The following is a 54897-nucleotide window of genomic DNA, read 5'->3' on the forward strand; positions in this document are numbered from 1 at the left end:
AGCAGGATTTCGCGTTTACCGGCGTGGTTTGCGGGTCCGACGATGCCCTCGTTCTCCATGCGCTCCATGAGCGAGGCGGCGCGGTTGTAGCCGATCTGCAGGCGGCGCTGGATGTAGCTCGTCGAGGCCTTCTTGTCGCGCAGCACCACCGCCACCGCCTGGTCGTACAAATCCCCGCCCGGCGCCCCGAACTCGCCTTGGTCGAACACCGCTGTGTCGGGGGCGGCCCCGCCCTCGTCCTCCTCCGCCGTCACCGCCTCGAGGTACTGCGGACGGCCCTGGCGCTTGAGATGCGCCACCACCTTCTCCACCTCCTCGTCCGAGCAGAACGGCCCGTGCACGCGCGTGATCCGCCCGCCCCCGGCCATGTAGAGCATGTCGCCCTGGCCCAAGAGCTGCTCGGCGCCCATTTCCCCTAAGATCGTGCGGCTGTCGATCTTCGACGTCACCTGGAACGAGATCCGCGTCGGGAAGTTCGCCTTGATCGTGCCGGTGATCACGTCCACCGACGGGCGCTGGGTCGCCAGGATCACATGGATGCCGGCCGCGCGCGCCATCTGCGCCAGGCGCTGGATCGCGCCCTCGATCTCCTTGCCCGCCACCATCATCAGGTCGGCCATCTCGTCGACGATCACCACGATGTAGGGCAGCGGATCGAGGTCCATCACCTCGTCCTCGTAGATCGCCTCGCCGGTCTCGCGGTCGAACCCGGTCTGGACCGTGCGCGTGATCGTCTCGCCGCGCGCCTTGGCCTCCGAGACCCGGGCGTTGAAGCCGTCGATGTTGCGCACCCCGAGCTTCGACATCTTGCGGTAGCGGTCCTCCATCTCGCGCACCGCCCATTTGAGGGCCACCACCGCCTTCTTCGGGTCGGTGACCACCGGGGTCAGCAGGTGCGGGATGCCGTCATAGACCGACAGTTCCAGCATCTTCGGGTCGACCATGATCAGGCGGCATTCCGCCGGGGTCAGGCGGTAGACCAAGGACAGGATCATGGTGTTGATCGCCACCGACTTGCCCGAGCCGGTGGTGCCGGCCACCAGCAGGTGCGGCATACGCGCCAGATCCGCGATCACCGGCTCGCCGCCGATGGTCTTGCCGAGGCACAGGGCGAGCTTCTGCTTGGTGCTCTCGAAATCCTGGGAGGCGAGCAGCTCGCGCAGATACACCGTCTCGCGCTTGTGGTTGGGCAGCTCGATGCCGATGGCGTTGCGCCCCTGCACCACCGCCACGCGCGCCGACACCGCGCTCATCGAACGCGCAATGTCGTCCGCCAGCGAGATCACCCGCGACGACTTCGTCCCAGGCGCAGGCTCCAGCTCATACAACGTCACAACAGGGCCGGGATTGACCTTGGTGATGGCGCCCCGCACGCCGAAATCCTCCAGGGTGCTCTCCAGCAGGGAAGCATTCTGCTCCAGGGCATCGGCCGAGATCGTCGGCCCCGCCGGACGCTTGGGCTCGGCGAGCAGGTTGAGCTGCGGCAGCTGGTAATCGCCTTCGTCGAGGAGCGAGGGCTGGGCCTCGCGGGCCATGCGCTTGCCGGGCCTGGGCGCGGTGGGCGCGGGCGCCACGCGGGTCGGCGCAGGCTCGGGCCGGGCGGCCTGCCGCGGCGGAGGCGGAGCGTGATTGTCCTCCCAATCCCCTTCGTCCTCGTCGTGCATGGGCAGGGAAGCGGGAGCCGCCCTGGGGCGCGGCGGCGCGGCGTCCAGCACGGGCTCGCGGCGCTGGCCCGGCTGGCGGGCCGGTCGCCGGGGCGGCGGAGCCTCCTCGTATTCCTCGTCCGGCGCGGCGTGGCGGCCTTCCTTCCACCGCCGGGCGGCTGCGCGCAGGCTCATGACGCCGTGGGCCAGGGCGCCCAGGGATACGATACCCCAGCCGGGCTCGTCGTGACCGGTTTCCTCCGCCTCGTCCCAATCCTGGATCTTGCGGCGGCGGGCGGGCTGAGGCTCCTCGATCTCCTCCGGCTCCTCGTGATGGCGCTCCTCCGCCGGGCCGAGGCCGCAGGCGGCGGTGAGGCTCAGGATCGCGATCGTCGCGAAAAGGAAGCCCAGGACGGCGCTGGCCGAGCCGCTGGAAAGCCCCGTGACGGCTTTCGCCCCGGCGAGAATGGCATCGCCGACCACGCCGCCGAGGCCCGTCGGCAGGGGCCAGCTCTGGGTCGGGGGGAGGGCGCTCGCAAGCGCGGTCGCTGCGCCCGCGCCGATGACCCACAGGGCCAGGCGCAGCTGCAGGCGTCCGAGCTCGCCCGATTTCATGAGCCGCCAGCCCCAGAGCGCCAGGGGCAGGACCGCCGCGATGGCTCCCAGTCCCAGGAGCTGCATGAAGAGGTCGGCCACGATGGCGCCAGGCCAGCCGAGAAGATTGCGGACGGGGAGATCGGTGGCGTTGTTGAGGCTCGGATCGTCCACCGACCAGGTGCCCAGCGCCACGGCCACCGCGCCTGCGGCGGCGATCAGGCACAGGCCCGTCAGCTCCTGCGCCCGGCGGGCCAGGAAGGCTCGGAAGGCGCTGAAAAGGCCATCGTAGGCGGAGGAAGAACGGCGGGCCGAGCGCATCAAACCACTCTGAAAAACCATGGGACGGGACAATGTTGCCATGGATCTTAGCGGCGGCGGGTTAAGGGTCCTTTAACCTTAGAACGCGCGTCCGTGAGCGCCGCCCGGCGGGCCGGGGCGATTTTTCGCGGTTGACGTCCAGGTCCGTTGCGACCAGTGTCGCGGCCATGAGACGCAGGCCCCCCGCACGGAGTTGGACGCACGCCGCCATCGCGGTGGCGATGGCCTATGCCTTCGTGCTTCAGGTCCTGCTCCTGTCAGTCAGCGGCGGGTTCCATGTGGCGGCCGCGTCCGGCGCGCAAGGCGTCATCTGCCTTCAGGACGGCGCATCCGCCGGGCCCGACCACGCCCCGGCGCAGGCCCATGACGGCCTGTGCTGCATCGCGAGCTGCCACGGCCCGGCTCTTGCCGGTCCCGCGCCCGGGGCCGTGCTCATCGAGCGGCTTGCCCCCACCGCCGTCGCCGGCCTCGTGCCGGACGGCCAGCCGCATCTGCGGCCCACCTCCGATGTCCTGCCCGTGGGATCGCGCGCGCCGCCGCGCCTGGGTTGATCCCCGTTTTCCCTCATCAACCGAAAATCAGGACATCGTTTCATGAAGAAGCTGCTTTCCGGCGGCGTGCTCGCCATGGCCGCCTCCGCCGCTCTCGCCGCGCCCGCATTCGCTCACGCCACCTTCGAGAACCCGCAGGCCGCGCCCAATTCCAGCTACAAGGCGGTCGTGCGCATCGGCCATGGCTGCAAGGGCCAGCCGACCCTCAAGGTGCGGGTCTCCATCCCGGAGGGCATGATCGCCGTCAAGCCGATGCCGAAGGCCGGATGGATTCTCGAAACCGCCACGGGCTCCTATGCCAGGTCCTACGATCTTTACGGAAAGCCCGTTGCCGAGGGCGTCAGGCAGATCGTCTGGTCCGGGTCCCTCGCGGACGGGCATTACGACGAGTTCGTGTTCCAGGCCCGCATGACGGATGCCTTCAAGCCGGGCGAGACCGTGTTCGTGCCGGTCGTGCAGGAATGCGCCACGGCGAAGGAGGAATGGACCCAGATCCCGGCGGCCGGCGAGGATCCGCACAGCCTCAAGTCGCCCGCGCCCGGCATCCGGATCGTGGCCGATTCCGGCGCGGCGACCGACCATGGAGCGCATGCGGCGCAGAAGGCGGGTTCGCTCACGATCGAGCAGCCCTGGTCGCGGGCGACCCCCGGCGGCGCCAAGGTCGGCGGCGGCTACCTGCGCATCACGAATACGGGCACGGCACCTGACCGCCTGACCGGCGGTTCCTTCCCATTGGCTGCAAAGGTCGAGGTCCACGAGATGCGCATGGACGGCGACGTGATGCGCATGAAGCCGGTGGAGGGCGGGCTCGAGATCAAGCCCGGCGCCACGGTCGAATTGAAGCCGGGCGGCTACCACCTCATGTTCATGGACCTGAAGGAGCCCCTGAAGGAGGGCCAGACGGTCAAGGGCACCCTCGTCTTCGAGAAGGCGGGCCCCGTCGAAGTGGAATACACGGTGCGCGGCCTGGGCGGCGCGGCCCCCATGGAACACAAGCACTGAACCCGCCGATCACCACGGCATCGATCCCGGAAGCGGATAGCCCTTCCGGGATCGATACGATCCTGTTTTAGAGAAGCGTATCGTAAAAGGCGGGGTTTCGGTTCCGCACGATGCGCGAATACGGAGACCGAGCGATGAATACCCGACGTCTTCTCGTGCCATTCCTCGTCTTCACGGCGGGCCTTCTGGTGCTCATCGTGACGGCGGGCCTGCTTCTCTTCCCGTCCCAGCCGCAGCAGGGCGCCGGGAAGGTGCCGATCGGCGGGGCCTTCCGCCTCACCAGTCACGAGGGCAAGCCCTTCACGGACGAGAACCTCAAGGGCAGGCCCTTCGTGGTGTTCTTCGGCTTCACCCATTGCCCGGAAGTCTGCCCGACCACGCTCTACGACCTGACGCAGGACCTGGCGGCGCTGGGCCCGGATGCGGACAAGCTGCAGGCCGTGTTCATCACCGTCGATCCGACGCGCGACACAGCGGAGATGATGAAGGCCTATCTCTCCTCCTTCGATCCGCGCATCGTCGGCCTCACCGGCACGGAGGAGGAGATCGCCGCCGCGGCGCGGGCCTACAAGATCTATTACCGCAAGGTCCCGACGGAGGACGGCTACACCATGGACCATTCCGCCACCCTGTTCCTGATGGACAGCCAGGGCGGCTTCTATGGCACCTCCAACTTCCAGGAGCCGGAGGAAACGCGCCGCGCGAAGCTGCGGCAGTTGGTCAAGAACGGGTAGGGCGGCAACCGCGCCATCATGAGAAAAGCCCCGGCTTTCGGCCGGGGCTTTTCTTTTCGAGCCTCTGGAAGGCTTCGTTGCCGCGTCGCCCGGCGGCGGGTCTCGACGCTCCGCCGGGCGACGCGGGTGATCCTCAGTAATTGTAGGCGCGCTCGCCGTGATCCGCGAGGTCGAGGCCTTCGCGCTCGGCATCCTGCGTGACGCGCAGGCCGACGATCAGGTCGGTGATCTTGAAGAGCACCAGGGAGCCGATGCCGGTCCAGACCAGCGTGACCGCCACGGCGACGATCTGCGTCCAGACTTGGCCGCCGATGCTGTACTCGCCGACGCCGTAGCCGCCGAGCGAGGGAGCGGCCACGATGCCCGTGCCGATGGCGCCGACGATGCCGCCCACGCCGTGGATGCCGAAGACGTCGAGGGCGTCGTCATAGCCCAGGGCGTTCTTCACCGCCGTGACCGCGTAGTAGCAGACCACGCCGGCGACGAGGCCGAGCACGATGGAGCCCATCGGACCCGCGAGGCCCGCAGCCGGGGTGATGGCCACGAGGCCGGCGACCGCGCCCGAGGCGATGCCGAGCAGCGAGGCCTTGCCCTTGCCGAGGGCTTCCACGCCCATCCAGGCGAGGCCGGCAGCCGCCGGGGCCACGATGGTGTTCAGGAGCGCGAGGGCCGCGCCGCCTGTGGCTTCGAGGTTTGAGCCCGCGTTGAAGCCGAACCAGCCGACCCACAGGAGGCAGGCGCCGACGAAGGTGAGCGTCAGGGAGTGCGGGGCGAGCAGGTCGCGGCCGTAGCCGATGCGCTTGCCGACGAGCAGCGCGCCCATGAGGCCCGCGACGCCCGAGTTGATGTGCACCACGGTGCCGCCCGCAAAGTCGAGGGCGCCGAGGCCGAAGAGATAGCCTTCGGAGAACCACACCATGTGCGCGATCGGGAAGTACACGACGGTGACCCACAGGGCCGTGAAGAGCATGACCGCCGAGAACTTGATGCGCTCGGCGAAGGCGCCGACGATCAGGGCCGGGGTGATGGCCGCGAAGGTGAGCTGAAAGGCGATGAAGACCATTTCAGGAATCGCCACGCCCTTGGTGAAGGTGTCGGCGGTGGAGTCCGTGGTCACGCCGGCGAGGAACGCCTTCGAGAAGCCGCCGATGAAGGCGCCGACGCCCTCTCCGCCGGAGGTGAAGGCGAGCGAGTAGCCGTAGGCGACCCACAGGATCGTCACGAGGGAAAACACCGCGAAGACCTGCATGAGCACGGAGAGCATGTTCTTGGTGCGCACGAGGCCGCCATAGAACAGGGCGAGGCCCGGGATCGTCATGAGGATCACGAGGATCGTCGAAACGAGCATCCAGGCGGTGTCGCCCTTGTTGACGGTCGGGGCGGCCGCATCCTGCGCCAGGGCAGGTTCGAGGGCCGCGAGGCTCAGGCCCAGCGCACCGAGCGCCGGCAGGAGAAGAGAACGAAACTTCATCGGATCTGAACTCCGGAAATCGATAAAACAGGAAATCAAAGGGCGTCGATGTCGGTCTCGCCCGTACGGATGCGGACCGCTTTCTCGAGCGAGACGACGAAGATCTTGCCGTCGCCGATCTGGCCCGTGCGCGCGGCCCCCGTGATCGCATCGATCACCTGGGGAACCAGCTCGCTGGCCACGGCTACCTCGATTTTCAGCTTCGGCAGGAAGCTCACGGCATATTCGGCGCCGCGATAGATCTCGGTATGGCCCTTCTGCCGCCCGTATCCCTTCACCTCGGTCACGGTGAGGCCGTGCACGCCGAGAGCGGTGAGCGCATCGCGCACCTCCTCCAACTTGAACGGCTTGATGACCGCCATCACAATTTTCATGGGTTAGGCCCCCTTTGAGACATCTGCCCGAGAGGCTCAGGCAGCGGTTTCCAACGTGAACCCGACCGGAAGGGACGGGTGTCAGGAGGGCTTTAAGCAAGAAGTATGCCAATCCTTACGAGCCATGGCGAGAGGCCGCTGCCTCTTTTCGAGGCAGCAGGAGATTGGCTGGAAAATAACTTGGTTGATGAAAAAGTAGGCAGAAATCGTTAGCGACGGCGCTCGCGGATCAGGCCTTCCTGGGCGACCGAGGCGATCAGGGTTCCGTCCTGCGTGAAGATGAGCCCGCGGGATAGGCCGCGGGCGCCGCCGGCGCTCGGCGTGTCCTGGGCGTAGAGCAGCCATTCGTCGGCCCGGAAGGGGCGGTGGAACCACATGGCATGGTCGAGGCTCGCCGGCTGGATCTCGGGTTCGAACACCGTCCGGCCATGGGGAATGAGCGAGGTGTCGAGGAGAGTCATGTCGGACGCATAGGCGAGCACGCTCTGGTGGATCGCCGGAACGTCCGGCAGGCGGCCCGTAGTCTTGATCCAGACGTGGAAGCGCGGCTCGCCCGGATCGCGGGACATGTAGCGGTTGAGCTCCACGGGCCGGATCTCCAACGGGCGCTCGCGCTCGTAATAGGTGCGCATGGGCTCCGGCATCTTGAGGATCAGCCCGCCCTTCACCTCCTCCTCGCTGGGAAGTTCATCCGGTCCCGGCACCTTCGGCATCTCGGCCTGATGCGAGAAGCCGTCCTCCTCCACGTGGAAGGAGGCCGACATGGCGAAGATCGCCTGTCCGTGCTGGATCGCCAGCACCCGGCGCGTGGTGAAGCTCTTGCCGTCGCGGATGCGGTCCACCTCGTAGATGATCGGGACCTTGGGATCGCCCGGCAGCATGAAGTAGCAATGGAGCGAATGCGGGTGGCGTCCCTCGACCGTGCGGGTCGCGGCGACCAGCGCCTGCCCGATCACCTGGCCGCCGAAGACCCGCTGCCAGCCGCTCTTCGGGCTCTGTCCGCGGAAGAGATTCACCTCGAGCTGCTCGAGGTCGAGAATGGAGAGGAGATCGGTAACGGCGCGGGACATGGGTTTCGAAGTCCTTCGGTCGGGAGCGGTCATCCATCCGCGAGAGGCGCGACAAGGTCAAGCTTGACGCTGGTCAATGAATGGCGGACACCCACCTGACATGTTCGGGGTCTGAGGGTTTCTGTCACGGATGCATTTTATATGGCGAACCGGACACCAGTTTGCCCGAAAATGCCTTGGGAGAAAAAGTCATGAGCGCAGTAACAGCCAGGGCGCGACCGCGCATCGTGATCGCAGGCGGCGGATTGGCCGGCCTCTCCCTCGGGCTGGCGCTGAAACAGGCGCTCGCCGATGGGGTCGAGGTGGTCATGTGCGACCCGGCCCTGCAGCGCGACCCGCATGGGGACAAGCGCTCCTATGCCATCGCCGCCGCCGTGCGCCGGATGCTGGAGGCCCTGGGCGTCTGGGATCAGATGGCGGACAAGGCGCAGCCCATCCGCGACATGGTCATCACCGATAGCCGCCTGCAGGATCCGGTGCGCCCGACCTTCCTGACCTTCGCCGGCGACGTGGACGGGAACGAGCCCTTCGCCCACATGATCACGGCGGGCGACCTGACGGCGGCGCTTCTGCAGGCCTGCCGCGCGGCAGGGCTCGATCTGCGGCCCGAAGGCGTGAAGGGTTTCGCCCCGCAAGGCGGTCGCACGGACGTGACCCTGACGGGTGGCGAGGTTCTGCCGGCCTCTCTCCTGGTCGCCGCCGACGGTGCGCGCTCGCGTCTGCGCGAGCAGGCGGGCATCGGCTGGATCTCCTGGCCCTATCGCCAGTCGGGCATCGTCGCCACCATCTCCCATGAGCGCGACCACGAGGGCCGGGCGGTCGAGCATTTCCTGCCTTCGGGCCCCTTCGCGATCCTGCCCCTCAAGCCCGAGACGCAGCCCGACGGGAGCCTCCGGCACCGTTCCTCCATCGTCTGGTCCGAGCGCAGCGAGAACGTGCCCGCCCTGCTCGAATCCCATCCCGAGGATCTTCTCGCCGAGCTGGAGCGCCGCTTCGGGCTGCAGCTCGGCAAGCTCGCCTTCGAGACCGGGCCGCAGGCCTATCCCCTGTCCTTCGGCGTGGCGCGCTCCTTCGTGGCCGAGCGCCTGGCACTGCTCGGCGATGCGGCCCACGTGATTCATCCCATCGCGGGCCAGGGGCTCAATGTCGGCCTGCACGACGTGGCGGCGCTGGCCGAGATCGTCACGGACGCCATGCGTCTCGGCATGGATCCCGGGGCCGCCGACGTGCTCGACCGGTACGAGCGCGCCCGACGCGCCGAGATCACCGCCATGGGCATGATGACGGACGGCCTGAACCGCCTCTTTTCCAACGATGTCCTGCCCGTGCGCCTGGTCCGCGATTTCGGCCTCGGCCTTGTCGACCGGATGCCGGGCCTCAAACGCTTCTTCATCCGTGAGGCGGCGGGCCTGAAGGAAAGCTCCCCCCGGCTCCTGCGGGGCGAAGCGCTTTAAAGGGTTGAAAAGGCAGCCTTCAAAAACTGCTTCATTTCGATACGTAATATCGTATGGATGACACATCCTGCTGCTCTTCTTCTGCGGATATGTCATGCCCAACCTTATCTACGATGCCTCCAATCCCCTTCCCGCGAGCGGCGTCAGCGCCCGGCTCGAACTGAACGGCATCGGTGCCGTCCTCATCGATCTCGCCGTGACCAGCGACACGCTGTCGGCCATCCGCGCCACCGATACGCAGCGCATCATGATCGGGGTGAACGGCACGGCCATAGGCCATCTCTACGGCCTCGACCTCCTGGGGGAATCCAACACCGTCTACAACGAGGGGACGATCGGTTCGGGAACGAGCACGGCGATTCTGTTCTCCGGGGGCGGAGCCCATTCCGTGATCAACCGGGGAACGATCACGGCAGCAGGCATGGCGATCGAGGGCAATGCTGGCAACGACCGGATCGTCAATGTGGGCCTGATCCAGACCACATCGGCTGCCGCCGGCGCCGCTCTGCTCGATCTCAAGGGCGGGGACGATTTTTACGACGGCGTCCTGGGGACCGTTTCCGGCGGAACCATCAAGCTCGGGATCGGCAATGACACTGCCTATGGCGGCGTGGGCCTGGAGACCTTCCTCGGCGGCGAAGGCAACGACTACCTCAATGGTGGAGCCGGGGCCGATACGGTAGACTATTCGGAAGCGTCCAGCGGCGTGACCGTCAATCTCGGCATCGTGACGGAGCAGGCCGTGGGCGGCGGGCAGGGCAGCGACACCCTCATCGACATCGAAAAGATCGTTGGAAGCGCGCATCACGATTCGCTCACCGGCAATACGGCCAACAACACCCTCCTGGGCGGCGGCGGCAACGACACGCTCGAGGGTGGGCAGGGCGACGACCGGCTCGATGGCGGCACCGGCACCAATACGGCCCGGTATTCCGGCTCGTCAAGGGCCAAGGTCGACCTCAGAATAACGGGTTCCCAGAATACGACCGGCTACGGATCCGATACCTTGATCGGGATCTCGAATCTGGAAGGCGGCTCGGGCGCGGATCATTTCATCGGCCATGACGGCAACAACAGGCTGGTCGGCAACGGCGGCGACGATACCCTCGAAGGCGGCAAGGGCGACGACGTCATCGAAGGCGGCAGCGGCCAGAACACGGCGGTCTTTTCCGGGACGAGCGCTCAATACACGATCACCAGGAACGCCGATGGAACCGTCACCGTGGCCGACCAGCAGGCGGACCGTGACGGCAGCGATACGCTGAAAGACGTGCGTCTGGTGAAATTCTCGGACAAGACCATCGCGCTCGCCAACAGCAACCCGTCGGATCTCTACCTGTCCAACACCTCTTTTTCCGAAAGCACACAAGTGGGGAAGGAGCTGGGATACATCGCGGGATACGACCCTGATCGCGATCCTATTACCTACAGCATCGTGTCGGATCCAGACGGCTTGTTCGATCTGAACAACGACAAGATCGTCCTCAAGAAGGCCCTCGACTACGAAAAGGCCACGTCCCACAAGATCACGCTCATGGTGATGGACGCCTATGGCGGCTATCTCACCAAGACCTTTACCATCACCGTGCAGAACGTGATCGAGGCGACGCCGCTCGTCCGTACCGGCACGTCGAAATCGGACTCTCTGACCGGCGAATCGGGCAATGACCAGCTTCTCGGCCAGGCGGGTAACGACCAGCTCTCCGGTCAGAACGGCAATGACACGCTCAACGGTGGCAAGGGAAGCGACGTTCTCGTGGGCGGGACGGGGCGGGACGTCTTCATCTTCGACCAGAAGCCGAGCCCGAAACTGAATATCGACTACATCCAGGATTTCAACCCGACGGACGATACGATTCACCTGTCCAGGGCGATCTTTTCCAAGCTCTCGAAGGGGACCCTGGCGAGCAAGGCCTTCGTGGTCGGCGACCGCTTCAAGGACGCGGACGACCGCATCCTCTATCACAAGAAAGCCGGCGCCCTGTTCTACGATCCGGACGGGTCCGGATCGGCCCAGGCGATCCAGATCGCCAACATCTCGAAGAGCCTCAAGATCACGCACAAGGATTTCTTCGTCTTCTGACGCATTTGCGTCTTTGACGGCGAACCGGCCCGCGTGGCCGGGCATCCTCAAAACAGAAGACCCGGCGCGGGATCCCGCGCCGGGTCTGTTTCATGCAGCCGGAAAAGCACCGGCCGTGATGGTTTTTTGAGCCTACTTCTTCGCCCGCTCGATTGCTTCGACGATCAGGCGCTTGGCTTCCTCGGCATCGCCCCAGCGGATGATCTTGGCCCATTTGCCAGGCTCGAGGTCCTTGTAGTGCTCGAAGAAATGCTCGATCTGCTTGATCGTGATCTCGGGCAGGTCCGTGTAGTTCGCCACGCGGTCGTAGCGCTGCGTGAGCTTGCTCGACGGAACGGCGATGATCTTCTCGTCCTGGCCGCCGTCGTCCTCCATGACCAGCACGCCGACCGGGCGCACGTTCATGACCGCGCCCGGCGCGATGGCGCGGGTGTTTGCGATCAGCACGTCGCAGGGGTCGCCGTCGCCGGACAGGGTGTGCGGAATGAAGCCGTAGTTTCCGGGATACCGCATGGCGGTATAGAGGAAGCGGTCGACGAACAGGGCTCCCGATTCCTTGTCCATCTCGTACTTGATGGGTTCGCCGCCGATCGGCACTTCGATGACGACGTTCACGTCGTTCGGCGGGTTCTTTCCAATCTTGATTGCGTCGAGGCGCATAGAGGTGTTCTCCGGAACAAGGCTTGAGCATTTTCCTCGGCGAGGCGTCCGGCCGGGAAGGGGACGTCGCGGCACCGGTGAAAAGGCGGCAAAAGCGAGACGTGAGAGCGGCTTAGGCCTTATGGCCGGAAGGCCGCTCCCGGAAGCTCGGACGCTTCACTAACCGGAGCGGGCTCCGGCAACAAGGACCGGAAACCGAATTTTTCGAGCAATTTAGCCGAAAGAAGGCCGTTTTGAGTCCAGGCTTCAGCGGAACAGATAAGCGACCTTGGCGAGCGGCGTCCCGCCGATGCGCTCCTCGACGCGGGCGATCGGCTCCCCGCCCAGGCCTGCGTAGAAGGCGCAGGCGCGGGCGTTGTCCGCGAGCGCCCAGACCGCGATCCTGTCGAGCCCCCTGTCCTTCAGGTCGTTGCGGACGGCCTTGAACAGGCGCCGCCCGAAGCCGAGGCCCTGATGTTCCGGCCGCAGGTAAAGCTCGTCGATCTCCCCGTTCGCCGGCAGCGATCGGTCGCGGCAGCGGCCGTAGGACGCATAGCCGACCGCGCCCTGGCCGAGATCCAGCACCACGAGCGGCCGCCCGCGGGAAATGGTGGAGCGCCACCAGCGCTCGCTTCGACGGGACAGCATCTTCTCCAGGGTGATGCCAGGAATGATGCCGAGATAGGCTTCCCGCCAGGCGGCATCGAAAACCTTCGACAGAGCAGCGGCGTCATCGGGCTTTGCGTGACGGATACTGACGAGAAGGTCGCTCATGGCTCTGGCAAAGGGTTGAGAGGCAACGAATTCAGTTTCCGCCTGGAAAGGTTAACGCGCCCTTAACAAATGCGGAAGCCGATTGGTGAAACCGTTGCTATGTAAGCAAAAGCAGCCGCGTTGGGGCTAGGTAAAAACGCCGCAACGGGGCGGGCGACCATGCCCGGAGCGGCCCTGCCGCGCTCATGACGACACCTGCGGGATGTGTCGTGCCAGACTTGCAATCCTGAGATGGTTTGAATCGTTCGCGACCTTGGTAAGACAAAATTACCTATGGGAAGGAAACAGGAAATCACCTTCCTCGCAGGCAAGAGGAAGGTGCGATGGCCGGTTCTACATTCGATTCTTCTACGAATACCTACCGGCTCGATCCCGGCACGCAGGACTTTTTCCTGGTCGACGAGCACGGGCAAGGCTTGGCCCATGTCACAGGCAATGCCCTGGACAATCTCATCACCGGCAACGACGCCGACAATATCCTCGACGGCCTGGAAGGAGCGGACACCCTGCGCGGGGGGCTCGGCAACGATACGTGTTATGTCGACCAGAGCGACGATGCCGTCATCGAGGCTGACGGCGAGGGAAGCCTCGACCTCATCATCGCCTATGCCTCCTATGCCCTGCCCGACTACGTAGAGATTCTCGAACTGCGCGGCATGGAGCCGCTCGATGGAACGGGCAACAACCAGGCGAACGATATCATCGGCAATAACAGCGACAATGTCCTCGACGGTCTCGACGGCGACGACCGACTGTTCGCATCGGCCGGACACGACACCCTGAGGGGCGGCGCGGGGGCGGACAGTCTTTGGGGCGGCGATGGCGACGATACCTTCATCCTCGACGAAGACGATGCGGTCGTCGAAAATCTCAACGGCGGCACCGATCGGGTGATCGCATCCTTCAGCTACACGCTCGGCGACCATCTCGAGAATCTGCGGCTGACCGGAAGCCTGTCTCTCACCGGGCGCGGCAACGGCCTCGACAACGAGCTCGTCGGCGCGCTGGGCAACGACACCCTCGAAGGGCTCGACGGGCACGATACGCTCGATGGCGGTGCCGGTGCAGACAGCATGGCCGGCGGTGAGGGAGACGATCTCTACCGGGTCGATGACGTCGGCGATCTCGTCGTGGAGATCGATGGGCAGGGGCAGGACCGGGTCGAGACACTGGTCAGCTACAGCCTGAGCGCCTTCGTGGAGGATCTGTTCGCCTCCGGCAGTGCCGCCATTCACCTGACCGGCAACGCGCTCGCAAACCGGATCCAGGGCAATGTCGCGGCCAATATCCTGGACGGCGGCGCCGGTGCGGACAGCCTTGCGGGAGGAGCCGGAAACGACACCTATCTTGTCGATGCAGCCGATGTGATCACCGAGCACGCGGGCGAGGGCATCGATACGGTGCTCGCAGGCTTCTCCTACGCGCTCGGAGAACACCTCGAAAACCTGACGGCTACCGGCTCCGACGCCATCCGCCTCACCGGCAACGGGCTTGCCAACACGCTCGTAGGCAACAAAGCCTCAAACACCCTACAGGGGCTCGCCGGCAACGACCGGCTCGACGGTGGCGCAGGCAACGACGTGCTGAACGGAAGCACGGGCGCTGACGCCATGTATGGCGGCAGCGGAAACGATGTCTTCTACGTCGATAACGCCCGCGACCGGGTGTACGAATACACGAAGGGTGGCACGGACACGGTCTATACGGCGGTCAGCTTCACCATGAGCGCGACGGCCGAAATCGAGAAACTCACCGCCACGGGCAAGTCGAGCGTTTCGCTCACCGGCAACAAATACGCCAACACGATCACCGGCAATACCGGCAACAACAAGATCCATGGCGGGCTCGGCAACGACGTGCTCAAGGGTGGATCGGGCAAGGATGCCTTCGTATTCGACACGAAGCCGAATACGAAGGCCAACCGGGATAAGATCGCGGATTTCAGCGTGAAGGACGACGCGATCTGGCTCGAGAATAAGGTCTTCACCAAGCTCGGGAAATCCGGCTCCGAGAAGAAGCCGGCGCAGCTGAAGAAGGATTTCTTCACCGTCGGCTCCAAGGCCAAGGACAAGAACGACTACCTCGTCTACGACAATAAGAAGGGCGTGCTCTATTACGACGCCGACGGCTCCGGAAAAGGCAAGGCGGTGGAGATCGCCACCCTCTCCAAGAACCTCAAGATGACCCACAAGGACTTCTTCATCATCTGATCCAAAAGAAAACGCGGCGCTCCATTGCCGGAGCGCCGCGCTTGTCTTCAACGGTCCGCCCGCTCCTCGTCCAAGGAGCGGGCGTTTTGTTTTTCGCTTAAGCGGCGAGCTGGCGCAGCACGTAGTGCAGGATGCCGCCGTTGCGGAAGTATTCGACCTCCTCGAGCGTATCGATGCGGCAGAGCACGGGAACGCGCTTCACCGAACCGTCGGTGGAGGTGATCTCCATGTCCATGACCTGACGCGGTTTGAGATCGCCGGCGAGGCCCTTGATGGTGATCGTCTCGTCGCCCTTCAGGCCTAAGCTGGCCCAGGAGGTGTCGCCCTGGAACACGAAGGGAGCAACGCCCATGCCGACCAGGTTCGAGCGGTGGATACGCTCGAAGCTCTCGGCAATCACGGCGCGCACGCCGAGCAGGTTCGTGCCCTTGGCCGCCCAGTCGCGGGACGAGCCGGTGCCGTATTCCTTGCCCGCGAGAACGACGAGCGGAACGCCCTCGTCCTTGTAGCGCATGGCGGCATCATAGATGAACATCCGCTCGCCGGAGGGCTGGTGGATGGTGTAGCCGCCTTCGACCACTTGGCCAGCATCGTCCTTCACCATCTGGTTCTTGATGCGGATATTGGCGAAGGTGCCGCGCATCATGACCTCGTGATTGCCGCGACGGGTGCCGTACTGGTTGAAGTCGGCGACCGCGACCTGGTGCTCCTGAAGGTACTTGCCGGCGGGCGAAGCCGCGCGGATGTTGCCCGCAGGCGAGATGTGGTCGGTGGTGATCGAGTCCTGGAAGAGGCCCAGAATCCGCGCGTTCAGGATGTCCGTGACGGGCTTCGGCTCCTTCGTCATGCCCTCGAAATAGGGCGGGTTCTGCACATAGGTCGAACCCATGTCCCACTCATAGGTGAGGCCCGGCTCGAAGGTGACCTTCTTCCAGTTGGCGTCACCGGCGAACACGTCGGAGTAGCGGGTCTTGAACAGCTCGCTCGTGATCGTGCGGTCGATGAACTCCTGCACTTCCGCCGAAGAAGGCCAGATGTCCTTCAGGTACACCGGCTTGCCGTCCGAACCCGTTCCGAGCGGGTCCTTCGTGAGGTCCACCAGCATGGAGCCGGCGAGCGCGTAGGCCACCACCAGCGGCGGCGAGGCGAGGTAGTTCGCGCGCACGTCCGGGTTCACGCGGCCTTCGAAGTTGCGGTTGCCCGAGAGCACCGACACGGCGACGAGGTCGTTGTCGTTGATCGCCTTCGACACGTTCTCCGGCAGCGGGCCTGAATTGCCGATGCAGGTGGTGCAGCCGAAGCCGACGAGGTTGAAGCCGAGAGCGTCCAGGTCCTTCTGAAGGTCCGCCTTCTTGAAGTATTCCTCGACGACCTGCGATCCGGGCGCCAGCGAGGTCTTCACCCACGGCTTGGACTTGAGGCCCTTCTTCACCGCGTTGCGGGCAAGCAAGCCTGCGCCGATCATCACGCTCGGGTTCGAGGTGTTGGTGCAGGAGGTGATCGCCGCGATCACCACGTCGCCGTGGCCGAGATCGAAATTGGCGTTCTCCACCTTCACGCGCTTACCGATTTCCTGAGCCTTGCGGAACTCCTTCTCCATGGCGCCGAGGAACTCGGGCTTGGCGGTGTCGAGGGTCACGCGGTCCTGCGGACGCTTCGGGCCGGCGAGCGAGGGAACCACGTCGCCGAGGTCGAGCTCGAGGATGTCGGTGAAGACCGGATCCGGCGTTTCGGGGGTGAGCCACATGCCCTGCGCCTTGGCATAGGCCTCGACGAGAGCGACGCGCTCGTCCGTGCGGCTCGTGGTCTTGAGGTAGTCGATCGTCTTGGCGTCGATGGGGAAGAAGCCGCAGGTCGCGCCGTATTCCGGAGCCATGTTGCCGATGGTGGAACGGTCGGCCACCGACATGTCGGTGAGGCCGGGGCCGTAGAACTCCACGAACTTGCCGACCACGCCCTTCTTGCGCAGCATCTGGGTGACGGTGAGCACCAGGTCGGTGGCGGTCACGCCTTCCTTCAGCTTGCCGGTGAGCTTGAAGCCGATGACCTCGGGGATGAGCATGGACACCGGCTGGCCGAGCATGGCGGCCTCGGCCTCGATGCCGCCCACGCCCCAGCCGAGAACGGCGAGGCCGTTGACCATGGTGGTGTGCGAATCGGTGCCGACGAGGGTGTCCGGATAGGCCACTTCCTCACCCGTGGCGGGGTCCTTGCGGGTCCAGACGGTCTGGGAGAGGAATTCCAGGTTCACCTGGTGGCAGATGCCGGTGCCCGGGGGAACGACGGAGAAGTTCTCGAACGCGGTCTGGCCCCACTTGAGGAAGCGGTAGCGCTCGCCGTTGCGCTGGTATTCCAGCTCCACGTTGCGGTCGAAGGCCTTCGGGGTGCCGAACTCGTCCACGATCACCGAGTGGTCGATCACGAGGTCGACGGGCACGAGCGGGTTGATCTTGCGCGGGTCGCCGCCGAGGTTCTTCATGGCGTCGCGCATGGCGGCGAGGTCGACGACCGCCGGGACGCCCGTGAAGTCCTGCATCAGGACGCGGGCGGGGCGATAGGCGATTTCCTTCTCGTCCTTGCCCTTGTTGTTGAGCCATTCGGCCACGGCCTGGATGTCGGCCTTGGTGACCGTGCGGCCGTCCTCGTAGCGGAGCAGGTTCTCGAGCAGCACCTTCATGGAGAAGGGCAGCTTCGAGACGCCCTTGAGGCCGTTCTTCTCGGCCTCGACGAGGGAGTAATAGGTATAGGTCTTGTCGCCGACTTTGAGGGTCTGGCGGGCATTGAAGCTGTTGTTGAGCGTCACGGCGAATCCTCGCGTGCATTTGGGTTACGAACGGTGTGTTCGGCCGAAAGCGCGAAAAGCGCGCGCCGCTCCGGGGGCGCCCGGACAGGGGAAAAGCGCGCGAGGCGGATTGGACGCCTTGGCGCGCGGCGCAGCCGAGGGTGCTATAGATCATTTCGAACCGTCCGGCTACACGGTTTAGAACCATTCTGGGGTGCAATGAGGGCAGGGGTCGCTGGTTTGCGTCTGAGCGTTAACAATTTGGCCTGCGAGCGGGGGGAGCGGCGCATCTTCGAAGGCGTCTCCTTCGCACTCCGGCCCGGCGAGGCCCTGGTGATCACCGGGCGCAACGGGGCGGGCAAATCCTCCCTCCTCGACATCCTGGCCGGACGCCTGCATCCCGCGTCGGGAACGATTCTCCTGGAGGGCGCGGGCGAGCGGACCCTGCCCGAGTGCCTGCATTACATCGGGCACCGCGACGCCCTCAAAGCCGCACTGACGGCCGAGGAGAACCTCACCTTCGCCCGCGACTTCCTCGGGCATCCGGCCCTGAGCGCCCGCGAGGCCCTGGAGGCGGTGGGGCTAGCCCATGCGGCGCGCCTGCCGGTGGCCTATCTCTCGGCGGGCCAGCGTCGCCGGGTGGCGCTTGCCCGGCTCTTGGTGGCGCAGAGGCCGCTCTGGCTTCTGGACGAGCCCACATCGGCCCTCGATGCCGCCTCCCAGGAAAACCTGCGCCTCCTTCTCGAACGCCATCGGGAGAACGGCGGCATGATCGCGGCCACGACCCATTCGCCCCTGTTCCTGAGGGACGCGCAGGAGATCAGGATCGAGCGCACCCGGCTCTCCGCCGCCGTCACGGGAGAGGGCGCATGATCCGCTCTTTCCATGCCCTCCTGATCCGCGACCTGAAGCTCGCCGCGCGCGTGGGCGGTTCGGGCGTCATGGGGCTCATCTTCTTTCTGATGATCGTGACGCTTATCCCCTTCGGCCTCGGGCCCGATCTGAACCTTCTCGCGCGCATCGGCCCGGCGATCCTCTGGATCGCGGCGCTGCTCGCCACGCTCATCGGCCTCGACCGGCTCTTCCAGGCCGACCAGGAGGACGGGTCCCTCGATCTCCTGCGCCTCTCCCATGCGCCGATGGAGGTGGTGGTGCTGGCGAAGGTCGTGGCCTATTGGCTCGTGACGGGCCTGCCGCTTGCCATCGCCGCGCCCTTCCTCGGCCTGCTCGTGGCGCTCTCGCCCGAGGGCATGCTCGCCATGGTGGCGACGCTTCTGGTGGGCACGCCCGCGCTCACCTTCATCGGCGCGGTGGGCGCGGCGCTCACCGCAAGCCTGCGGCGCGGCGGGCTGATCCTGGCGATCCTGGTCCTGCCCCTCATGATCCCGACCCTGATCTTCGGGGTCTCGGCGGCCAATGCGGCTGTCGGCGGGACGATCCCGTTCATGACGCCGTTCCTCGTGCTCGTCGCCCTGACCCTGTTCGCGGCGGTGGTCGGCACGGTGGGAGCCGCGGCGGCGCTTCGGTCGGGGGAATAAGAAGGCAAATCGTTCAGGCGGCTCGGCTGAATGCCGCCTCGAAATCCTCTACGCTCTGTCCACGTCATCTGGACTGATCATAGCGGCTTCCTTGGGGCCAAAATCGGCCTGCAGACCGACATGTCTATTTGGCAGAAAACAAGACATCTCTATCTTGCGGTGGTATTTGTGAGAGTGGAGTTCGGCTGGTCAGTAAATCGTCAGAAATGTATAGGTAGCATACTGCGTCTACATCAAAATTTGTGAGATACTATGAAAGAAAAGTTCAGGATGGCGTTATGGTTCTGCATAATGGCGTGCTTTGGCCTTATCTTCGGGCTGCTACTCATAGGATTCACAATGGAAAATGTCGCTTTCGTAGATGGGCGTCGCCTCGATCTCGCTAACTACAATGATGTTGTGCAACTGTTGAATAAAAAATCTAGAAAATATACTTCCTTTGCTGGTGGATACCTCCCAGGATGGCATTGGTCACTTACCATCCCCGCGCTCTTTACCGTAGTATTCGGACTTTTAGGGATTTACCTTTCCCAACGTCCGCGAGCGGGACTTTAGTGCGTCCAGTGCCCTTACCCTCGAATGAAGGCGCTTAAGTCGGTCTCAGGCTCCGCCTGTCCGGCGATCTTGCAATCACCTTGATCCGCAGACCAGTATGAGCGCCATGTTTGGGTAACAACCCGAATTTGGCGAAGCGAAGAAGGAGACGACTTACGACGTTGCCTCACGGACGCAGGCTGATCCCGAAGGCCTGCTCGATGGCGGGCTTGCCCTCCCGCTCCACGCGGTAGATCGCGCGGTAGAGGCCGGAGCGGAATCCGCCCTCCGGCTGCCTGATCCCGGCGAAGGCCATCCATTGCGCCTTGTCGCGGTCGAGGGGCGGGGCCTTGTTCTGGGCGACCGGCTTGCCGTCGGGATCGAACAGGGTCAGCGTCTGGATGTCGCCGCCTTTGAGGCCGATGGCGCGCACATAGGCCACGAGGGCGGGGGACCGCGTCGTCGGAATGGCCTGTTCGGCCGCGCCCGATTCGATGGCCTCCATGGTCACCGGCCCGGAGGCGAAGCCCTTGTTCAGTACGCTTCCCGCCTGGTAGGCGAGGGGCCGCTGGAGCGAGGCCTCCCACAGGGACGCACCGCTGCCGCCGCAGGATTGCTCGGACGCGCCAGGGGCGAAGGGGTCGACGGTCTTGCCGTCCTTGCGCAGGGTGAAGTGCAGGTGCGGGAATTCGGTCATGCCGGAAAGCCCGATCCGGCCGATTCGGTCGCCCGCCTTTACGACGTCGCCCGGCTTCATGGCGAGGCTGCCCTTCGCCATGTGGCAGTACTGCGCCTCCCAGCCGTTGCCGTGATCGACGACGGCGCCGTTGCCGCATTCGGTATTCTCGACGTTCTGCCGCCCGCGCTCGGCGACAGAGACGTCGTCGACGCCGTCGCGGATGCGCAGCACCGTGCCGTCGGCGGCCGCGACCACGTCCACGCCCGCCTTCTGCGCCGCCAGGGTCGGGATGCGGATGTCGGTGCCGTCATGGCCGTCGTAGGTGAGCGTGCCGCATCGATAGTCGCGCGCCGCGGGCGAGGGATCGCGGTCCACGTAGTGCTGGACGAAGCAGGTGCGCCCGATCTCGCAGGCGACGGGCCAACGGAACGAGATCTCCTGCGCCTGCACGGTCCCTGCTAAGCCGGCGGCGATGGCAAGGAGGCCGAAGGGGGATAAGCGCATGGCTTGCTCCGTAACAAGGATGCATGAGACCATACCCCTTCCCGTGGCGATTGAAAGGCAGCGCGCAGGCTTTCCTCCCCGCAGGAGGGAGGGGACCTCCCGCGCCAGATCGCGCGCCAAGCCGATCTGCTTTAAGGACAATTCCTGATTGCCGGATCGGGCCGTGCGCGCCTAAAGAACCGCGCCTCTGGCGGAATCGTTATCGAACTTAAGCGCGCCTCCGCGTTGCAGGCGCCTCTCAGGACCGCTACATCGTGCGTATGATCCGTGAGCTTGCCAATCCGACCCGCTTCATGAGCCTCAGCGGCGCCCTGCTGCCGTGGGTGGCGGGCCTGGCCGTGCTGCTGCTCGGCGCGGGCCTGTACATGGTCTGGTTTACCGCGCCCCCCGACTACCAGCAGGGCGAGACGGTCAAGATCATGTACATCCATGTACCCGCGGCCTGGCTGTCCCTGTTCTTCTACATGATCATGGCGAGTTCCGCGCTCGGAACGCTCGTCTGGCGGCATCCGCTGGCGGACGTGTCGCAGAAGGCGGCTGCTCCCATCGGCGCGGCCTTCACGCTGATCTGCCTCGTCACCGGCTCGCTCTGGGGCAAGCCCATGTGGGGCACCTATTGGCAATGGGACGCGAGGCTCACCTCCATGCTGGTGATGCTGCTGATCTATCTCGGCATCCTCGCGCTCTGGCGCGCCATCGAGGAGCCGAACCGCGCCGCGCGCGCCGTGTCGATCCTCACCCTCGTCGGCGCGGTCAACGTGCCGATCGTGAAGTTCTCCGTCGACTGGTGGAACACCTTGCACCAGCCGGCCTCCGTCTTCCGTCTCGGCGGGCCGACGATCCATTCCTCCATGCTCGTGCCGCTGCTCGTCATGGCCGTGGCTTTCACGCTGATGGGCGTCGCGCTGCATCTTGCCGGCATGCGCACGGAGATCCTGCGCCGCCGGGTGCGCACCCTCACCATTCTCGAGGCCGAGCGCCTCGATGCTCAGGCGGCTTAAAAACCCATGTCGCACGGCTTCTTCATCGCCCTGTCCTACATCCTGACGGCGCTGGTCGTCGCAGGCCTGATCCTGCGCGCCGTCGTCGATCACCGCATGCAGGTGCGCGCGCTCGCGGAGCTCGACGCCCGCGGCGTCGGCCGGAGGTCCCGCCGTGGCTGAGGCTGCCGAGCGGTCCCGTCCGCGTCTGATCTTCATCCTGCCCGGGCTCGTCTTCCTGGGGCTCGCGCTGCTCTTCGCCGTGCAGCTCTTCTCCGGACGCAACCCGGCCGAGCTGCCCTCCGCGCTCATCGACAAGCCCGTGCCGCGCTTCACCCTCGCACCGCTCGAAGGCCTCATGGCCGACGGCAAGCCCGTGCCCGGTTTCTCGGATGCGGATCTGAAGGGCCGCGTCACGGTGGTGAATGTCTGGGCCTCCTGGTGCGCGCCCTGCCGCCAGGAGCATCCGCTGCTGGTGGAACTGGCCAAGGACCCGTCGATCCGCGTGGTCGGCATCAACCAGAAGGACAATCCCGACAATGCGCGCCGCTTCCTCGGCGCGCTCGGCAATCCTTACGCCGCCGTCGGCGTCGATCCGAACGGCCGCGCCTCGATCGACTGGGGTGTCTACGGCGTGCCCGAAACCTTCATCGTCGGCCCCGACGGCACGATCCGCCACAAGCATATCGGGCCGTTGACGCCGGATAATTTCGGGGCATTCAAGGAACGCCTGCGCCAAATCCCGCGCGCTTGAGCCGGTTGATCGCGACGTCGAGCGCGGACAGGAAGGCCGAGCGGTCCTTGGGCGAAAACGGCCTCGGCCCGCCGGTCACCTCGCCCATGGCGCGCAGGTCCTCCATCAGGTTGCGGGTGGCGAGCGCCATGCCGATGGAGGCTTGCGTGAAAGGCTTGCCCGTGGGGCCGATCACCTCGGCGCCCGCCTTCACGCAGCGGCTCGCCAGCGGAATGTCGGCGGTGACGACGATGCTGCCGCGCCCGGCGCGTTCGGCGATCCAGTCATCGGCCGCGTCGAAGCCGTCGCTCACCACGACGCGCTCGATCAGCGGGCTTTGCGGCACCATGAGAAACGCATTCGAGACCACGAAGACCCTGACCCCGTGGCGTTCGGCGACGCGGTAGATCTCGGGCTTCACCGGGCAGGCATCGGCATCCACGTAGAGGGTGATCGGTTGGCAGGTTTCGTCCATGAACCCTATGTTCCCGTAAGCTGCCGCGCAGTCTAGAGCATCGGACCCAAAAGTGGACTTGCACTTTCGGTATCGATCCGATGCTCTTTCTTGGATGGCGCATCGTGCGACCCCCTGGGTCCGCACGATATGCTAAACGGCAGTTCATGATTGCGTAACGGATCCGTAAGGGAGCTTGAGACAGGTTTTCAAGCCTCCCCCTTCGACCGCCCGGGAGCCAGAGGACACCGTGACACCCCGATCCCGCCTCCGCTGGGCCCTGGGCCAGCTCGGCCGCTTGCGGACGACCCCTGTCCTGAGCGACGCTACGCACCGGCTGATCCGCGAGGCCGATACCGGGGCCCTCCAGCGGGCGGGAATCGCGCGCATGGTCACCGCCGGGCTGCTGCTGCTCGCCGTGTTCATCGCCACGGCGGGCATCGAGCTCACGGCGCCCATGGCGCTCCAGCAGGTCCGGGCCGCGGAGCTGACCCTCGTCCTGTTCGGGACTCTGGGATGGGTCGGAGCCTGGCTGGCCTCGAAGCGCATCGCCATCGAGAAACTGCCGGTCATCACGGCCGTTCTGGACGCTTGCCTCGTTCTCGGCAATCTCGCCTACAGCCATTGGGGCGTCGGGATTCCCGGCAGTCTCTTTGCAGCCTTTCCCGTCGCCTGGGTCGTGCCGATCACCATGGCCGCGGCGGCGATCCACTACCAGCCCCGGCTCCAGGCCTTCGTGGCGGCCATCTATGTGATCGGCCTGTCGCTCATCGCCTTTGGCGGCGGGGTGGTGAGCCCGGCGGAGCGCGAGCAGAATCTCAACGAGATCGTGGGCGTGTTCTCGATGCAGGCCAACATGGTCCGCATCGTGATGGTCTTCGCCGCCGCCCTGATCCTGATCCTCGTGGCGCGCCAGGGGCGGCTGCTGCTGGAGCGCGCCGTGCGGGAGACCACCCTGCGCGTGACGCTCACCCGCTACCTGCCGCGCGAGCTTGCGCCGGTGCTCACCGATCAGGCCTTCGCTTCCTTACGCCAGGGTCGCCGCATGCCGGTCACCGTGCTCTTCGTCGACATCCGCGCCTCGACCACCTTCGGCGAGACTATGGAGCCGTCGCGGCTCGCCGTGTTCATCACCTCATTCCGCCGCCGCGTCCAGCGGGCGGCGCAGCAGCATGGCGGCGTCATCGACAAGTTCACGGGCGACGGCGCGCTCATCCTCTTCGGCGTGCCCGGCGCGCAGGAGGGGGACGCCCGGCGCGCGCTCGCCTGCGGCCGCACCCTGCTCGCCCTGATCGAGCGCTGGAACGCCAAGCGCGGCTTCAACCCGCCGGTGCGGCTGGGCATCGGCATCCATACGGGCGACGTGTTCTGCGGCGTGGTGGGCGACGAGAGCCGGCTCGAATTCACCGTCGTCGGCGAGACCGTCAACATCGCCTCGCGCATCGAGCAGGCCACCAAGGGGGCCGGGTGCGAATTGCTGGCCTCGCAGGAAACCGTCGCCGCGGCGGGCGAGGAAGGCCTCTGGACGGAGGTGGAGTGCGAGCCCCTGCCGGGCGTCACGCGCCGCATGGTGCTGATGAAGCCCGTGGAGTGAGGGATGTCCCGCGCGGCCGTCAGGGCCGGGCGCGGGTCAAGCCTCTTCCGCCTTCTTGATCTCATGCCGCAGCAGCAGCGGCGTCTGCGCGAGCGCGAAGGCGATGGTGAGCGGCATGATGCCGAAGACCTTGAACTTCACCCAGAAATCGTCGGTCTGCGTGCGCCAGACGATCTCGTTGAGCGCGGCCAGAGCAAAGAAGAACAGCGCCCAGCGCAAGGTGAGCTTGCGCCAGCCCTCCTCCGTCAGCTCGAACACGCTGTCGAGCACGATCTGCAGCAGGGGCTTGCGGAAATACAGGCCGCCTAAAAGAATCGCCCCGAACATCGTGTTCACGATGGTGGGCTTGAGCTTGATGAAGGTCTGGTCCTGCAGCACGAGCGTCAGCCCGCCGAACACCACGACGACCACGCCCGAGATGAGGGGCATGATCGGAATCTTGCGCAGGAGGGCGTAGGAGACGCCCAGCGCGACGAGCGTGGCCGCCATGAAGATTCCCGTCGCCACGAAGATCCGCTGGTTCTCCGCGAAGCCGAGGCGGTCCCCATAGGCGTTGCCCAGGAAGAACAGGACGAGCGGCCCGAGTTCGAGGGCGAGCTTGAGTAGGGGAGGGAGGCGCTTTTCGTCGGTCATGAGGATGCTTCTAACCCGGCGATGGCTTTTGCGAAATCCCGTGCGGTGAAAGGCTCCAGGTCCTCCACCCCCTCGCCGACGCCGATGAAGTGCACGGGCAGGCGGAATTTTTCGGCGAGCGCCACCAGAATGCCGCCGCGCGCGGTGCCGTCGAGCTTGGTCATCACGAGGCCGGTGACGCCCGCGGCCTTCTGGAACAGCTCGACCTGGCTGATGGCGTTCTGGCCCACCGTCGCGTCGAGCACGAGAAGGGTCGCGTGCGGCGCGCCCGCATCGAACTTCCTGATCACGCGCACGATCTTTTCCAGCTCGGCCATGAGCCCGGCCTTGTTCTGCAGGCGCCCGGCCGTGTCAATGAGCAGCACGTCCGTGCCGTTGGCCTTGGCTTCCTGGAGCGCATCATAGGCGAGGCCCGCCGCATCCGCGCCCTGCTCGCGGGCGAGGACCGGTGCGCCGACGCGCTCGCCCCAGACCTTGAGCTGCTCGATGGCGGCGGCGCGGAAGGTGTCGCCCGCGGCCAGCATGACCTTGAGGCCCTGTTGGCGGAACTTTTGGCTGAGCTTGCCGATGGTGGTGGTCTTGCCCGCGCCGTTCACCCCGACCATGAGGATCACGAAGGGTTTCTTTGCGCGGTCGAGGACGAGCGGCTGCGCCACGGGCTCGAGCGTCTTTTCCACCTCGCCCGCGAGGATCGCCTTCACCTCCTGCGGCGAGATCTCCTTGTCGTAGCGCCCGGCGGCGATCGCCTCCGTGATCCGCATGGCGGCGGGAACGCCGAGGTCGGCCTGGACCAGGGCATCCTCCAGCTCCTCCAGGGTCGCCGCGTCGAGCTTTCGCTTGGTGAAGAGGCCGGTCACGCTCTCCGACAGGGAGGAGGAGGTGCGGCGCATGCCCTCCGTCAGGCGCTGCCACCAGCCGCGCTTCTCCGCCGGGGCGGCGGGCGCGGGTTGGGCCTGCGGCTCCGGCGCGGGGGGCAGCTCCTTCAGGTCTTCCTCGGGGGCCAGGCTCTCGACGGGCTGCAGATCGGCCCCTGCCAGCTCGCCCGGCAGCTTGAGGTCCTCGGGCGTGTCCGGGGAGGCATCCGTGACGGTCGAGGGAACGGTCGTGAGATCGTCGGCCGCCGTCGCGGGCGGCGAGGGCATCGTCTCCGGATGGCCTCCGGCCTGCGGCGTCCCGCTGACGCTCTCGGGCGCGGTTTGGGCCTTGCGCCCGAACAGGCGGGAGAGGAATCCGGGCTTGTCGGGCTTCGTGTCGGCCATGGGTTTCGTTTTGCCTCGTGAATGCTGGTGCTTGATTTAAAGCCGATGCCTCAATAGCGCATCGTGCGGAAAAGTGGATCCGGTTTTCGCTGACGCGGCCCGGCGGGTCCGCATCTCAACGATGCGCTCATCAGGAAAGAAGCATCGGATGGACCCAAAAGTGCCTTCCACTTTTGGGCCCGATGCTCTAGCCGAGACATCATGAATGCGGAAGAGATAGTGTCCCGATTGCTCTATCGCGATGCCCTGATGCTCGTGATCGACAAGCCCGCCGGCCTGCCGGTGCATCCCGGCCCCAAGGGCGGCGAGACCCTGTTTCAGCATCTCGACGCCCTGCGCTTCGGCCTGCCCCGCCGTCCCGAGGCGGCGCACCGCCTCGACAAGGACACCTCCGGCTGCCTGATCCTCGGCCGCCACCCCAAGGCCATCGCCCGCCTCAACGAGCTTTTCCGCAACAACGAGGTGGACAAGGTCTATTGGGCCGTGGTCGAGGGCGGTCCTCATGAGGACGAGGGTGAGATCGATCTGCCGCTAGCCCCGAAATCGCCGGATCGCGGCTGGTGGATGAAGGTGGACCCGAAAGGCCAGCCTTCCTTGACGAAGTGGCGCGTGCTGGGCCGTGCGGAAGGGCTCGCCCTCCTCGAACTGCGCCCCGTCACGGGCCGCACCCATCAGCTGCGCGTCCATTGCGCCGCCATGAACTTCCCGATCCTGGGGGATCCCATCTACGGCACCGCTCCGCGCTTTCACGGGCCGGGCCTGCATCTGCATGCCCGCAGCGTCACGGTGCCGCTCTATCCGAAGAAGGAGCCGATCTCCGTGGAGGCGCCGGTGCCGGAGCATATGCGGGAGCGGGTGAAGGCGTGCGGCGGCGCAGCTTAAGCCGCGAGCAATTCCTTGCCGTCATGGCCTGCGATCGTCACCGGCACGATCTCGCCCGGCTTCACTTCGCCGGAAAAGCGTACGAGCGTGAATCCTTCCGTGCGGCCGAGGAGGTTCGTCTCGACCAGCACGTTGCGGCGTGCGCCGATTTCGTCGTTCAGATGCTTCAGCAGGGCGGCCTCACCCTTCTCGCGCAGCCTGCGGGCGCGGTCCTTCACGATGTCGCGCGAAACCTGGGGCATGCGCGCGGCGGGGGTGCCGAGGCGCGGCGAGAACGGGAACACGTGAAGATGCGTGAGGCCGCATTCCTCGACGATGGCGAGGGAGCGGGAAAACATCTCTTCCGTTTCGGTCGGAAAGCCCGCGATGATGTCCGCGCCGAACACCATGTCGGGGCGCAGCCGCTTCACCTGTTCGCAGAAGGCGATGGCGTCGGCGCGCAGGTGGCGGCGCTTCATGCGCTTGAGGATCATGTCGTCCCCCGCCTGCAGCGAGAGATGCAGGTGCGGCATCAGGCGGCTTTCGTTCGCGATGACGTCGAGCAGGTCGTCGTCCGCCTCCACCGAGTCGATGGAGGAGATGCGCAGGCGCTCGAGCTCAGGCACATGGCGCAGAAGGCTCTTCACCAGGAGGCCGAGTTTCGGCTCTCCGGGAAGGTCCTTGCCGTAGCTCGTGATGTCGACGCCGGTGAGCACCACCTCGCGCGAGCCGTGCTCCACCAGGGTGCGCACCTGATCCACTACCGCGCCCATGGGCACGGAGCGGGAATTGCCGCGGCCATAGGGGATGATGCAGAAGGTGCAGCGATGGTCGCAGCCGTTCTGCACCTGCACGAAGGCGCGGGTGCGCCCGCGCATGCCGTCGATGAGATGCACGGCGGTTTCCTTCACCGCCATGATGTCGTTGACGAGCACCTTTTCAGTGGAGCCGATGCCGAAATCGCGCATCCCGCTCCAGGTCTCGGCCTTCATCTTCTCGTGGTTGCCGACGACCTGGGACACCTCCGGCATGGCGGCGAAGGTCTCCGGCTCGACCTGCGCGGCGCAGCCCGTCACGACGATGCGGGCGCCCGGCTTCTCGCGCGCGATCTTGCGGATCGACTGGCGCGCCTGGCGCGTCGCCTCCGCGGTCACGGCGCAGGTATTGACGATGACCACCTCGCCTAGGCCCGCGTCCTCCGCGTGGCGCTGCATGGCCTCCGACTCGTAGGTGTTGAGGCGGCAGCCGAAGGTGACGACCTCAACCGCCATCAGGCCGCTCCCGCGAAGAGGGCAGGGGAGAGGATGCCCTCGTGCTCCAGCTCGGTCGGGCCGGTCATGAGCACGTGGCCGTCGCTCGCGCGCCATTCGATGACGAGGTCGCCGCCGGGCAGGGACACCACGGCCTTGCGGCCCGTCAATCCCTTGCGCGCTGCCGCCACGAGCGCGGCGCAGGCTGCCGAGCCGCAGGCGCGGGTCGCGCCCGCGCCCCGTTCCCAGACGCGGAGCAGAATGTGCTCGGGGCTCGTGACCTGGGCGAAGGAGATGTTGCCGCGTTCCGGAAGGGCCGGATCGTGCTCGAGGACCGGGCCGATGGCGGCGAGATCGTAGGCCGTCGCATCCGAAACCCAGAAGACCACATGCGGATTGCCCATGCTCACCGCCGAGGGGTTCCGAAGCTCGGGAGCCTCGGGCAAATGCGTGTCGAGGGTAATCGCGCGGGTGTCCGCAACGGGATCGCGCAAGGGGATTTCGTTCCATTCCAGGCGCGGCGGGCCCATGTCCACCGTGAAGACCCTGTCCGACATGCGCTCCACCGGCAGGAGCCCGGCCTTGGTTTCGAGCACGAGGTCGCCGTCCCCCGCGCGGCGCATGACCGGATCGGCCGTCATCGCCCAGGCGACGCAGCGGGTGCCGTTGCCGCAGGCCCCGGATTCCGAGCCGTCCGTGTTGTAGATGCGCATATAGGCGTCGGTGCCCGGCGTCACGGGATCGTGCAGCACCATGAGCTGGTCGAAGCGCGAACGGGGATCGGCCGCGATGGCGCGTGCTTCCGCCGCGCTCACGCGATGGGGCGAGCCGCGCAGGTCCAGCACGGTGATCTCGTTGCCGAGACCGTTCATCTTCAGGAAGCGGCTGTTCGAAAGGGCACTCATGGGCCGTATATGGCCGAAAACGCCGAAAACCGCGAGAGGGGACGAAACATCCTGCGGCAATATCGTCGGAAGGGCCGGAGCCCGGCGCATCCGCCTGCGGCCCCGCGTCCTCCACAACGGCTCCCGGACGCTCTCGCCGCTGCCGCGAAACCCCCTTATGGTGCAGCACGATATCCCTTCGTGATTCGCGGGTTAGGCGTTCTTCTCATGCGGCTGCGCTCCTCTCATCTGGTCCTGGTCCTGGCCCTCTGCTCCGGTGTGGCCCTGGCGCAAACTCCACCGGCGGCGAGCCCGCCTCCCGCCGCACCTGCAGTACCGGCTCCCGCGCCGTCCGCTCCGGCCCCCGCAGCGCCTGCCGAGGCTCCCCCCTCCGCCCCGCAGGCCCAGACGCCGCCCGCTTCCGCTCCGGCGGGAGCCCCGGCTCAAGCGCAACCTCCCGCGGCTCCCCAAGGCGCCGCGCCCGCCGCCCCGGCCGCCGAGGCTCCGCCCGCCCCCGTGCCGATGCAGCCTCCGTCCGACCGCACGACCCTGTTCCCGAACCCGAGCGATCCGACCGGGGTGGAGGAGGGGGGCCTGGTGTCCAAGACCACGGTGGTGCTCGCCGGCACCAGCACCTGGGACGAGGGCTTCAGCAATCTGAAGGAGGCCTTCGCCAAGCTCCGCGACGAGATGAGGAAAGCGGGCCTTGCGGCCACGGGCCGCCCGCTCGCGATCTTCGTCGACACGGACGACAACGGCTTCAAATACGAGGCGATGGTGCCCATCGCGAAAGTGCCCGAAGGCAAGACCGAGCTGACGCCCCAGATCAAGTTCGGGCGCACGCCGGAGGGCAAGTCCTTCCGCTTCGTGCACAAGGACGCCTATGACGAGATCGACGGCACCTACGAGACGATCACGGCCTATCTCGACATCAAGGAAATCGTCGCCAAGGACGCCTTCATCGAGGAATACGTGAGCGACTTCACGGATTCGCAGGATACGAATTTCGAGGTGAACATCTACGTTCAGCCCAAGGAATGAGCGCGCCTCGATGATCGCGCTCTTCGATCTCGACGGGACCCTGACCGACCCGAAGACGGGCATCACCCGTTCGGTCCAGCATGCGCTCGAGAGGCTCGGCCGCCCGGTTCTCGAGGCGGACGCGCTGACCTGGATGATCGGTCCGCCCCTGGCCGCGGGCTTCGCGAAGCTCCTGGGCGGCTCGGACGAGGTGCAGGATGCCGTGCGCCTCTACCGCGAGCGCTACAGCGAGGTGGGCCTGTTCGAGAACGAGGTCTATGCGGGCATTCCGGCCCTGCTCCAGGACCTTCGGGACAGGGATGTCCGCCTCTTCGTCGCGACCTCCAAGCTCCAGGTCTTCGCGCGGCGCATTCTCGATCATTTCGGCCTGTCGGGGTTCTTTCACGGGATCTACGGCTCGGAACCCGACCACCGCAACGCCGATAAGAGCGACCTGATCCGCTTCATTCTCGACCGGGAGCGCATCGATCCGGCGCAGGCCGTGATGATCGGAGACCGGGAATACGATGCCATCGGGGCCAGGGCCAACGGGCTTTCGGCCATCGGCATCACCTGGGGCTACGGCTCCCGGCAGGAGCTGCTCGACGCCGGGGTCGCCTGCCTCGTGGACGAGCCGGAAGGGCTCAAGGAGCCGATCGTCACGCTGACGGCGTCCACGCCTCGCCGGGCCGCAGGGGCCTGAACCGTTCCTCCGGGATCTCCGCCGCCTGGAGCGCCGCCGCCAGGTCCCGCGGCGGCTCGTCGATTCCCTCGTCGGTGAGCCGGAACGTGCCCCAGTGGTGGCCGAAGGCCTGCTCGGCCTCGACGATGCCGAGCACCTTCACCGCATCCTCCGGGTTCATGTGCTGCGGCCCCATGAACCAGCGCGGCTCGTAGGCCCCAATGGGCAGATGGACGAGGCGGGGCCTGCCGTAGCGCGCCCGCACGGCGTGAAAGATCTTGCCGTCGCCGAAGCCGGTATCGCCGATGTGGTAGATCACGCCGGCAGGGGTGGTGAGCACATAGGCGCACCAGAGCGCCATGCGACGGTCGTTGATGCCCCGCGCGGACCAGTGATAGGCGGGCTCGAAATGAGCCGTGATGCCGTTGCCGAGATCGACGGATTCGCCCCAGTCCCGCGTCTCGACCGGGATCTCGGGATGCTCGGCCCTGATGATCGCGTCGTTGCCCAGGGGCGCGACCAGGCGCGGCCTGTGCCGCTGCCAGAGACGCCCCAGGGCGTCGAGGTCGAGATGGTCGTAATGGTTGTGCGTGATCAGCACCGCATGGATCGGCGGCAGGTCCTCGAAGGCGATGCCGGGCGGATTGACCCGCTTCGGGCCGGTGAAGGAGAAGGGGCTCGCGCGTTCCGAAAAAACCGGGTCGACCAGGATGTTGAGCCCCGCCGCCTGGATCAGGAACGAGGCATGGCCGATCAGTGCCGTGCGCAGGTCCCTCACCTCGGCCGGGGGCCTGTCCCGAAAGGGGCTCGGAAAGCTCTCGGGCCAGGCCCTCCTTTCCCCGCCGAGCTGCCAGCGGGCGAGCTCGATCAGGCCCTTGTCCTGCGGCTGGTCGGCCAGGAAGAACCGCACGCCGTCGAAATGGTCCGTCACGGGGCCTTGGTAATAGCGGTTTTTTGACCGCGCGGCCGTCATCCAGCCGAAGGCTCCGGTGGTGGCGAGGGCGGGAAAGCCGAAGGCTTTGAGCAGGGTGCGGCGTTTCATGGAGATCGGCGGTCCTGGGCGAGGCGCTTATCGATGCCTTAAGCGTGGGGATGGCGCGGCCCGTCGGCAAGTATCCGCTGCGTCACCCGACAGAGCGAAGATCGGGGAGACACTCACGCCGCCCTGTCGGCAATCGCCTCCGCCAGCGCCAGCACGCGCCTGGCCATCTCCGCGTGAAGCCGCTCGACCATGCGGCCGTTGTGGCTGACCGCGCCCTTGCCGGCGTTCTGCGGCAATTCGAACAGGGCGACGATGTCGCGGGCCCGCTCGATCTCGTCCCGGGATGGCGCAAAGACCTCGTTCGCCACGGCGATCTGGTCCGGATGGATGACGGTCTTGCCGTCGAAGCCGCAATCGCGGCCCTGCTCGCATTCCGTCCGGAACCCGTCCGCATCGGACAGGCTGTTATAGACCCCGTCGAGAATGTCGATGCCATGTGCCCGCGCGGCCGCGAGCGCGGTCATGAGCCAGGGCAGCATGGCGGCGCGGCCCGGCATCAGGCGCGCGCGGGTATCCTTGGCGAGATCGTTCGTGCCCATGACGAAGCAGTCGAGGCGCGTGTCGACATCGCGCGCCGCGCTCGCGATGGTTTGTGCGTCGAGGATGGCGAGCGGCGTCTCGATCATCGCCCAGACACGGGTGCGCTCGGCGGCCCCGAGCCTGCGCAGGCGCAGGCCCACCGCGGCGAGCGTCTCTGCCGTGGAGACCTTCGGCACGAGGATCGCATCGGGCTGCGCGGCGGCCGCGGCCGCGAGATCGTCCTCGCCCCAGGGCGTATCGAGGGCGTTGACGCGGATCACCAGCTCGCGCCCGCCGTAGCCTCCCGCCCGCACGGCCGCGCAGACCTGCTCGCGCGCCTGCGCCTTCGCCTCCGGCGCCACCGCGTCCTCGAGGTCGAGGATCACCACGTCCGCGGCGAGAGTCTTCGCCTTTTCGATGGCCCGGGCATTGGAGCCGGGCATGTAGAGCGCGCTGCGGCGCGGGCGGATGGCGGTCATGGCGTCTTCCTCGGAATGCCTTTCGGTTTTAATCGTGGTTTCCATCGGAGAACAGAGACATCCAGGCCGGAACGCCGGGATGAAGGGGAGATCGTCGCGGATGTGGGTTGCGGGTGTCGACGGCTGCCGGTGCGGCTGGATCGCGGTGCTCATGCGGGTCGACGATCCGCAGATGCACCGCATCGTGACGGCTCAGAACCTCGCCGCCATCGCCGATGCGCCGGAACGGCCCGCACCGATCGCCGTCGACATGCCCATCGGCCTGCCCGAGCGGATCGAGGGCTCCGGACGGCTGCCGGAGCAGCTGATTCGCCCCCTTCTCGGCGCTCGGCAATCCTCCGTGTTCGCGATTCCCTCCCGCCGCGCCGTCGAGGCGGAGGATTACGGGCAGGCCTGCGCCATCGCCGCCGCCACCTCCGAGCCGCCGCGCAAGGTGTCGCGGCAGGGCTTTGCCATCTTTCCCAAGATCCGCGAGATCGACGCCCTTCTGCGCGCCCGGCCGGAGCTCGCGCCGCGCGTGTTCGAGGTGCATCCCGAGCTCGCCTTCTGGGCGCTGAACGGCCGCACGGCGCTGTCCGAGCCGAAGAAGGTGAAGGGCACGCCCTACGGGCCGGGCATGGCCCTGCGGCGGCAGCTCCTTCTCCAATCGGGCCTCGTGCCCGAGGCGCTGATTCAGGCAGCCCCGCCGCCCGGCGCGGCCCAGGACGACCTGCTCGACGCACTTGCGGGGTTGACCGTGGCCCTCGATATCGCGAGAGGTGGGGGGCAATCCTTTCCCAGCCCGCCCGGCCGCGACGCCCACGGCCTGCCGGTCGCCATCTGGACACTCAGCAGGTAACGCATGCCCATCACACGCGCCGAGATCGAAGCCGCCCATGGCCGCATCGCGCCCCATATCCGCCGCACGCCGGTCCTGAACGAGGCCGGGGCCTTCGGCCATGACGGCCCGGTGAGCCTGAAGCTGGAATTTCTCCAGCATGCGGGCTCGTTCAAGACGCGCGGCGCGTTCAACACCCTTCTGTCGATGCCGGTCCCGGCCGTAGGCGTGGCGGCGGCCTCCGGCGGCAACCATGGGGCGGCGGTGGCCTATGCAGCCAGCAAGCTCGGCGTGAAGGCGCGCATCTTCGTGCCCGAAATCTCAAGCCCCGCGAAGATCGCTGTCATCCGCTCCCATGGAGCCGAGGTGGTGATCGGCGGCGCGCGCTATGCGGATGCGCAGGAGGCTTGCGACCGCTACGTGGCGGAAACGGGCGCGCTGCGGATCCATCCCTTCGCGGCGGCGAGCACCATGACCGGCCAGGGGACGGCCGCTCTCGAATGGGAGCAGGACGTGCCCGCCCTCGACACGGTTCTCGTCGCCGTGGGCGGCGGCGGCCTGATCGGCGGCGTTTCGAGCTGGTGGGCGGGCCGGGTGAAGGTGGTCGGCGTCGAGCCGGAAGGTTCGCGGGCGCTCCACGCTGCCCTGGAGGCCGGACGTCCGGTCGACGTGGACGTGGATTCTGTGGCCGCCGATTCGCTGGGCGCGAAGAACACCGGCGAGCTGGTCTATGAGATCTGCCGCGAGACGGTCGATCACGTGGCGCTCGTGAGCGACGCGGCGATCCGCGACGCGCAGCGGCTTCTCTGGCGCGATTATCGCATCGCCTCCGAGCCCGGCGGCGCGGCGGCCCTGGCGGCGCTGGTCTCCGGGGCCTATAAACCCCGCTCAGGCGAGAGGATCGGCGTGCTCCTGTGCGGCGCCAATGTCGAGCTTCCGAAGCTCGCCGAGATCGCCCATCCGTAACCGAAGGACGCCCCATGTTCCCGCAACGTCTGACCGAAGGCTACCGCGCGTTTCTCGACGCCCGCTTCCCGAGCGAGAAGAACCGCTTCGAGGCCCTCGCGGAAAAGGGCCAGTCGCCGGAGGTGATGGTGATCGGCTGCTGCGACAGCCGCGTCTCGCCGGAGGTCATCTTCGACGCGAGCCCGGGTGAATTGTTCGTCGTCAGGAACGTGGCGAACCTCGTGCCGCCCTATGAGACCGGCGGCGATTATCACGGCACCTCGGCAGCGCTCGAATTCGCCGTGCAGGCTCTCAGGGTCAAGCATATCGTGGTGCTGGGCCATGCCCGCTGCGGCGGCGTGCGCGCCTTCGCCGACGATAAAGCGCCGCTCTCCCCGGGCGACTTCATCGGCCGCTGGATGAACCTGATCAAGCCGGCCGGCGAACGGCTCGGGCCGCACCGCGGCAACCTGGAGGAATACCTCCCGCGCCTCGAACTCGCCGCCATCGAGAACAGCCTCGCCAACCTGATGACGTTTCCCTGCGTGCGCATTCTCGTGGAGCGCGGCAAGCTGCAGCTCCACGGCGCCTATTTCGGCGTGGCGACCGGCGTGCTGCTGGTGCGCGATCCCGAGACGGGCGAGTTCAAGCCTGTGGCGGACAATCTGCCCGAGCGCGTCTCGATGTTCTCGGCGCGGGACGCGGGACCGCTGTAGGGGGATCTGGCTCTGCACTCATACAGCGCGATGACTATCTCACACGGCGCTTGGCTCAACAGCGATAAAATGAAATAACATCCATTATGCCGCTGTTGAGAGAAACCTCCGTGTTTACGATAATCTATCGTTGTTTGTACATTGCTCTCGTTCTCTACATGACCGTCACCGAGTACCGAAAGGATGGTGACTTCATAGGAGCAGTCCTGTTCTTTTTGCTGATGCTAGCAGCGCTTGAACTGATTTACTGGCTATACTGGCTAAAGGCGAACACGTCGGAATTCGCAGATCGCTTCAAAATCTGGCTTGGCAAGCAGCAAAACCGGACAACCCAAGATCAAAGTTATCCGAATGTGCCATTGTTTATCGCATTGGCGATAGCGGCCATCTTTATCGGTTTAGCAGTGGTGCTGCACATCACTTTTCCTGAAAGCTGCGACCCTGAGTCTAGGAAGTGGCTCTTCCGGGTTGCGATTTGTAAACAACCTCTCCGATTCGTCATGTATAGCGTGGAGGTCGGGGGTATGATGGTCCTTGGTCTAGCCTATCTCATGATCGCCTATCGGTCATGGAGGCGATGACATACGAGGGCTCCGACAGCTAAAAGAAAAGGCCGCCTTCAGGCGGCCTTTCGCTTTAACTCTCTGAGGACTTAAGCCGCCTGCTTCTTCGGCTTGAGCAGGCCGCGGTTGATCATCGCTTCGGCGATCTGCACCGCGTTGAGCGCCGCGCCCTTGCGCAGGTTGTCGGAGACGCACCAGAATGCGAGGCCGTTCTCGACCGTGATGTCCTCGCGGATGCGGGAGATGTAGGTGGCGTCCTCGCCCGCCGCCTCGTGCGGGGTGATGTAGCCGCCGGGCTCGCGCTTATCGACCACCATGATGCCGGGCGACGAGCGCAGGATGTCGCGGGCCTCGTCCGCCGTGATCGGCTTCTCGAATTCCACGTTCACCGCTTCCGAGTGGCTGATGAAGACCGGCACGCGCACGCAGGTGGCGGTGAGCTTGATCTTCGGGTCGAGAATTTTCTTGGTCTCGGCCGTCATCTTCCACTCTTCCTTCGTGTACCCGTCCTCCATGAACACGTCGATGTGCGGGATCAGGTTGAAGGCGATGCGCTTGGGGAACTTCTTCTCCTGCACATCCTGCAGAGAATAGAGCGCCTTGGTCTGGCGGTCGAGTTCGTCCATGCCGTCCTTGCCCGCGCCGGAAACCGACTGGTAGGTGGCGACGACCACGCGCTTGATGGTGGCGCGGTCATGGAGCGGCTTGAGGGCCACCACGAGCTGGGCGGTGGAGCAGTTCGGGTTGGCGATGATGCCCTTCTTCATCTCGCGCAGCGCCTCGGCGTTCACCTCCGGCACCACGAGCGGCACCTCCGGGTCGTAGCGCCAGGCGGAGGAATTATCGATCACCACAGCGCCCTGGGCCGCGATCTTCGGCGACCATTCCTTGGAGACATCGCCGCCCGCGGACATGAGGCACAGGTCGACATCCGAGAAGTCGTAGGTGTCCAGCGCCTTCGTCTTGAGCGTCTTGTCGCCGTAGGAGACTTCCGATCCCTGGCTGCGGCGGGAGGCCAGCGCCACCACCTCATCGGCCGGGAAAGCCCGCTCGGCGAGGATGCTCAGCATCTCGCGGCCCACATTGCCGGTCGCACCAACGACGGCGATCTTGTAACCCATTGGACTTCTCCTGTTGTCGCTCTCCCCGGAGATATAGGAACCCTGTTCGGGTGTCGCCTCTCGCCCCGACGGGAGAGAGGACCGGGGACGACGAGGCTTATGCGGCCGTCGTTTTCACGGCCGGGGTTTTTCCACCCGTTTTGGCGGTTTTCGTTTTGCTCGTCGTGAGGGTGAGCAGCGCCATTGCCTTCGTCCATTCGCAAGCCTGCAGCAGGCTCCGATGCCTTCACCAACACACCAAAGGTTCGCTCCCGTCAAGCGTTCTCTTCGCGGCACTTGGTCTAAGAGGCCTGTCGCTTAACCTTCGGTTTACCTTGCTTAGCAAAACCTTTCGAAGCGCCGGCAATGTCACGGTAGAACATAGGGACCGCATGACGACCGGGCTTGATGGTTGAACGATGCCGAGGGCAGGCTATGCCGAATGGGACGAGCAGGATCTCGCCGACTGGGTCGACGAGCGCCCGTCTCGTCGCGCGCGGCGAAAGCGCCTGCCCTGGCTGCGCGTGATCCTGATGTCGTCCTGCACCGTCGCGGGGCTCGCCTACCTCGCCCTCCAGCAGGAGCGGCATGCCCGGCCGGGCGAGCCTGCGAAGGGCGTTCCCGCCTCCGTCCTGGTCGCGCCCGCCTCGGCCTGGAAGCCTGTAGCCTCCACCCCCGCCCTTTACGCGCTCCCCGGCGGCGTCGCGGCCGAGGCGCGCCAGCACACCAACGGGGCGCGGGAGGACACCCTGACCCTCGGACGTTTCGGCGATTTCCGCTATGCGCAGGTGGCCCTCACGCAGGGCACGGCCGAGCCGGCCGGGAGCTTCTATGTGGATACCGTGCGCCGCGCCGCGCGGGCCGGCCTCGCCGTGGCGCATCAGGGCCTGGGGCGGATGGTGGCGACGAAGTTCGGAGCCGTGGAGACCGCTCCCCTGACCCTGGCGGCCAAGGCCGAGCAGGCCTGCCAGGCCTTCCGCTTCGCAGATGCGGATACCGCGTTCGGCTTCCAGGGCTGGCTCTGCGGATCGTCCGCGCCCGACGAGGCGCAGCTCGCCTGCTTCATCGAGGGGATCGCCCTGGCCGGGAACGCCAGCCCGTCCCTGAAGGCGGTGTTCGCCCGGGCCGACCGCAACCGGACCGAGGCCTGCGGGCCGGGCGCCCGCACCGCTTCCGTTTCCGTCAGGCCTCCGGCCCGACCGTAACCGCCACCCGGTGCATGACGTTGCAGCCGTAGCCGTTCGGGTTCCAATTGGCGGCCCGGAAGGGCTGGGCCCGGCCCCTGGAATCCGTCGCGCGGGCGAAAATCTCATAAAAGCCGTCGCCGGGCAGGGCGAGAGACGCCTGCCACCGCACCCAGTCGTAACGGTTGCGCGGCGGCGTCATCGTCGCCGCGGTCCAGGTCGCGCCGCCATCGACGGTCACCTCGACCCTGGCCACCTCGTCGTCGCCCGCCCAGGCCGCCCCGCGGACGTCGAGGCTGCGCGTGCCCGCCGGAAGAACGCTGCCGTCCGCCGGCGCGGTGACGATGCTGCGCACGGGCATGGATTCGAGGATGCGGGTCTCGACGCCCCGCCCGTCGGAACCCGGCGCGAGGGGGCGCACGGGCATGCGATAGGACAGCCCCGTCATGCCCGGCCCGTCATGCTCCCGGTCGCGGATCCAGATGCGGGTGAGCCATTTCTGGCTGAGCGATCCGGGCCAGCCCGGCACAATGAGCCGCAAGGGCCCGCCGTGAAGGAAGGGCAGCGGCTCGCCGTTCATCGCCCAGACGAGGAGCGTGTGCTCCTCCAGCGCCTTGGCGATGGGAACGCCGCGGGACATGGCCTGATGCGCGCGGCTGCCCTGCTTGTCGGGATCCGCGCCGAAATGGCCGGTGAACAGGGCGCTCTCCTTCAGGCCTGCCTCGCGCAGCACGTCCTTGAGGGACACGCCGGTCCATTCCGCGCAGCCGACGCCGCCATGGGTCCAGGGATTGCCCTCGGCCCGGGGCTCGAAGAACGAGCGTCCGTTGCCGCCGCATTCGAGCACCATGCGCAGGGTCTTGTGCGGAAAGCGGCTCTTGAGCCCGGCCAGGGTGAGATCGAGCGGGCGCTCGACCTCTCCGTCGATGGTGAGGCGCCAGGTTTCGGGATCGCTGACGGGCGGGGGCAGCAGGCCGTTGTTGCGCACGAAGAAGCGCGCGATGGGTGTCGTGTCGTCGTCGAGAAGCTCCTCGGGCGTCTCGGCCACCAGCGGGGTCTCGCCCAGGAGGCTCAGGCCTTCCTTCCTGAAGAGATCGAAACCGATCTCGGGCTTGTCCTGAACCGATTTCTGCATCGATCGCTTCCCGTCTCGTCTTCCGGTGAACTACTTAACTCAAAGGAACCAATTTATCAGGGTCGTCTTGTTCTGGTAGTCTTGCCAATCGAGGACGGCGGATAGCCGGAAAGGCCGGCGCGCCATATTCGGGAGATCGACCCATGCGCCGCTTTGCACTTCTTGGCCTAGGCCTGATGGCCGTTACGAGTCTTGCGCCTCTGACGGAGGCTTGCGCCCAGGATCGTCCCCTCGTCCTGCGCGTGCAGCCGCGCAGCTTCCTCGATCCGGGCAATGTGGTGGCGCCCAATTCCCTCAACCGGGGATATTCGGGCTACGGCCAGGCGCAGTCCTATCTTGCGAGTCCGCCCTATGCGCCGAGCGGCGAGCGCTTCGGCATGGGCGTGCTGCCCGATCCGATCACCAACGGTCCCTTCGTCGGCGCGCGCAATCCCTTCCCGACCTTCGACGGCCCGACCCTCGAGACGACCGGCGCGACCCGCTGATTTCTCTTGCAGACATAGAAAAGAGCCCCGGATCGCTCCGGGGCTCATGGTCTCGTCTTACGAAAGCGCTTCCAGCTCCTTGACGATGGCGTCGCCCACATCCTGCGTGCCGACGGCGTTCATGCCGGGGCCGGCGATGTCCTTCGTGCGGATGCCGGCGGCCAGAACGTTGGCGATGGCCTTGTCCAGGCGGTCCGCCTCGTCGAGAAGGCCGAAGGAATAGCGCAAGGCCATGCCGAAGGAGCCGATCATGGCGATGGGGTTGGCGAGCCCCCGGCCGGCGATGTCCGGCGCAGAGCCATGGACCGGCTCGTAGAGCGCCTTGCGCTTGCCGGTCTGCGGGTCCTCTGCGCCGAGCGAGGCGGAAGGCAGCATGCCGAGCGAGCCGGTGAGCATCGCCGCGATGTCGGAGAGGATGTCGCCGAACAGGTTGTCGGTGACGATCACGTCGAACTGCTTCGGGTTCTTCACCAGCTGCATGGCGCAATTGTCGGCGAGCACATGCTCAAGCGCGACGTCGGAGAACTCCGCCTTGTGGATGCGCGAGACGACCTGGCGCCAGAGCACGCCGGTCTTCATGACGTTGCTCTTCTCGGAGGAGGAGACCTTGTTGCGGCGCTTCTTCGCGAGGTCGAAGGCGACGCGGGTGATACGCTCGATCTCGCCCGTCGTGTAGACCTGCGTGTCGACCGCGCGCTGCTGACCGTTCTCGAGGGTAACCAGCTCCTTCGGCTCGCCGAAATAGACGCCGCCGGTCAGTTCGCGCACGATGACGATGTCGAGACCCTCGACCACCTCGCGCTTGAGCGAGGAGGCATCGGCCAGCGCCGGATAGCAGATGGCCGGGCGCAGGTTCGCGAAGAGGCCCAGTTCCTTGCGCAGGCGCAGCAGGCCCGCCTCGGGGCGCACCTCGTAGGGGACACCGTCCCATTTCGGGCCGCCGACCGCACCGAAGAGCACCGCGTCGGCCGCATCGGCCCGCGCCATGGCCGCATCGGTGATCGACACCTTGTGCGCGTCGTAGGCCGAGCCGCCCACGAGGTCCGTCTCGGTCTCGAAGCCGACGCCGCGCTTGCGGAACCAGCCCACAATCTTCTCGACTTCGCGCATGACCTCCGGACCGATGCCGTCGCCGGGGAGAAGGAGAAGCTTGTGCGTTGCCATGGGGAAGACCCTTATTGTGGTGGTGATGGAATGCAGCGCTCTTAAAAGGCCGAATGGACGGCTTGGCAAGCGTTTGTCGCGTCCGCCGCTTGAGCCTTTCGGCGAAGGGGATCCGGTTCGCCGCCGAAAATGCGGCGGAGCGCGAAAGGGAGGCTTTCAGCCCTCGGCGGAACGCCGGTCCCTGGGCGACCGGACCACGGTCACCGAGCAGGGCGCCTCGGCCACCACCCGGGACGAGACGCTGCCGAGATAGCGCCGGAGCGCCGAGGAGGCCCGCGCCCCGATCACGATGTGATCGACATTGTTGTGGCGGGCGTAATCGACGAGGGCCGCCGCCGGATCGGGCGCTTCCAGCACGCTGTAGGAGATCCGCTCCTTCGGGATGTCGAGGGATGCGCCCCAGTGCTTGAGCTGGACGAGGCGCTGGACATGGAGGCTGTTGCCCTCCGCGTCCTCGAGGATATCGACCGCGATGCGCGAGGTCTTCAGGATGTTGACGCAGGCGATGCGTGCCTCGCTCTCGATGGAGAGGATGCGCGTGATCATCATCCGCAAGGCTTCGGCCAGGTCCTCGCCGCCGGGCGAGAGATCGACGGCGGCGAGCACGATGGGCGCACGGGAGAGCTGGCCCGCGATGTTGGGCGCTTCCAGGGCTTTCGTCTTTCGCGCCTTCAGCCAGCGCTTAAAGGTCTTCATGCCGCTGTCGCGCTCCAGCCGCCCGGCGCGTTCGGTCAGCGTTACCTGATCGGGGTTTTCCAGGTCGAGGGCGAGCTGCGCCGCCGTGGCGTAGCGCTCGTTCGGATCGACTTCCAGGCAACGCAGGATGATCTCCTGCAGCCAGGGCGGGCATTCGGGCCGCAGGGCCCGCGGGGGCACCGGATCGCGCCAGAGGCGGCGGCGGATCTGGTCGCCGCGCGGATTGCCGAAGGGGCGTTTCCCCGTGACGAAGAAATACAGCATCACCCCGAGCGCGAAGAGGTCGCTGCGCGGATCGGCGCGGTCCTGCAGCACCTGCTCGGGGGCCATGTAGGGCGTGGTCCCGAAGGGCTCGCGGAACTCCTCGGCGAGGAGATCCGGCAATTGCTCGTGCCGGGCGAAGCCGTAATCGATGAGCACGGCCTCGCCGGTTTCGCGGATCATCACATTGCTCGGCTTCACGTCGAGATGGATGACATGCTGCAGGTGCAGGTCGTGGAGGGCGTTGGCCACCGTCACGCCGATGGCCGCCACCTCGGGCCAGGGCAGCGGCACCTCCGCGAGGCGTGCCTTGAGGGATTCGCCCGGAATCCGCTCCATGACGATGTAGGGCATGGGATCGAGGGGCCCCGCCGCGACGAAGCGCGGCACGTGGGGTCCCGTCAGGCGCGGCATGATCATCTGCTCGGTCTCGAAACAGACGATGGGCAAGGGATCGTCGCTGTCGATGAGCATCGGGATCTTCATGACGAGGGGCGTCGGATCGCCCTCGCGGGTCACGGTCCAGAGCTGCGCCATGCCGCCGGTGTTCAGGTGCTCCTGGAGCTCGAAACCGTCGATCGCCATGCCCGGATTCAAGCGCCAGCGCATGCGTCACCGTCCCTGTTCGAGGCGAAGCGCCAGCTGTTCGGGCAGGCCCGCCTCCCGCACCTTCCGCGCGGCGGTGGCGGTGTCGTAGGGCACGCGCAGGTAGCGCAGGGTCTGGCGCGCCGTGTCGAAGACCGCGTAATTGGCCGCCGCCACCCCGTCCCGCGGCTGCCCCACGGCGCCGATCACCGCAAGCCAGGCGCGGGTCGGAAGAAGGGGGATGTCGTTGTCGCCGACCGGCGAGAAGGAGCCCACCTTCGCGGTGGTGCTCATGTGGTAGAGCATGGGCACGTGCACATGGCCGCAGAAGGTGATGTGCGCATCGACCCGGGAAAAATGCCGGATGGCCTCCATGGGCCCGGACATGTAGTCCCAGTTGCGCGGCGCATAGCCGTTGGCATGGACGTAGAGGACGTTGCCTTCCTCATGGGTGAGGGGGAGCTCGGCCAGGAACCGGCGCTGCTCGGGCCCGAGCTGCCGGCGCGTCCAGCGGATCGCCTCCCGGGCGATGCTGTTCATGTTCTCGTCCGACCCGTCGATGGCCTCGTCGTGATTGCCGAGGAGCGCGATGGCGCCCCGGTCCACGAGGCCTCTCACCGTATCGACCACCCAGGCGGGATCGGCGCCGTAGCCCACGTAATCACCGAGAAGGATGAAACGGTCGACCCCAAGCAGGCGCGCATGCGCGAGGCAGGCGGACAACGCCTCTCGGTTGCCGTGAATATCGGTCAGGATCGCGATGAGCATGGGGGCAGTTCAACCCCAAACCGGTCCATGCCGCAAGCTAGCCAATGGGTGGCCGCGGCCGCGCTGGCCTCTCAGGCCGGGCGCCGGGTGAAGAGCAGGGCGAGGCCGAAACCGATCATCGTCGCGCCGGAGATCCGGTTCAGCCAGCCGAAGACGTTCCTGTTGCGGCTCAGGGCGCTCAGGCGCTGGCCGAGCGCGGCGTAGAAGAGGATGGCGAAGACCTCCAGCACGAGAAAGATCGCGCCCGTGAGCGCAAAGCTCGTCCAGTAGGATTGAGGCTCGATGAATTGCGGCAGGAAGGCCGTGAAGATGAGGATGGCCTTGGGGTTGCCGATGGCCGTCCAGAATTCCTGCAGGCCCAGGGCCTTCAGAGAGGGCCGGGATGCGGTCGCGGCGGGCGCCGTCACCGCGCCGGACGCGCGCAGGATTTTCAGCCCGAGCCAGACGAGATATGCGGCCCCGACCCATTTGAGGATCGTGAATGCCATCTCGGAGGCGGCGAGCACCGCGCCGACGCCGAGCGCCGTGAGCCCGATCATCAGTGCGAAGGCGATCAGCCGCCCGCCCGAGGCGAGAACGGCGATGCGCACGCCCTGCTGCAACCCGTATGTCAGCGACAGCAGGTTGTTGGGGCCGAACGCCAGATACAGGGCGAAGCAGGCCGGAATGAACAGGAGCAGCGTGTTCCAGGACATGGATGACGATCAGCCCCGGAGCGCTTCGAGCACCTTGCCGCCGGGCCGTCCGCGCGGGTCGAGGCCGATGCGGCGCTCCACGTCCTTGATGGCCTCGCGGGTCTTGGCGCCGATCTTGCCGTCCGGCTCGCCCACATCGTAGCCGCGGGCGGTGAGCAGGCGCTGCAGCTCGCGGCGCTGCGCGCGGGAGAGCGGCGGGTCGTCGGTGGGCCATGCCGTCTGGATGCCGGGCAGGCCCTTCAGCCGGTCGCCGAGGAGCGCGATGGCGAGGCCGTAGGATTCGGCCGCGTTGTAGGAATAGACCGCGTCGAAATTCCTGGTGACGATGAAGGCCGGGCCGTTCACGCCGGCCGGGATGAGAATGCCGGCGGGATAATTGCCCTGGAGCGGACGCCCGTCGATGCGGGTCACGCCCATGGCGGCCCAGGCCGAGAGCGGCTTCTTGTTCCGGCGTCCGGCGAGAGCGGCGTTGAAATTCGCGGGCAGGCGCACCTCGTAGCCCCAGGGCAGGCCGTTCACCCAGCCCGCCTTCTTCAGGAAGTTCGCGGTCGAGTGCACCGCATCTGCCACTGAGGCCATGATGTCGCGCCGCCCGTCGCCGTCGCCGTCGACGGCCAGCCGCTGGAAGGTGGAGGGCATGAACTGGGTGTGGCCGAAGGCCCCGGCCCAGGAACCGCGCAGATTGGCGGGGTTGATGTCCCCGTCCTGCACAATCTTGAGCGTCGCCATCAGCTCGCCCTTGAAATACTCGTTGCGGCGCGGCGCGTAGCAGACGAGCGTCGAGAGCGACTGCACCAGCGGCCGCCCGCCGATATCCTTGCCGAAATTGGATTCCACGCCCCAGACGCCCGCGATCGCATGGCGGTCGACGCCAAAGCGCGCTTCCGCCGCGGCCAGGGCCCGGCCCCATTGCTGCATGGCGGCGCGGCCGTCCTGCACGCGCTCGTCGTCGACGAGAGCCGCGAGATAGTCCCAGATCGGCGTCTTGAACTCCGGCTGGTTGCTCATGAGGTCGAGGATCGTCAGATCCGGCGCGATGCCCCGCGTCGCGGCATCGAAGGCCTGACCGGAAATGCCCTTTGCCGCCGCCTGGCTGCGTAGCCCGGCGAGGCAGGAACCGAAATCGGCCTGGGCCGCGGCCGGGGTGGCGGCGGCAAGACCGGCGAGAACGAACAGAGCGGGGGCGAGAAAGGTCTTCATGCCCCGCACTTTGCAGGGAATTTGGTTAATCTTGTGAAAACGGGGTGCGGGTCGCGCTTTCGCCTCGACCGACTCACCCAAGCTCAGGATCGGGGAGGTCCGTCTGAATCCAGCGGTCGCTGACATGGATGTCAGTGGTTTCGAGAAGTCCCGGACCGAGATTCTTGAATTTGTGAGGAACTCCAGCCGGTCCGAACACGACCTGACCCGCCTCGCATTCGAAGCGCTCGTCGCCGACCGTGAAGAGGGCCCGACCCTGGCGGACGATGAAGATCTCATCGTAAGGATGGACGTGCCATTTCGGCCCGACGCCCACCTCCTCGGTGGAATAGAAGAGCACGGTCACCGCAGTCCCGAGCGTATGCCCTTCGACCCGCCCTTTCCAAAGATCGGGATGGGTCGCCCAATCTGCGCGGCCGAGAACCCGAGGCTTACCCTCTGTCATTGCGGAGCACCTCGGGCTTTAAAGGGGCTTACGCCCAGGCGCGTTCCGAGAGCTTCTTCTCGAAGGCGTCGATGGCGGGGGCCTTTTCCATGGTCAGGCCGATGCCGTCGAGGCCGTTGAGCATGCAGTGCTTCTTGAACGGGTCGATCTCGAAATGGATCCTGCCGCCGTCGGGACCGCGGATTTCCTGGGCCTCCAGGTCGACGGTCAGCGTGGCGTTGGAGCCCCGGCTGGCATCGTCGAAGAGCTTTTCCAGATCCTCCGGGCTCACCTTGATCGGCAGAATGCCGTTCTGGAAGCAGTTGTTGTAGAAGATGTCGGCGAAGCTCGTGGAGATCACGCAGCGGATGCCGAAATCGAGCAACGCCCAGGGCGCGTGCTCGCGCGACGAGCCGCAGCCGAAATTGTCGCCGGCGATGAGGATCTTGGCATTGCGGTAGGCGGGCTGGTTCAACACGAAATCCGGATTCTCCGAGCCGTCCTCGCGGTAGCGCATCTCGGAGAAGAGACCACGCCCAAGCCCCGTGCGCTTGATCGTCTTCAGGTACTGCTTGGGGATGATCATATCGGTATCGACATTGATGATCCGCAGCGGCGCCGCGACGCTTTCCAGCACGGTGAACTTGTCCATGGTCCAAACTTCCTTCGGGCGGCAAAGGGCCGCTTTCGGCTGCCTCATATCAAAGGCTTCACGGAACGCCTAGCCTCATGATGGTCGCGCCCGGCAAGATTTTTTCGTCTGCCGGTCTTGCGGCGCAATCTTATGAGGATCAGGCGGCCGCCGCCTCGATGGCCTCCATGTCCTCGTCGGAGAGGCCGAAATGGTGGCCGATCTCGTGGACGAGCACATGGGTGACGAGGGATCCCAGGGTCTCCTCGTGCTCGGCCCAGTAATCGAGGATCGGGCGGCGATAGAGCCAGACCATGTTGGGGAACTGCCCCGTCTGCATGATGCCGCCCCCTTGCGCGAGGCCGATGCCGCGAAAGAGCCCGAGGAGATCGAAGGGCGTCTCGCAGTCCATCTCCCGCATCGTCTCGTCATCGGGAAAATCCTCGACCCGGATCACGACGCCGTCGCAGAGCGCGCGGAATTCCTGCGGCAGGCGGGCATAGGCTGCCTCGGCCAGCGCTTCGAGATCGGCGAGGGAGGGGGCTTGAAGGTCGGCCAGGGACGTCATGCGTCAGAGAATGCCAAGCTGGACCAGAAGCCACAAGCCGAGGATCACGACGCCCACGAGCGACAAAGCGCGCCCGATGCGCCGCCCCCAGAGCTCGACGGGATCGGTGCCGCCGCCCTCCGCCGAACCGATGGCATCGCTTGCCCCGAAATGCTCGCCTGCCCGCCTGCCCATGCGGGCGAGAGCGGAGGAGCCGAGGGTGTCCGTGTCGCGCCTGACGCGCTCCAGCGCCTCGCGGGCCTCCCGGTCACGGTCATGCTCGCTCATGAGCGCCTCCCTGAATGCACGCAGCTTCTTTAGCACGATGGCGGGTTTGGAGCGCGCCCCGCATGAAAAAGGCGGCGACCTTCGACAGGCGCCGCCTTCCTTTCTCTCGCGATGCGCGATCAGCCGAAGGTGCGGATGTCCACGAAGCGGCCTGCGATCGCCGCCGCCGCCGCCATGGCGGGGGAGACGAGATGCGTGCGGCCCTTGAAGCCCTGGCGGCCCTCGAAGTTGCGGTTCGAGGTGGAGGCGCAGCGCTCGCCGGGAGCGAGGCGATCCGCGTTCATGGCCAGGCACATGGAGCAGCCGGGCTCGCGCCAGTCGAATCCGGCGGCCTTGAAGATCTTGTCGAGACCCTCGGCCTCGGCCTGCATCTTCACGATGCCGGAGCCGGGCACGATCATGGCATTGACGGCCTCATGCACGCGCTTGCCCTCGACGACCTTCGCCACGGCCCGCAGATCCTCGATGCGGCCGTTGGTGCAGGAGCCGATGAACACGCGGTCGAGGGTGATGTCGGTGATCTTCGTGCCGGGCTTGAGGCCCATATATTCCAGGGCGCGCCACTTGGAGAGACGCTTGTTCTCGTCCTGGATGTCGTCCGGGTTCGGCACGACGCCCGCCACCGAGATCACGTCCTCAGGAGACGTGCCCCAGGTGACGATGGGGGGCAGGTTGGCGGCGTCGAGCCTGATCTCCGTGTCGAAGAACGCGCCCTCGTCGGTGCGCAGCGAATCCCAATAGCGCACGGCGGCGTCCCAGGCCTCGCCCTTCGGCGATTTCGGACGGTCCTTCAGGTAGGCATAGGTCTTCTCGTCGGGGGCGATCATGCCCGCGCGGGCGCCGCCCTCGATGGCCATGTTGCAGACCGTCATGCGGCCTTCCATGGAAAGCGCGCGAATGGCCTCGCCCGCATATTCCATCACGTGGCCGGTGCCGCCCGCGGTGCCGGTCTCGCCGATGATCGAGAGAATGATGTCCTTCGCGGTCACGCCTGCGGGCAGCTTGCCGTCGACCGTGACGCGGAAGTTCTTGGCCTTCTTCTGGATCAGCGTCTGGGTGGCGAGCACGTGCTCCACTTCCGACGTGCCGATGCCGTGGGCGAGGGAGCCGAAGGCACCGTGGGTCGAGGTGTGGCTGTCGCCGCAGACGATGGTCATGCCCGGCAGGGTGAAGCCCTGCTCGGGGCCCACCACGTGGACGATGCCCTGGCGTGTGTCGAGCTCGTTGTAGTACTCGACGCCGAATTCCTTGGCGTTCTGGGCCAGAGTCGCGACCTGGGTCGCGGATTCGGGATCCTCGATGCCCTGCGAGCGGTCGGAGGTCGGCACGTTATGGTCGACCACGGCCAGGGTCTTGTGCGGCTGGCGCACCTTGCGGCCCGCCGCCCGCAATCCCTCGAAGGCCTGGGGGCTGGTCACCTCATGGACGAGGTGGCGGTCGATGTAGAGAAGGCATGTCCCGTCATCCTGCCGGTCGACGACGTGGTCGTCCCAGATCTTGTCATAGAGGGTGCGGGCTTTGGCCATGGTTCTCTTCCAACGGTCACAGAATGATGGTTCGGCGTGTTTATTAGCGGCTTGCGGCCCTCAGGAGAAGATGTCCTGGGCGCACGCCGTCGTGAAACGATCGCATAGCAGACAAGACGCGCCGCGCAATAATATTTTTGTCGCGCAGGGCCTCCGCGAAGCTTGCCGTCTTTAGCAAAAAAGCGCGGACCTGAGCCGCGCTTTTTCATGAAACCGGATCGGTGAAGGCTTATGTAAAGCCTTACTCGGCGTCGCCCTTGTTCTGGCGCTCGGCGCGCTCGGCGATACGGGCCGACTTACCGCGACGGTCGCGCAGGTAGTAGAGCTTGGCGCGACGGACGGCGCCGCGGCGCACGACCTTGATCGAGTCGACCAGCGGCGAGTAGAGCGGGAACACGCGCTCGACGCCTTCGCCGTAGGAAATCTTGCGGACCGTGAAGCTCTCGTGGAGGCCGCCGCCGGAACGGGCGATGCAGACGCCTTCATAGGCCTGCACGCGGGTGCGCTCGCCTTCCTTCACCTTCACGTTGACGATGAGGGTATCGCCGGGCTGGAAATCGGGAATGGTCTTGCCGAGCTTGGCGATCTGCTCCTGCTCGAGCTGCTGAATGAGGTTCATGGTCTACTCCTGCCGTTGCATGGTCTTGAGGCTTAAGCCTCAGCCAGCGGGATTTCGGCGTCCTGTTTTCAGTTGAGGCCGCGCCTATACAGGAGTTTCAGGGCCTTGTCGAGCGGCACCGTCCTTTCCGTCCGGGCACTCCAGAGCGCGATCGTGCCTCTGGCGCAGCGTGCGGCCATTTGGGTCCGCTCAAAACGATGCGCTTATCAAACAGAGGCATCGGACCGACCCCAAAAGTGCAAATCCACTTTTCTCGTCCGATGCTCTAGCCTGAGTGCAGCGGTATTTCCGCAAGGGAATACAGATTCTTTACTTGGTGGCAGGCGGAGCCATGGCGCCGATCTTGGCCGCCATGTCCATGCATTCTGCTTCCTTGCCCTGCTGGTCCAACTGCTTGGCCTGCTGGATCATCTGCATGGCTTGGTTGTAACCTTGGCTTTGGGCTGTCACGTTTGCGCCCTGCCCTTGGGCGGAGGTCGCGCTCTGCGCTGTCGCTCCAGTCGTCGACGGAGTGTCCAATGCAGGCCCTCCGCCTTCCTGCTTCGCCGAAATGGACTTCTCAAGATCGGCAAGCCGCTGTGTGCACGGTCCTGCAAAGGCAGGGCCGGCCAAAGCAAGGGCAAGGGTTGAGCCGAGAAGCGTCGAGCCAAGGATGACTTTGCTGACCATATCGATCTCCCGTGGTCGAAAGCCCCGCCTGTCAACCCGCCGGTTCGGATCAACGTTCCGTCGGGCCGATCTCCGCAAAGAGATACCGCTCGAACCAGTCCGGAAAGGCTCGCACCAGCTCCTTCGGTCCCTCCACGGCAAGGCCCATCCGCTGCGCTTCGGCCAGGCTCACGTCGCCCCGCCACCAGGCGGCCAACGCAGGGAGGCGGGCGCGGACGCGGACCGCCTCCGGGAAACCGGGGTTCTGGGTACAGAACGCGGTTTCCGTGCCTTTCAGCAGCAGGAAGCGCGGATGCCGGTCTCCGTCGATCTCGAAGCGTACGACCAGCGGCTCCTTGGGCAGGGCCGCCTGCCGGACGCGCCGCTGCATGTCGACGAGGAGCGGCTCGAGGTCCAGGTCTTCCTCGGCGGCGTTCCGGGGCAGCCAGCGCTGGCCCCAGGCGCCGAGCGCGCCCACGATCCCCATCAGCTCCCGGCCCGCTTCGGTGAGCGCATATTCCGGGCCGTGTACGCCCTCGCTTCGCGTCACGGCCCCCGCATGGACCAGCGCCTGCAGCCGTTCCGAGAGCATGGTGCGGGAGATGCGCGGGATGCCGCGGCGGATGTCGTTGAAGCGACGGCTGCCGCACAGGAGCTCGCGCACGACGAGAAGGGTCCAGCGCCCGCCGATGACCTCATGCGCGCGCGCCACGGAACAGAACTGACCGTAACCTGCCATGGAATAGCGCTACCATGGCGGCATGGCCCGAGGAAGTCCGGATTCCGGACCTGACGGGCCGTCCGCCTCGGGCTATCGGACGGGGACCCTTTCGGATGACGCCCATGACCGCACAGCCCCGCACCGTTCTCGACCGCATCGGCAACACCTCTCTCATTGCCCTGCGCACCATCGCGCCCGCCAACGGCGCCCGCATCCTGCTGAAGCTGGAGAACGAGAACCCCACCGGCAGCATGAAGGACCGGATGGCGCTCGCCATGATCGCGGCGGCGGAGGCCGACGGACGCCTCAGGCCGGGAGGAACGGTCGTCGAATATACCGGCGGCAGTACGGGCGTCTCCCTCTCTCTCGTCTGCGCGGTCAAGGGCTATGCGCTCGACATCGTGACCTCCGATGCCTTCAGCCAGGAAAAGCTGGACCACATGCAGCTTCTCGGCGCGCGGCTCCACATCGTGGCGAGCGACGGCGGTCGCATGACGGAAAAGCTCACCAAGGACATGATCGAGGAGGCCCGCCTCATTGCGCAGGCGAAGGGTTCGTTCTGGACCGACCAGATGAAGAACCGGGACCAGCTCGCCGCCTATCACCGCATGGCGGACGAGATCTGGGCCCAGGCGGGCGGAAGGATCGACGGCTTCGTCCAGAGCGTGGGCACGGCGGCCTCTCTGCGCGGCGTCGCCGAGGGCCTGAGGCGGCACAATGAGCGCATCGGAATCGTCGCCGTGGAGCCCGCCGAATCCGCCGTCCTGTCGGGTGGCCCGACAGGGGCTCACAAGATCGACGGGGTCGGCGCGGGATACGTGGTCCCGCTCTGGCAGGCGGGCCTCGCGGATGCGATCGAACGCGTTTCGACGGAAGAGGCGATGGCCATGGCCTTCCGCCTGGCGCGGGAGGAGGGCCTGTTCGCGGGCACCTCCACCGGCGCGAACGTCACCGCCGCCCTGCGGCTGGCGGAGCGGCTCGGACCGGGCGCCACCATCGTCACGGTGATGTGCGATACGGGGATGAAATACCTCAAGACCTTCGGGGCGAAGCTCCCCGCGCAGGCTGCGCCAGCCTGAGCGCTATCGCTCCAGCAGGTCCGGCCTGCGCTCGCGGGTGATGCGCTCCGATTCCGCGCGCCGCCAGCGCTCGATGGCGGCGTGATTGCCCGAGAGGAGCACCTCGGGAATGCTCCGGCCCTCCCATTCGCGGGGGCGCGTATAATGCGGGTATTCGAGGCGGTTCGTCTCGAAACTCTCCTCGGTGCCGGAGGCCTCCTTGCCCATGACGCCGGGGAGCAGGCGCACGCAGGCATCGAGCACGATCATCGCCGCCATCTCGCCGCCGGAGAGCACGTAATCGCCGATGGAGACCTCTTGCAGGCCGCGCGCCTCGATCACACGCTCGTCCACGCCCTCGAAGCGGCCGCAGACGATGATCGCGCCGGGACCGGCGGCAAGCTCGCGCGCATAGCTTTGAGTGAGCGGCCTGCCGCGCGGGCTCATGAGAAGTTTCGGGCGCAGATCGCCGGCCGCTGCGGCCGCGTCGATGGCGGCGCCCAGCACATCGCAGCGGATCACCATGCCGGGGCCGCCGCCTGCGGGCGTATCGTCCACCGCGCGATGGCGCCCGAGACCGTGATCGCGGATGTTTCTGGCCTCCAGCGACCACAGGCCGCGCGACAGGGCATCGCCGGAAAGCGACAGGCCCAAGGGGCCTGGAAACATCTCGGGGTACAGGGTGAGGATGGTGGCCGCAAAGCTCACGCGCGGTCCTCACCGGGTTCGGGCGTGCCCACTTCGAAGAAGTCGTCGGGAAGGGCTGCGATCACGCGCTTGCCTGCAATATCGACCGTCGGCACGAAGGCTTTCGTGAAGGGCAGGAGCGCGGTCGGCCCCTTTTGCGCGGGCGCGATCTCGAGAAGGTCGCCGCCGCCGTAATTGGGCACGGCGACGATGGTGCCGACGGTCTCGCCCGTTTCATTCTGAACGGAAAGGCCGATGAGATCGGCGAGCAGGAATTCGTCTTCGTCGTCAGGGGGCGGAAGCGTGTCGCGCTCGACGTAAAGCTGCACGCGGTTGAGCGCCTCGGAAGCCTCGCGCGTGGTCACGCCCTCGACCGTCGCGATCAGCAGATCGGGCGCGCCGCCGGGAGCGGGGCGGACGGATTTCAGAGAATAGGTTTTGCCGTTCGAAGCAATGAGCGGCCTGTAGGCGGCGATCGCATGGGGCTCGCCGGTATGGGATTTCAGCCGCACCTCGCCTTTGAGGCCGTGCGCGCGGCCGAACTCGCCCACGAGGACGAGATCGTCCCGATGCGGCAGGGCGAACCCTCCTCCCCCTTGTGGGGAGAAGAGGGAGGTGGGGGTGTCAGCGCCACGTTTTGTTATCTTGACGCTCGCACCCCCACCCCTGCCCCTCCCCGCAGGGGGGAGGGGTGAGGCGGAGCGTTGTTGGAAACGCTCCTTCTTCGTCATGTTTTAAGCAGCCTCGCCTTCGGCAGCCGCGGCGGCCTTCTCGGCAGCACGCTCCTGGGCCTTCTTGCCCGGGACGGCCTTCTGCGGGTTGTTGCGGGCCGGACGCTTCAGGAGACCGGCGGCATCGAGGAAGCGCAGGACGCGGTCGGTCGGCTGGGCGCCCTTGGCGAGCCAGGCCTTGATCTTCTCGATCTCGAGAACGACGCGGCCGGCGTCATCCTTCGGCTTCATCGGGTCGTAGGTGCCGACCTTCTCGATGAAGCGGCCATCGCGCGGGGAGCGCGAGTCGGCGACGACGATGCGGTAGTAGGGACGCTTCTTCGCACCACCACGGGTGAGACGGATCTTCAGGGACATGGGTTTCTCCTTTTAGTGTCCTGCGATCAAACTTGTGCCGTTCCAGATCAGGCTGAGACGACGAAACCTATTTCTTCTTCCCGAACGGAAAACCGCCGATGCCCGGAAGACCGGGGATCTTCGGTCCGCCGAGACCCGGCAGGCCGGGAACGCCCTTCGGCATGAGCGGAAGCGCGCCGCCTGCGCCGGTGCCGGGGAAATCGGGGAGCTTGCCGCCCATCTGCTTCTGCAGCGCCTCGATCTGCTCAGGGGTCGGCTGGGGCATGCCGCCCATTCCGCCGCCGAGGCCGAACATCTTGCCGAGCGCGCCGGCCATGCCCTTGCCCTTGCCGCCGCCCATCATCTTCATGACGTCGGCCATCTGGCGGTGCATCTTCAGGAGCTTGTTGATGTCCTCGACCTTCACGCCCGAACCCGCGGCGATGCGCTTCTTGCGCGAGGCTTTGAGAATATCCGGGTTGCGGCGCTCGGCGGGGGTCATGGAATCGATGATGGCGCGCTGGCGCTTGATGATCCTGTCGTCGAGATTGGCGTTCTCGAGCTGCGCCTTCATCTTGGCGACGCCCGGCAGCATGCCCATGAGGCCGCCGAGACCGCCGATCTTCTCCATCTGGGAGAGCTGGTCGCGCAGGTCCTCCAGGTCGAACTTGCCCTTGCGCATCTTCTCGGCCATGCGCTGGGCTTGTGCGGCGTCGAAATTCTCCGCCGCCTTTTCGACGAGGGAGACGATGTCGCCCATGCCGAGGATGCGGTTGGCGACGCGGGAGGGATGGAATTCCTCCAGCGCATCGACCTTTTCGCCCGTGCCGATGAGCTTGATCGGCTTGCCCGTCACGGCGCGCATGGAAAGCGCCGCGCCGCCGCGCGCATCGCCGTCCATGCGGGTCAGCACGATACCGGTGACGCCGAGGCGCTCGTCGAAGGCGCGCGCGGTGTTCACCGCGTCCTGGCCGGTGAGCGCGTCCGCCACGAGCAGGACCTCGTGCGGGCCGGTGGCCG

General features: G+C 66.3%; 56 protein-coding genes (1 of these 56 only partly in view). 22 read left to right on the forward strand and 34 right to left on the reverse strand.

Annotated elements, in window-relative coordinates; all coding sequences use genetic code 11:
* On the reverse strand, window positions 1-2558 hold a 2558-nt coding region (locus L879_RS0114175), incomplete at its 3' end, for a DNA translocase FtsK (protein WP_027316687.1).
* A 167-nt stretch (window positions 2559-2725) separates the two neighbouring features.
* Here L879_RS0114175 and L879_RS0114180 point away from each other — a divergent pair.
* The 3 genes from L879_RS0114180 to L879_RS0114190 all read left to right on the forward strand — a co-directional run bounded on the left by L879_RS0114180 (window position 2726) and on the right by L879_RS0114190 (window position 4845).
* The gene (locus L879_RS0114180) at window positions 2726-3109 is read left to right on the forward strand and encodes a hypothetical protein (RefSeq protein WP_154664218.1); all 384 of its coding nucleotides are present in this window, start codon (window positions 2726-2728) and stop codon (window positions 3107-3109) included.
* Window positions 3110-3151: 42 nt separating this feature from the next.
* A complete protein-coding gene (locus tag L879_RS0114185) occupies window positions 3152-4111 on the forward strand; it encodes a copper chaperone PCu(A)C domain-containing protein (protein ID WP_027316689.1) in 960 nt (319 codons plus the stop codon).
* 134 nt (window positions 4112-4245) lie between these two features.
* Complete coding sequence (locus L879_RS0114190) at window positions 4246-4845, forward strand: SCO family protein (RefSeq protein WP_027316690.1); 600 nt, start codon at window positions 4246-4248, stop codon at window positions 4843-4845.
* 133 nt (window positions 4846-4978) lie between these two features.
* Here L879_RS0114190 and L879_RS0114195 read toward each other — a convergent pair whose 3' ends face one another.
* From L879_RS0114195 to tesB, 3 genes are all read right to left on the reverse strand, one after another.
* Window positions 4979-6316, reverse strand: a complete 1338-nt coding sequence (locus tag L879_RS0114195; protein WP_027316691.1) for an ammonium transporter — start codon at window positions 6314-6316, stop codon at window positions 4979-4981.
* A 35-nt stretch (window positions 6317-6351) separates the two neighbouring features.
* A complete protein-coding gene (locus L879_RS0114200; protein ID WP_027316692.1) occupies window positions 6352-6690 on the reverse strand; it encodes a P-II family nitrogen regulator in 339 nt (112 codons plus the stop codon).
* Window positions 6691-6899: 209 nt separating this feature from the next.
* Window positions 6900-7760 carry an acyl-CoA thioesterase II gene (gene tesB, locus L879_RS0114205; RefSeq protein WP_027316693.1) on the reverse strand — a complete coding sequence of 287 codons (861 nt, stop codon included), beginning with the start codon at window positions 7758-7760 and terminating at the stop codon, window positions 6900-6902.
* A 191-nt stretch (window positions 7761-7951) separates the two neighbouring features.
* Between tesB and L879_RS0114210 the strand changes: the two genes are divergently transcribed.
* Window positions 7952-9214 carry a ubiquinone biosynthesis hydroxylase gene (locus L879_RS0114210; protein ID WP_027316694.1) on the forward strand — a complete coding sequence of 421 codons (1263 nt, stop codon included), beginning with the start codon at window positions 7952-7954 and terminating at the stop codon, window positions 9212-9214.
* A 94-nt stretch (window positions 9215-9308) separates the two neighbouring features.
* Window positions 9309-11297, forward strand: coding sequence for a M10 family metallopeptidase C-terminal domain-containing protein (locus L879_RS24500; protein ID WP_027316695.1), 1989 nt, complete (start codon window positions 9309-9311; stop codon window positions 11295-11297).
* A gap of 132 nt (window positions 11298-11429) precedes the next feature.
* On the opposite strand, the gene ppa is transcribed toward L879_RS24500, so the two are convergent.
* Complete coding sequence (gene ppa / locus L879_RS0114220; RefSeq protein ID WP_027316696.1) at window positions 11430-11957, reverse strand: inorganic diphosphatase; 528 nt, start codon at window positions 11955-11957, stop codon at window positions 11430-11432.
* A gap of 246 nt (window positions 11958-12203) precedes the next feature.
* On the reverse strand, window positions 12204-12710 hold the full coding sequence (locus L879_RS0114225; RefSeq protein ID WP_027316697.1) for a GNAT family N-acetyltransferase: 507 nt from the start codon (window positions 12708-12710) through the stop codon (window positions 12204-12206).
* A gap of 323 nt (window positions 12711-13033) precedes the next feature.
* Between L879_RS0114225 and L879_RS21740 the strand changes: the two genes are divergently transcribed.
* Window positions 13034-14920 (forward strand): calcium-binding protein, encoded by a 1887-nt coding sequence (locus L879_RS21740; RefSeq protein ID WP_051435325.1) that lies wholly within the window; start codon window positions 13034-13036, stop codon window positions 14918-14920.
* A 97-nt stretch (window positions 14921-15017) separates the two neighbouring features.
* Here L879_RS21740 and acnA read toward each other — a convergent pair whose 3' ends face one another.
* The gene (gene acnA, locus L879_RS0114235; RefSeq protein ID WP_027316698.1) at window positions 15018-17723 is read right to left on the reverse strand and encodes an aconitate hydratase AcnA; all 2706 of its coding nucleotides are present in this window, start codon (window positions 17721-17723) and stop codon (window positions 15018-15020) included.
* Between the two features lie 219 nt (window positions 17724-17942).
* Between acnA and ccmA the strand changes: the two genes are divergently transcribed.
* Together ccmA and ccmB are read left to right on the forward strand one after the other, a co-directional pair.
* Window positions 17943-18575 carry a heme ABC exporter ATP-binding protein CcmA gene (gene ccmA / locus L879_RS21745; protein WP_035459687.1) on the forward strand — a complete coding sequence of 211 codons (633 nt, stop codon included), beginning with the start codon at window positions 17943-17945 and terminating at the stop codon, window positions 18573-18575.
* On the forward strand, window positions 18572-19240 hold the full coding sequence (gene ccmB / locus L879_RS0114245) for a heme exporter protein CcmB (protein WP_027316699.1): 669 nt from the start codon (window positions 18572-18574) through the stop codon (window positions 19238-19240). The genes ccmA and ccmB overlap by 4 nt, the downstream gene beginning before the upstream one ends.
* Window positions 19241-19961: 721 nt before the next feature.
* On the opposite strand, the gene L879_RS0114250 is transcribed toward ccmB, so the two are convergent.
* Window positions 19962-20957, reverse strand: coding sequence for a M23 family metallopeptidase (locus L879_RS0114250; protein ID WP_027316700.1), 996 nt, complete (start codon window positions 20955-20957; stop codon window positions 19962-19964).
* A gap of 260 nt (window positions 20958-21217) precedes the next feature.
* Between L879_RS0114250 and L879_RS0114255 the strand changes: the two genes are divergently transcribed.
* From L879_RS0114255 to L879_RS0114265, 3 genes are read left to right on the forward strand one after another with little or no spacing between them, the layout of a single operon-like run.
* On the forward strand, window positions 21218-21958 hold the full coding sequence (locus tag L879_RS0114255; RefSeq protein ID WP_027316701.1) for a heme ABC transporter permease: 741 nt from the start codon (window positions 21218-21220) through the stop codon (window positions 21956-21958).
* 6 nt (window positions 21959-21964) lie between these two features.
* Window positions 21965-22120: a heme exporter protein CcmD gene (gene ccmD, locus L879_RS23280; protein ID WP_084021037.1), complete on the forward strand. Its 156-nt coding sequence runs from the start codon at window positions 21965-21967 to the stop codon at window positions 22118-22120.
* Window positions 22113-22691 carry a DsbE family thiol:disulfide interchange protein gene (locus L879_RS0114265; RefSeq protein WP_027316702.1) on the forward strand — a complete coding sequence of 193 codons (579 nt, stop codon included), beginning with the start codon at window positions 22113-22115 and terminating at the stop codon, window positions 22689-22691. The genes ccmD and L879_RS0114265 overlap by 8 nt, the downstream gene beginning before the upstream one ends.
* Here the strand turns inward: L879_RS0114265 and L879_RS0114270 are convergent.
* Window positions 22657-23145: a YaiI/YqxD family protein gene (locus L879_RS0114270; RefSeq protein WP_027316703.1), complete on the reverse strand. Its 489-nt coding sequence runs from the start codon at window positions 23143-23145 to the stop codon at window positions 22657-22659. The genes L879_RS0114265 and L879_RS0114270 overlap by 35 nt on opposite strands.
* Window positions 23146-23374: 229 nt before the next feature.
* Here L879_RS0114270 and L879_RS21750 point away from each other — a divergent pair, with 229 nt between their 5' ends.
* Window positions 23375-24718, forward strand: coding sequence for an adenylate/guanylate cyclase domain-containing protein (locus L879_RS21750; protein WP_051435326.1), 1344 nt, complete (start codon window positions 23375-23377; stop codon window positions 24716-24718).
* Between the two features lie 36 nt (window positions 24719-24754).
* On the opposite strand, the gene L879_RS0114280 is transcribed toward L879_RS21750, so the two are convergent.
* Complete coding sequence (locus L879_RS0114280) at window positions 24755-25351, reverse strand: septation protein A (protein WP_027316704.1); 597 nt, start codon at window positions 25349-25351, stop codon at window positions 24755-24757.
* Window positions 25348-26610 carry a signal recognition particle-docking protein FtsY gene (gene ftsY, locus L879_RS0114285; protein WP_027316705.1) on the reverse strand — a complete coding sequence of 421 codons (1263 nt, stop codon included), beginning with the start codon at window positions 26608-26610 and terminating at the stop codon, window positions 25348-25350. The genes L879_RS0114280 and ftsY overlap by 4 nt, the downstream gene beginning before the upstream one ends.
* Before the next feature lie 201 nt (window positions 26611-26811).
* Between ftsY and L879_RS0114290 the strand changes: the two genes are divergently transcribed.
* A complete protein-coding gene (locus tag L879_RS0114290) occupies window positions 26812-27492 on the forward strand; it encodes an RluA family pseudouridine synthase (RefSeq protein WP_027316706.1) in 681 nt (226 codons plus the stop codon).
* On the opposite strand, the gene mtaB is transcribed toward L879_RS0114290, so the two are convergent.
* Both mtaB and dapF read right to left on the reverse strand, forming a co-directional pair.
* The gene (gene mtaB / locus L879_RS0114295) at window positions 27489-28742 is read right to left on the reverse strand and encodes a tRNA (N(6)-L-threonylcarbamoyladenosine(37)-C(2))-methylthiotransferase MtaB (RefSeq protein ID WP_027316707.1); all 1254 of its coding nucleotides are present in this window, start codon (window positions 28740-28742) and stop codon (window positions 27489-27491) included. The genes L879_RS0114290 and mtaB overlap by 4 nt on opposite strands.
* The gene (gene dapF / locus L879_RS0114300) at window positions 28742-29626 is read right to left on the reverse strand and encodes a diaminopimelate epimerase (RefSeq protein WP_027316708.1); all 885 of its coding nucleotides are present in this window, start codon (window positions 29624-29626) and stop codon (window positions 28742-28744) included. The genes mtaB and dapF overlap by 1 nt, the downstream gene beginning before the upstream one ends.
* Window positions 29627-29806: 180 nt before the next feature.
* Here dapF and L879_RS23285 point away from each other — a divergent pair, with 180 nt between their 5' ends.
* Window positions 29807-30646 (forward strand): GyrI-like domain-containing protein, encoded by an 840-nt coding sequence (locus tag L879_RS23285; protein ID WP_027316709.1) that lies wholly within the window; start codon window positions 29807-29809, stop codon window positions 30644-30646.
* 10 nt (window positions 30647-30656) lie between these two features.
* The gene (locus L879_RS21755) at window positions 30657-31328 is read left to right on the forward strand and encodes an HAD family hydrolase (RefSeq protein ID WP_051435328.1); all 672 of its coding nucleotides are present in this window, start codon (window positions 30657-30659) and stop codon (window positions 31326-31328) included.
* Here the strand turns inward: L879_RS21755 and L879_RS0114315 are convergent.
* Entirely contained in the window at window positions 31285-32349 is a 1065-nt protein-coding gene (locus L879_RS0114315) for an MBL fold metallo-hydrolase (protein WP_027316710.1), read from the reverse strand. The genes L879_RS21755 and L879_RS0114315 overlap by 44 nt on opposite strands.
* Before the next feature lie 113 nt (window positions 32350-32462).
* Window positions 32463-33347, reverse strand: coding sequence for an HpcH/HpaI aldolase/citrate lyase family protein (locus tag L879_RS0114320; RefSeq protein ID WP_027316711.1), 885 nt, complete (start codon window positions 33345-33347; stop codon window positions 32463-32465).
* A gap of 79 nt (window positions 33348-33426) precedes the next feature.
* Between L879_RS0114320 and L879_RS0114325 the strand changes: the two genes are divergently transcribed.
* From L879_RS0114325 to L879_RS0114340, 4 genes are all read left to right on the forward strand, one after another.
* The gene (locus L879_RS0114325; protein ID WP_245265239.1) at window positions 33427-34185 is read left to right on the forward strand and encodes a DUF429 domain-containing protein; all 759 of its coding nucleotides are present in this window, start codon (window positions 33427-33429) and stop codon (window positions 34183-34185) included.
* Window positions 34186-34188: 3 nt separating this feature from the next.
* Window positions 34189-35130 (forward strand): threonine/serine dehydratase, encoded by a 942-nt coding sequence (locus L879_RS0114330; RefSeq protein ID WP_027316713.1) that lies wholly within the window; start codon window positions 34189-34191, stop codon window positions 35128-35130.
* Between the two features lie 14 nt (window positions 35131-35144).
* Window positions 35145-35825, forward strand: coding sequence for a carbonic anhydrase (locus tag L879_RS0114335; RefSeq protein WP_027316714.1), 681 nt, complete (start codon window positions 35145-35147; stop codon window positions 35823-35825).
* 158 nt (window positions 35826-35983) lie between these two features.
* Window positions 35984-36406, forward strand: a complete 423-nt coding sequence (locus L879_RS0114340; RefSeq protein WP_154664219.1) for a hypothetical protein — start codon at window positions 35984-35986, stop codon at window positions 36404-36406.
* A gap of 71 nt (window positions 36407-36477) precedes the next feature.
* Here L879_RS0114340 and L879_RS0114345 read toward each other — a convergent pair whose 3' ends face one another.
* A complete protein-coding gene (locus tag L879_RS0114345; protein ID WP_027316716.1) occupies window positions 36478-37509 on the reverse strand; it encodes an aspartate-semialdehyde dehydrogenase in 1032 nt (343 codons plus the stop codon).
* 398 nt (window positions 37510-37907) lie between these two features.
* Here L879_RS0114345 and L879_RS0114350 point away from each other — a divergent pair, with 398 nt between their 5' ends.
* Window positions 37908-38693, forward strand: coding sequence for a hypothetical protein (locus L879_RS0114350; RefSeq protein WP_027316717.1), 786 nt, complete (start codon window positions 37908-37910; stop codon window positions 38691-38693).
* Here the strand turns inward: L879_RS0114350 and L879_RS0114355 are convergent.
* Window positions 38671-39807, reverse strand: coding sequence for a sulfite oxidase (locus L879_RS0114355; protein ID WP_027316718.1), 1137 nt, complete (start codon window positions 39805-39807; stop codon window positions 38671-38673). The genes L879_RS0114350 and L879_RS0114355 overlap by 23 nt on opposite strands.
* 143 nt (window positions 39808-39950) lie before the next feature.
* On the opposite strand from L879_RS0114355, the gene L879_RS21765 reads away from it, so the two are divergent.
* Window positions 39951-40292, forward strand: a complete 342-nt coding sequence (locus L879_RS21765) for a hypothetical protein (RefSeq protein WP_051435329.1) — start codon at window positions 39951-39953, stop codon at window positions 40290-40292.
* A gap of 57 nt (window positions 40293-40349) precedes the next feature.
* Here the strand turns inward: L879_RS21765 and leuB are convergent, their stop codons facing one another.
* The 13 genes from leuB to L879_RS0114425 form a co-directional block, all read right to left on the reverse strand.
* Complete coding sequence (gene leuB / locus L879_RS0114365) at window positions 40350-41456, reverse strand: 3-isopropylmalate dehydrogenase (protein ID WP_027316719.1); 1107 nt, start codon at window positions 41454-41456, stop codon at window positions 40350-40352.
* 156 nt (window positions 41457-41612) lie between these two features.
* Window positions 41613-43022, reverse strand: coding sequence for a serine/threonine protein kinase (locus L879_RS0114370; protein ID WP_027316720.1), 1410 nt, complete (start codon window positions 43020-43022; stop codon window positions 41613-41615).
* 3 nt (window positions 43023-43025) lie between these two features.
* The gene (locus L879_RS0114375) at window positions 43026-43766 is read right to left on the reverse strand and encodes a metallophosphoesterase family protein (protein WP_027316721.1); all 741 of its coding nucleotides are present in this window, start codon (window positions 43764-43766) and stop codon (window positions 43026-43028) included.
* A 71-nt stretch (window positions 43767-43837) separates the two neighbouring features.
* Window positions 43838-44461 (reverse strand): LysE family translocator, encoded by a 624-nt coding sequence (locus L879_RS0114380; RefSeq protein ID WP_027316722.1) that lies wholly within the window; start codon window positions 44459-44461, stop codon window positions 43838-43840.
* Window positions 44462-44470: 9 nt separating this feature from the next.
* Window positions 44471-45661 carry a lytic murein transglycosylase gene (locus L879_RS0114385; RefSeq protein WP_027316723.1) on the reverse strand — a complete coding sequence of 397 codons (1191 nt, stop codon included), beginning with the start codon at window positions 45659-45661 and terminating at the stop codon, window positions 44471-44473.
* Window positions 45662-45734: 73 nt separating this feature from the next.
* Window positions 45735-46106, reverse strand: coding sequence for a cupin domain-containing protein (locus L879_RS0114390; protein WP_027316724.1), 372 nt, complete (start codon window positions 46104-46106; stop codon window positions 45735-45737).
* 28 nt (window positions 46107-46134) lie between these two features.
* Window positions 46135-46737, reverse strand: a complete 603-nt coding sequence (gene leuD, locus L879_RS0114395) for a 3-isopropylmalate dehydratase small subunit (protein WP_027316725.1) — start codon at window positions 46735-46737, stop codon at window positions 46135-46137.
* A gap of 139 nt (window positions 46738-46876) precedes the next feature.
* Entirely contained in the window at window positions 46877-47284 is a 408-nt protein-coding gene (locus L879_RS0114400; protein ID WP_027316726.1) for a metallopeptidase family protein, read from the reverse strand.
* Window positions 47285-47287: 3 nt separating this feature from the next.
* Window positions 47288-47551, reverse strand: coding sequence for a hypothetical protein (locus L879_RS0114405; protein ID WP_027316727.1), 264 nt, complete (start codon window positions 47549-47551; stop codon window positions 47288-47290).
* 119 nt (window positions 47552-47670) lie between these two features.
* Complete coding sequence (gene leuC, locus L879_RS0114410; protein ID WP_027316728.1) at window positions 47671-49077, reverse strand: 3-isopropylmalate dehydratase large subunit; 1407 nt, start codon at window positions 49075-49077, stop codon at window positions 47671-47673.
* A 241-nt stretch (window positions 49078-49318) separates the two neighbouring features.
* Window positions 49319-49696 carry a 50S ribosomal protein L19 gene (gene rplS / locus L879_RS0114415; protein WP_027316729.1) on the reverse strand — a complete coding sequence of 126 codons (378 nt, stop codon included), beginning with the start codon at window positions 49694-49696 and terminating at the stop codon, window positions 49319-49321.
* A 309-nt stretch (window positions 49697-50005) separates the two neighbouring features.
* Window positions 50006-50365 (reverse strand): hypothetical protein, encoded by a 360-nt coding sequence (locus tag L879_RS0114420; RefSeq protein WP_027316730.1) that lies wholly within the window; start codon window positions 50363-50365, stop codon window positions 50006-50008.
* Window positions 50366-50414: 49 nt separating this feature from the next.
* Window positions 50415-51083 (reverse strand): winged helix-turn-helix transcriptional regulator, encoded by a 669-nt coding sequence (locus tag L879_RS0114425; RefSeq protein ID WP_027316731.1) that lies wholly within the window; start codon window positions 51081-51083, stop codon window positions 50415-50417.
* A gap of 104 nt (window positions 51084-51187) precedes the next feature.
* On the opposite strand from L879_RS0114425, the gene L879_RS21770 reads away from it, so the two are divergent.
* On the forward strand, window positions 51188-52144 hold the full coding sequence (locus L879_RS21770) for a PLP-dependent cysteine synthase family protein (protein ID WP_035459700.1): 957 nt from the start codon (window positions 51188-51190) through the stop codon (window positions 52142-52144).
* A gap of 3 nt (window positions 52145-52147) precedes the next feature.
* On the opposite strand, the gene trmD is transcribed toward L879_RS21770, so the two are convergent.
* The 4 genes from trmD to ffh all read right to left on the reverse strand — a co-directional run.
* On the reverse strand, window positions 52148-52831 hold the full coding sequence (gene trmD, locus L879_RS0114435; RefSeq protein ID WP_027316732.1) for a tRNA (guanosine(37)-N1)-methyltransferase TrmD: 684 nt from the start codon (window positions 52829-52831) through the stop codon (window positions 52148-52150).
* Window positions 52828-53541, reverse strand: coding sequence for a ribosome maturation factor RimM (rimM, locus tag L879_RS0114440; RefSeq protein WP_084021041.1), 714 nt, complete (start codon window positions 53539-53541; stop codon window positions 52828-52830). The genes trmD and rimM overlap by 4 nt, the downstream gene beginning before the upstream one ends.
* Before the next feature lie 3 nt (window positions 53542-53544).
* The gene (gene rpsP / locus L879_RS0114445; protein ID WP_027316734.1) at window positions 53545-53898 is read right to left on the reverse strand and encodes a 30S ribosomal protein S16; all 354 of its coding nucleotides are present in this window, start codon (window positions 53896-53898) and stop codon (window positions 53545-53547) included.
* Window positions 53899-53965: 67 nt separating this feature from the next.
* Window positions 53966-54897, reverse strand: the 3' portion of a protein-coding gene (gene ffh, locus L879_RS0114450; RefSeq protein ID WP_027316735.1) for a signal recognition particle protein. Its footprint extends 628 nt past the window's final position; the window shows 932 of its 1560 coding nt (coding positions 629-1560); its start codon lies beyond the right edge, outside the window; its stop codon occupies window positions 53966-53968.

Origin of the sequence: Microvirga flocculans ATCC BAA-817, assembly GCF_000518665.1 — a bacterium.
Lineage (GTDB): Bacteria > Pseudomonadota > Alphaproteobacteria > Rhizobiales > Beijerinckiaceae > Microvirga > Microvirga flocculans.

Excerpts from the sequence above, each read along its gene's own strand:
- L879_RS0114180 (WP_154664218.1), top strand. The coding sequence starts at position 2,726 with ATGAGACGCAGGCCCCCCGCACGGAGTTGGACGCACGCCGCCATCGCG.
- L879_RS0114185 (WP_027316689.1), top strand. The coding sequence starts at position 3,152 with ATGAAGAAGCTGCTTTCCGGCGGCGTGCTCGCCATGGCCGCCTCCGCC.
- L879_RS0114190 (WP_027316690.1), top strand. The coding sequence starts at position 4,246 with ATGAATACCCGACGTCTTCTCGTGCCATTCCTCGTCTTCACGGCGGGC.
- L879_RS0114195 (WP_027316691.1), bottom strand. The coding sequence starts at position 6,316 with ATGAAGTTTCGTTCTCTTCTCCTGCCGGCGCTCGGTGCGCTGGGCCTG.
- L879_RS0114200 (WP_027316692.1), bottom strand. The coding sequence starts at position 6,690 with ATGAAAATTGTGATGGCGGTCATCAAGCCGTTCAAGTTGGAGGAGGTG.
- tesB (WP_027316693.1), bottom strand. The coding sequence starts at position 7,760 with ATGTCCCGCGCCGTTACCGATCTCCTCTCCATTCTCGACCTCGAGCAG.
- L879_RS0114210 (WP_027316694.1), top strand. The coding sequence starts at position 7,952 with ATGAGCGCAGTAACAGCCAGGGCGCGACCGCGCATCGTGATCGCAGGC.
- L879_RS24500 (WP_027316695.1), top strand. The coding sequence starts at position 9,309 with ATGCCCAACCTTATCTACGATGCCTCCAATCCCCTTCCCGCGAGCGGC.
- ppa (WP_027316696.1), bottom strand. The coding sequence starts at position 11,957 with ATGCGCCTCGACGCAATCAAGATTGGAAAGAACCCGCCGAACGACGTG.
- L879_RS0114225 (WP_027316697.1), bottom strand. The coding sequence starts at position 12,710 with ATGAGCGACCTTCTCGTCAGTATCCGTCACGCAAAGCCCGATGACGCC.
- L879_RS21740 (WP_051435325.1), top strand. The coding sequence starts at position 13,034 with ATGGCCGGTTCTACATTCGATTCTTCTACGAATACCTACCGGCTCGAT.
- ccmB (WP_027316699.1), top strand. The coding sequence starts at position 18,572 with ATGATCCGCTCTTTCCATGCCCTCCTGATCCGCGACCTGAAGCTCGCC.
- L879_RS0114250 (WP_027316700.1), bottom strand. The coding sequence starts at position 20,957 with ATGCGCTTATCCCCCTTCGGCCTCCTTGCCATCGCCGCCGGCTTAGCA.
- L879_RS0114255 (WP_027316701.1), top strand. The coding sequence starts at position 21,218 with ATGATCCGTGAGCTTGCCAATCCGACCCGCTTCATGAGCCTCAGCGGC.
- ccmD (WP_084021037.1), top strand. The coding sequence starts at position 21,965 with ATGTCGCACGGCTTCTTCATCGCCCTGTCCTACATCCTGACGGCGCTG.
- L879_RS0114270 (WP_027316703.1), bottom strand. The coding sequence starts at position 23,145 with ATGGACGAAACCTGCCAACCGATCACCCTCTACGTGGATGCCGATGCC.
- L879_RS0114280 (WP_027316704.1), bottom strand. The coding sequence starts at position 25,351 with ATGACCGACGAAAAGCGCCTCCCTCCCCTACTCAAGCTCGCCCTCGAA.
- ftsY (WP_027316705.1), bottom strand. The coding sequence starts at position 26,610 with ATGGCCGACACGAAGCCCGACAAGCCCGGATTCCTCTCCCGCCTGTTC.
- L879_RS0114290 (WP_027316706.1), top strand. The coding sequence starts at position 26,812 with ATGAATGCGGAAGAGATAGTGTCCCGATTGCTCTATCGCGATGCCCTG.
- mtaB (WP_027316707.1), bottom strand. The coding sequence starts at position 28,742 with ATGGCGGTTGAGGTCGTCACCTTCGGCTGCCGCCTCAACACCTACGAG.
- dapF (WP_027316708.1), bottom strand. The coding sequence starts at position 29,626 with ATGAGTGCCCTTTCGAACAGCCGCTTCCTGAAGATGAACGGTCTCGGC.
- L879_RS21755 (WP_051435328.1), top strand. The coding sequence starts at position 30,657 with ATGATCGCGCTCTTCGATCTCGACGGGACCCTGACCGACCCGAAGACG.
- L879_RS0114315 (WP_027316710.1), bottom strand. The coding sequence starts at position 32,349 with ATGAAACGCCGCACCCTGCTCAAAGCCTTCGGCTTTCCCGCCCTCGCC.
- L879_RS0114320 (WP_027316711.1), bottom strand. The coding sequence starts at position 33,347 with ATGACCGCCATCCGCCCGCGCCGCAGCGCGCTCTACATGCCCGGCTCC.
- L879_RS0114325 (WP_245265239.1), top strand. The coding sequence starts at position 33,427 with ATGAAGGGGAGATCGTCGCGGATGTGGGTTGCGGGTGTCGACGGCTGC.
- L879_RS0114330 (WP_027316713.1), top strand. The coding sequence starts at position 34,189 with ATGCCCATCACACGCGCCGAGATCGAAGCCGCCCATGGCCGCATCGCG.
- L879_RS0114335 (WP_027316714.1), top strand. The coding sequence starts at position 35,145 with ATGTTCCCGCAACGTCTGACCGAAGGCTACCGCGCGTTTCTCGACGCC.
- L879_RS0114340 (WP_154664219.1), top strand. The coding sequence starts at position 35,984 with ATGACCGTCACCGAGTACCGAAAGGATGGTGACTTCATAGGAGCAGTC.
- L879_RS0114345 (WP_027316716.1), bottom strand. The coding sequence starts at position 37,509 with ATGGGTTACAAGATCGCCGTCGTTGGTGCGACCGGCAATGTGGGCCGC.
- L879_RS0114350 (WP_027316717.1), top strand. The coding sequence starts at position 37,908 with ATGCCGAGGGCAGGCTATGCCGAATGGGACGAGCAGGATCTCGCCGAC.
- L879_RS0114355 (WP_027316718.1), bottom strand. The coding sequence starts at position 39,807 with ATGCAGAAATCGGTTCAGGACAAGCCCGAGATCGGTTTCGATCTCTTC.
- L879_RS21765 (WP_051435329.1), top strand. The coding sequence starts at position 39,951 with ATGCGCCGCTTTGCACTTCTTGGCCTAGGCCTGATGGCCGTTACGAGT.
- leuB (WP_027316719.1), bottom strand. The coding sequence starts at position 41,456 with ATGGCAACGCACAAGCTTCTCCTTCTCCCCGGCGACGGCATCGGTCCG.
- L879_RS0114370 (WP_027316720.1), bottom strand. The coding sequence starts at position 43,022 with ATGCGCTGGCGCTTGAATCCGGGCATGGCGATCGACGGTTTCGAGCTC.
- L879_RS0114375 (WP_027316721.1), bottom strand. The coding sequence starts at position 43,766 with ATGCTCATCGCGATCCTGACCGATATTCACGGCAACCGAGAGGCGTTG.
- L879_RS0114380 (WP_027316722.1), bottom strand. The coding sequence starts at position 44,461 with ATGTCCTGGAACACGCTGCTCCTGTTCATTCCGGCCTGCTTCGCCCTG.
- L879_RS0114385 (WP_027316723.1), bottom strand. The coding sequence starts at position 45,661 with ATGAAGACCTTTCTCGCCCCCGCTCTGTTCGTTCTCGCCGGTCTTGCC.
- L879_RS0114390 (WP_027316724.1), bottom strand. The coding sequence starts at position 46,106 with ATGACAGAGGGTAAGCCTCGGGTTCTCGGCCGCGCAGATTGGGCGACC.
- leuD (WP_027316725.1), bottom strand. The coding sequence starts at position 46,737 with ATGGACAAGTTCACCGTGCTGGAAAGCGTCGCGGCGCCGCTGCGGATC.
- L879_RS0114400 (WP_027316726.1), bottom strand. The coding sequence starts at position 47,284 with ATGACGTCCCTGGCCGACCTTCAAGCCCCCTCCCTCGCCGATCTCGAA.
- L879_RS0114405 (WP_027316727.1), bottom strand. The coding sequence starts at position 47,551 with ATGAGCGAGCATGACCGTGACCGGGAGGCCCGCGAGGCGCTGGAGCGC.
- leuC (WP_027316728.1), bottom strand. The coding sequence starts at position 49,077 with ATGGCCAAAGCCCGCACCCTCTATGACAAGATCTGGGACGACCACGTC.
- rplS (WP_027316729.1), bottom strand. The coding sequence starts at position 49,696 with ATGAACCTCATTCAGCAGCTCGAGCAGGAGCAGATCGCCAAGCTCGGC.
- L879_RS0114420 (WP_027316730.1), bottom strand. The coding sequence starts at position 50,365 with ATGGTCAGCAAAGTCATCCTTGGCTCGACGCTTCTCGGCTCAACCCTT.
- L879_RS0114425 (WP_027316731.1), bottom strand. The coding sequence starts at position 51,083 with ATGGCAGGTTACGGTCAGTTCTGTTCCGTGGCGCGCGCGCATGAGGTC.
- L879_RS21770 (WP_035459700.1), top strand. The coding sequence starts at position 51,188 with ATGACCGCACAGCCCCGCACCGTTCTCGACCGCATCGGCAACACCTCT.
- rimM (WP_084021041.1), bottom strand. The coding sequence starts at position 53,541 with ATGACGAAGAAGGAGCGTTTCCAACAACGCTCCGCCTCACCCCTCCCC.
- rpsP (WP_027316734.1), bottom strand. The coding sequence starts at position 53,898 with ATGTCCCTGAAGATCCGTCTCACCCGTGGTGGTGCGAAGAAGCGTCCC.